43 protein-coding genes are annotated in these 44664 nt (G+C 43.4%); 14 read left to right on the top strand and 29 right to left on the bottom strand.

What is annotated here, in order from left to right:
• Positions 1–37 precede the first annotated feature (37 nt).
• From RTR63_RS05495 to dnaQ, 4 genes are all read right to left on the bottom strand, one after another.
• Complete coding sequence (locus RTR63_RS05495; protein WP_312523129.1) at positions 38–847, bottom strand: RnfABCDGE type electron transport complex subunit B; 810 nt, start codon at positions 845–847, stop codon at positions 38–40.
• Positions 848–973: 126 nt separating this feature from the next.
• On the bottom strand, positions 974–1783 hold the full coding sequence (gene nudC / locus RTR63_RS05490; protein ID WP_312523127.1) for an NAD(+) diphosphatase: 810 nt from the start codon (positions 1781–1783) through the stop codon (positions 974–976).
• 18 nt (positions 1784–1801) lie between these two features.
• Entirely contained in the window at positions 1802–3478 is a 1677-nt protein-coding gene (locus RTR63_RS05485; RefSeq protein ID WP_312523125.1) for a hypothetical protein, read from the bottom strand.
• 192 nt (positions 3479–3670) lie between these two features.
• Positions 3671–5383 (bottom strand): DNA polymerase III subunit epsilon, encoded by a 1713-nt coding sequence (dnaQ, locus tag RTR63_RS05480; protein ID WP_312523124.1) that lies wholly within the window; start codon positions 5381–5383, stop codon positions 3671–3673.
• Between the two features lie 135 nt (positions 5384–5518).
• Between dnaQ and RTR63_RS05475 the strand changes: the two genes are divergently transcribed.
• The 3 genes from RTR63_RS05475 (at position 5519) to RTR63_RS05465 (ending at position 7849) form a co-directional block, all read left to right on the top strand.
• A complete protein-coding gene (locus RTR63_RS05475; protein ID WP_312523122.1) occupies positions 5519–6064 on the top strand; it encodes a hypothetical protein in 546 nt (181 codons plus the stop codon).
• A gap of 110 nt (positions 6065–6174) precedes the next feature.
• Complete coding sequence (locus tag RTR63_RS05470) at positions 6175–6462, top strand: hypothetical protein (protein ID WP_312523121.1); 288 nt, start codon at positions 6175–6177, stop codon at positions 6460–6462.
• 61 nt (positions 6463–6523) lie between these two features.
• Entirely contained in the window at positions 6524–7849 is a 1326-nt protein-coding gene (locus RTR63_RS05465) for an LD-carboxypeptidase (protein WP_312523119.1), read from the top strand.
• Between the two features lie 94 nt (positions 7850–7943).
• Here RTR63_RS05465 and apbC read toward each other — a convergent pair whose 3' ends face one another.
• Positions 7944–9170 carry an iron-sulfur cluster carrier protein ApbC gene (apbC, locus tag RTR63_RS05460; protein ID WP_309596734.1) on the bottom strand — a complete coding sequence of 409 codons (1227 nt, stop codon included), beginning with the start codon at positions 9168–9170 and terminating at the stop codon, positions 7944–7946.
• Between the two features lie 212 nt (positions 9171–9382).
• Between apbC and metG the strand changes: the two genes are divergently transcribed.
• A complete protein-coding gene (gene metG / locus RTR63_RS05455; RefSeq protein ID WP_312523116.1) occupies positions 9383–11494 on the top strand; it encodes a methionine--tRNA ligase in 2112 nt (703 codons plus the stop codon).
• Between the two features lie 149 nt (positions 11495–11643).
• Here metG and RTR63_RS05450 read toward each other — a convergent pair whose 3' ends face one another.
• Positions 11644–11805 carry a hypothetical protein gene (locus RTR63_RS05450; RefSeq protein WP_007116336.1) on the bottom strand — a complete coding sequence of 54 codons (162 nt, stop codon included), beginning with the start codon at positions 11803–11805 and terminating at the stop codon, positions 11644–11646.
• Positions 11806–12258: 453 nt separating this feature from the next.
• Between RTR63_RS05450 and RTR63_RS05445 the strand changes: the two genes are divergently transcribed.
• Positions 12259–13317, top strand: a complete 1059-nt coding sequence (locus RTR63_RS05445; protein WP_312523115.1) for an ABC transporter substrate-binding protein — start codon at positions 12259–12261, stop codon at positions 13315–13317.
• 98 nt (positions 13318–13415) lie between these two features.
• On the opposite strand, the gene RTR63_RS05440 is transcribed toward RTR63_RS05445, so the two are convergent.
• A complete protein-coding gene (locus RTR63_RS05440; RefSeq protein ID WP_007116338.1) occupies positions 13416–13547 on the bottom strand; it encodes a hypothetical protein in 132 nt (43 codons plus the stop codon).
• 126 nt (positions 13548–13673) lie between these two features.
• Positions 13674–13925, bottom strand: coding sequence for a hypothetical protein (locus RTR63_RS05435; RefSeq protein WP_312523114.1), 252 nt, complete (start codon positions 13923–13925; stop codon positions 13674–13676).
• Between the two features lie 515 nt (positions 13926–14440).
• Between RTR63_RS05435 and RTR63_RS05430 the strand changes: the two genes are divergently transcribed.
• The 4 genes from RTR63_RS05430 to RTR63_RS05415 all read left to right on the top strand — a co-directional run bounded on the left by RTR63_RS05430 (position 14441) and on the right by RTR63_RS05415 (position 17953).
• Positions 14441–15433 carry an ABC transporter substrate-binding protein gene (locus RTR63_RS05430; RefSeq protein ID WP_409418200.1) on the top strand — a complete coding sequence of 331 codons (993 nt, stop codon included), beginning with the start codon at positions 14441–14443 and terminating at the stop codon, positions 15431–15433.
• Between the two features lie 180 nt (positions 15434–15613).
• Positions 15614–16519, top strand: a complete 906-nt coding sequence (locus RTR63_RS05425; protein WP_007116341.1) for an ABC transporter permease — start codon at positions 15614–15616, stop codon at positions 16517–16519.
• A 78-nt stretch (positions 16520–16597) separates the two neighbouring features.
• Positions 16598–17392 carry an ABC transporter ATP-binding protein gene (locus tag RTR63_RS05420; protein ID WP_036593505.1) on the top strand — a complete coding sequence of 265 codons (795 nt, stop codon included), beginning with the start codon at positions 16598–16600 and terminating at the stop codon, positions 17390–17392.
• A gap of 228 nt (positions 17393–17620) precedes the next feature.
• Positions 17621–17953: a hypothetical protein gene (locus RTR63_RS05415; protein WP_096488671.1), complete on the top strand. Its 333-nt coding sequence runs from the start codon at positions 17621–17623 to the stop codon at positions 17951–17953.
• A 77-nt stretch (positions 17954–18030) separates the two neighbouring features.
• On the opposite strand, the gene radA is transcribed toward RTR63_RS05415, so the two are convergent.
• The 12 genes from radA to RTR63_RS05355 form a co-directional block, all read right to left on the bottom strand.
• Entirely contained in the window at positions 18031–19428 is a 1398-nt protein-coding gene (radA, locus tag RTR63_RS05410) for a DNA repair protein RadA (RefSeq protein WP_138019017.1), read from the bottom strand.
• A gap of 144 nt (positions 19429–19572) precedes the next feature.
• Positions 19573–20007 (bottom strand): PACE efflux transporter, encoded by a 435-nt coding sequence (locus tag RTR63_RS05405; RefSeq protein WP_312523112.1) that lies wholly within the window; start codon positions 20005–20007, stop codon positions 19573–19575.
• 38 nt (positions 20008–20045) lie between these two features.
• Positions 20046–20789 carry an LPS export ABC transporter ATP-binding protein gene (gene lptB, locus RTR63_RS05400; RefSeq protein ID WP_312523111.1) on the bottom strand — a complete coding sequence of 248 codons (744 nt, stop codon included), beginning with the start codon at positions 20787–20789 and terminating at the stop codon, positions 20046–20048.
• A 57-nt stretch (positions 20790–20846) separates the two neighbouring features.
• A complete protein-coding gene (lptA, locus tag RTR63_RS05395; RefSeq protein ID WP_312523133.1) occupies positions 20847–21356 on the bottom strand; it encodes a lipopolysaccharide transport periplasmic protein LptA in 510 nt (169 codons plus the stop codon).
• A 183-nt stretch (positions 21357–21539) separates the two neighbouring features.
• Positions 21540–22112 (bottom strand): LPS export ABC transporter periplasmic protein LptC, encoded by a 573-nt coding sequence (gene lptC, locus RTR63_RS05390; protein ID WP_007116348.1) that lies wholly within the window; start codon positions 22110–22112, stop codon positions 21540–21542.
• Between the two features lie 178 nt (positions 22113–22290).
• Positions 22291–22815, bottom strand: a complete 525-nt coding sequence (locus RTR63_RS05385; RefSeq protein WP_312523110.1) for a KdsC family phosphatase — start codon at positions 22813–22815, stop codon at positions 22291–22293.
• 57 nt (positions 22816–22872) lie between these two features.
• On the bottom strand, positions 22873–23841 hold the full coding sequence (locus RTR63_RS05380) for a KpsF/GutQ family sugar-phosphate isomerase (protein WP_203171651.1): 969 nt from the start codon (positions 23839–23841) through the stop codon (positions 22873–22875).
• 355 nt (positions 23842–24196) lie between these two features.
• Entirely contained in the window at positions 24197–24742 is a 546-nt protein-coding gene (gene hfq, locus RTR63_RS05375) for an RNA chaperone Hfq (protein ID WP_099807791.1), read from the bottom strand.
• Between the two features lie 148 nt (positions 24743–24890).
• Entirely contained in the window at positions 24891–25943 is a 1053-nt protein-coding gene (miaA, locus tag RTR63_RS05370; RefSeq protein WP_312523107.1) for a tRNA (adenosine(37)-N6)-dimethylallyltransferase MiaA, read from the bottom strand.
• Positions 25944–25946: 3 nt separating this feature from the next.
• Positions 25947–27518 carry a DNA mismatch repair endonuclease MutL gene (mutL, locus tag RTR63_RS05365; RefSeq protein WP_312523105.1) on the bottom strand — a complete coding sequence of 524 codons (1572 nt, stop codon included), beginning with the start codon at positions 27516–27518 and terminating at the stop codon, positions 25947–25949.
• Positions 27511–27948: a tRNA (adenosine(37)-N6)-threonylcarbamoyltransferase complex ATPase subunit type 1 TsaE gene (tsaE, locus tag RTR63_RS05360; RefSeq protein ID WP_312523103.1), complete on the bottom strand. Its 438-nt coding sequence runs from the start codon at positions 27946–27948 to the stop codon at positions 27511–27513. The genes mutL and tsaE overlap by 8 nt, the downstream gene beginning before the upstream one ends.
• Positions 27949–28023: 75 nt before the next feature.
• Positions 28024–28617 (bottom strand): 6-pyruvoyl trahydropterin synthase family protein, encoded by a 594-nt coding sequence (locus RTR63_RS05355; protein ID WP_007116356.1) that lies wholly within the window; start codon positions 28615–28617, stop codon positions 28024–28026.
• Positions 28618–28949: 332 nt separating this feature from the next.
• Between RTR63_RS05355 and RTR63_RS05350 the strand changes: the two genes are divergently transcribed.
• From RTR63_RS05350 to RTR63_RS05340, 3 genes are all read left to right on the top strand, one after another.
• On the top strand, positions 28950–29585 hold the full coding sequence (locus tag RTR63_RS05350) for a response regulator (RefSeq protein ID WP_036603711.1): 636 nt from the start codon (positions 28950–28952) through the stop codon (positions 29583–29585).
• A gap of 3 nt (positions 29586–29588) precedes the next feature.
• Positions 29589–31232, top strand: a complete 1644-nt coding sequence (locus RTR63_RS05345) for a sensor histidine kinase (protein WP_312523101.1) — start codon at positions 29589–29591, stop codon at positions 31230–31232.
• A 204-nt stretch (positions 31233–31436) separates the two neighbouring features.
• Entirely contained in the window at positions 31437–32603 is a 1167-nt protein-coding gene (locus RTR63_RS05340) for an acyl-CoA desaturase (protein WP_050324109.1), read from the top strand.
• An 89-nt stretch (positions 32604–32692) separates the two neighbouring features.
• On the opposite strand, the gene RTR63_RS05335 is transcribed toward RTR63_RS05340, so the two are convergent.
• From RTR63_RS05335 to RTR63_RS05295, 9 genes are all read right to left on the bottom strand, one after another.
• Positions 32693–33442: a histidine phosphatase family protein gene (locus tag RTR63_RS05335; protein WP_312523099.1), complete on the bottom strand. Its 750-nt coding sequence runs from the start codon at positions 33440–33442 to the stop codon at positions 32693–32695.
• A 115-nt stretch (positions 33443–33557) separates the two neighbouring features.
• Complete coding sequence (locus tag RTR63_RS05330) at positions 33558–34349, bottom strand: metallophosphoesterase (protein WP_312523097.1); 792 nt, start codon at positions 34347–34349, stop codon at positions 33558–33560.
• A 17-nt stretch (positions 34350–34366) separates the two neighbouring features.
• Complete coding sequence (gene pyrF / locus RTR63_RS05325) at positions 34367–35092, bottom strand: orotidine-5'-phosphate decarboxylase (RefSeq protein WP_312523095.1); 726 nt, start codon at positions 35090–35092, stop codon at positions 34367–34369.
• A 40-nt stretch (positions 35093–35132) separates the two neighbouring features.
• Positions 35133–35492: a lipopolysaccharide assembly protein LapA domain-containing protein gene (locus tag RTR63_RS05320; RefSeq protein ID WP_219330980.1), complete on the bottom strand. Its 360-nt coding sequence runs from the start codon at positions 35490–35492 to the stop codon at positions 35133–35135.
• A gap of 161 nt (positions 35493–35653) precedes the next feature.
• Positions 35654–35950, bottom strand: coding sequence for an integration host factor subunit beta (locus RTR63_RS05315; protein WP_036603685.1), 297 nt, complete (start codon positions 35948–35950; stop codon positions 35654–35656).
• 271 nt (positions 35951–36221) lie between these two features.
• A complete protein-coding gene (gene rpsA / locus RTR63_RS05310) occupies positions 36222–37892 on the bottom strand; it encodes a 30S ribosomal protein S1 (protein ID WP_186303382.1) in 1671 nt (556 codons plus the stop codon).
• A 137-nt stretch (positions 37893–38029) separates the two neighbouring features.
• The gene (gene cmk / locus RTR63_RS05305) at positions 38030–38779 is read right to left on the bottom strand and encodes a (d)CMP kinase (RefSeq protein ID WP_219330979.1); all 750 of its coding nucleotides are present in this window, start codon (positions 38777–38779) and stop codon (positions 38030–38032) included.
• A 297-nt stretch (positions 38780–39076) separates the two neighbouring features.
• The gene (locus tag RTR63_RS05300; RefSeq protein ID WP_007116499.1) at positions 39077–39424 is read right to left on the bottom strand and encodes a PilZ domain-containing protein; all 348 of its coding nucleotides are present in this window, start codon (positions 39422–39424) and stop codon (positions 39077–39079) included.
• Between the two features lie 93 nt (positions 39425–39517).
• Positions 39518–40681, bottom strand: coding sequence for a DNA polymerase III subunit (locus RTR63_RS05295; RefSeq protein WP_312523093.1), 1164 nt, complete (start codon positions 40679–40681; stop codon positions 39518–39520).
• Between the two features lie 300 nt (positions 40682–40981).
• Here RTR63_RS05295 and RTR63_RS05290 point away from each other — a divergent pair, with 300 nt between their 5' ends.
• Both RTR63_RS05290 and RTR63_RS05285 read left to right on the top strand, forming a co-directional pair.
• A complete protein-coding gene (locus RTR63_RS05290) occupies positions 40982–43369 on the top strand; it encodes a site-specific recombinase (RefSeq protein ID WP_312523091.1) in 2388 nt (795 codons plus the stop codon).
• A 52-nt stretch (positions 43370–43421) separates the two neighbouring features.
• On the top strand, positions 43422–44198 hold the full coding sequence (locus tag RTR63_RS05285; RefSeq protein WP_409418199.1) for a Nif3-like dinuclear metal center hexameric protein: 777 nt from the start codon (positions 43422–43424) through the stop codon (positions 44196–44198).
• The last annotated feature ends 466 nt before the right edge of the window (positions 44199–44664 follow it).

Below are 44664 nucleotides of genomic sequence, written 5' to 3'. Positions count from 1 at the left end.
TTGCTTTGATGTTGGCAACCATTATGCACTCTTTAGATTATGGCAATGTCGCAAGTTGCTGCTGCAAGGCTTGCACCAAGGCTTGTTTGTTATCATCAGCGCGTACGGCAAGTTGTTTTTCTAATTTTTTGATTTGGGTGCGTAGTTTTGCTGCTTCAATGGCGTTTTTAGCCGCTGCTTCATCGATATCGACTTTGATATCATTGAGTTTGGCTTGTACCATACTGACCACAGGTTTGGCATTGGTATTGTCATTGACTTGGCGTTCGATACGGTCAAGGTGCGCGTAATAGCGCGCGCGTAATCCGTCTTGTTCGGTTTGCCTTGTCGCGTCATCCATCAACCGTGTGAAGGGCACCAGCTCGATGCAGTCCACTGGACAGGGTGGCAAACACAGCTCACAGCCTGTGCATAGGTCGGTAAAAATGGTGTGCATACGTTTGCCCGAGCCAATAATGGCATCGACAGGACACGCAGGAATACATTTGGTACAGCCAATGCAATCTTCTTCTCGAATGATGGCTCGCATTTCCATCGGACGATTGGTAGCGGGATCGGTTTGCCACTTTGAGGCTTCAGCTGTCAGTGGGATACGCCCAAGCAACTTGCCGATTTGGTCAGTAACTGATTGTCCACCGGGCACGCATTGGTTATGCGATTCGCCCAGTGTGACAATGGCGGTGGCATACGGCAGACAGCCTTCAGGATGACCGCATAGCCCGCATTGGGTTTGCGGCAGGACTTGGTCGATTTGTTGTATTAATCGTTGATGCTCGATACTTAGGCTATTTAAGTTTAACGTATTAAATAGATTAGGTACCTTGAAAACAGGTTGGCTATCAGACATGGCTCAATTTTTATTCACTATAATCATCAGTGTATATTTTAGCATAGCGCATACCTATTTCGCCTATAACCTATTAATACAAATCATCAAGACAAATAATGAAGACAAATCACTTAATCAATCCGTTTAAGATTGGTAATGCTGTTTGACCCATTCGATCAGTTGGTAAGCAATCGTGCCTTTTGGCGGAATGACAGGGCCGTTTTCATCTAAACTATCTACATCAAAAAATTGGGCATCCATCAGCTCATTGTTATCTATGGTGATATCGCCACTTTGGTATTCTGCAATAAAGCCTACCATTAAATTGCTGGGAAAAGGCCACGGTTGGCTGCCAAAATAGCGCAAATTGCTGACAGATAACCCCACCTCTTCCATCACTTCACGATGCACGCATTGCTCTAAGCTCTCACCCACTTCCACAAAACCTGCCAGCACGGTATACATTTTGCTATCTGTCGCCCGTAGATGATGCGCCAACAAAATCTGTGGTTTATCCGCGCTGGTTTTGATGATGGCGGTGATGATACAAGGCTGTACTCGGGGATACTGGTGATAATGGCAGTTGGGGCAAACGGTCGCATTTTCAATGGGGTGTAACTCCGTGGGCGTACCGCAGCGGCTACAAAATTGATGGTCTTGACGCCAGCGTAACAACTGCATGGCTTTGGCTAATTGGCTGGTTTGTAGCGCATCAAGGCTGCCAATCAGATGTCGAAAGCGCAAAAACTCAATCTGTCCTGTAATTTCTTCTGGCAATTGTGACAAGTCGATATCTTGATGGGCAATGGCATAAATACTGTTGCCTGCCTCATCTGTGTCCACTTTAACGGCCTGAGCGGGCACGTCCTCACAACGATAAAAAAAAGGAAGTCCGCCTATACAGGCGAACTTATCGTTATCACAAATAAGCAAATCATGGTGTAATGCGGTCATATTGGTTACCAAATTACTTTAAGCCACAAGCATGTGTTGTAAGCTGCGATAGCCTACATACATTGCATGATTGCCTGCGGGTTTGTTCGTTTCAAGACTTTCTAGATAATAATCTGCTGACATCACAATATCGGCAATTTTAGCAAGCTGATACTCTGACAACTCGCGACCCTGTTGCTCGATTAAGTTTTGTAGCACTGTGGCACCGCGTTTGAGCAGTTGGCTTTGTCGAGGTAATTTTAAAAATAAGCAAGCACCCGAGATAGTGCGCATGATATCAGGCACAGGCGTGATATGTAAAATATCTTTGTCGGTGTCATTTAGATAATCATTGAGCGCAGTTTCAATGGTGGCAATCGCGGTACGGCTTTCTTGGACGAGCGTGTTGTGAGCCGTTTCGATTTGATGTAGCGAAATAGTCTGGTTGTACACAGGCAATGTCACCGCACCTGAGGTATGTGATTTCGCCAGATTAATCGCCGCATTTTCCGCCATCATTAAAGTGCCAAGCAATCCATCAAAATCATCAGGCGTTGGCTGCGTCCAAGTTTTTACTTTGCCAATTTGTTGAGTCAGCGCTGCACTCACCTCATTTAAATTTAAGGTTTTAAACACGCTACTTAAATCATGCAAATGCTGCGCCATGCTATCAATCTCATCTGGACTTGAATTGAGATTAACTTGGCGGGCATAACTGTCACTGGCAGATTTAATCAAATCAATTTCTTGCTGGATGAGCTGGTTAAGCGCACTGGTCACTTCACGGTCAGGTCCAAATAAGAAGCGGCGCATGGCTGTTAACTGGGTTTCATCTAAGGTATTGGCCGAGAATTTGTGCTGAACTTGCAAGGCAAGCTGGCTATCTCTTGAACTGGCAAATTGTACCAAATCCGCAAAGCGAGAATCATGGACAGGTAGATAATCATTAAATTGTTGTTCAACAAAAATGAGCGCACGCTTTTGCAGGTTGCTAAGCGGTAAAGCCCCTGCCAAATCTGATACCGCCGCATCAGCAGCATGCCAAAACAAACTATCGGTACGTTTTGAAACCATTTCACACGCAGCTTGCATGGCTTTGAGTTTGTCTCGCTCTTTAGGCGATAATTGATTGCTGTGTGCAGTAAGTGCTACGCTCAGGCCTGCGCGATAAGCTTCCACCAATTTTTTTGGGTCAATGCCGAGTGATTTTAACGGTTGGTAATTTTGTTCTGGATTGGCAATCGCGATACTGCTGTTTTTGTTGGCAGTTAAGTCTGATAGCTGCAGTGCTGGCTGATTCAAATCGCTGTGAAGTTGATTGATAATCGGCAACAACAACGAAGGTTCAATGGTCTCTTTAAGTAATACAAACTCGATATAACGCGCCAACGTCATGATACCTTCTGACACATCCATCATCATGTCATTATTGGGTTGGTCGCGCTCCTCATAGAGTTTTTGCAGTCCTGCCGATAGACTATTGGCAAGTTCATAGCCTTCCTCTAATTGAATCAACCGCAATACTTTTGCCAGTTGCGCCAAGGTATCCACGGAATCAAGTAGCAAAGGCGCTTGACTACTGTCGTCATTAAACTCACTTAAATGCATTTCGGCATCATGTAGCGTCACGGCAATCTCAGGTCTTAATAAATGCAATGAAGGCAAATCAAAATTGGTGGCCGTTAGTTTTTGTGAGTTAGGACTTGGCAGACTCATGTTTTTTATCCAAAATGATTTTAAGGTGATAAAGGTAAAATGACAGCTACGCTTATTGCTGATTATTGTAAGACGTCCCTATGCCAGTGTCTATGTCAAAGTGTTAATACCAGCACAATAATTACACTTTATCATGAAATTTTGCCCATCAAATAAATGCCTTTATAAAATTTAATGAGGCATTTTTTATGGTTAAACACTCGCCCAGTTTTCAGCCAGCTGTGGGTTGTTATCTTTTAAGGCGTTAAGCCATTCAAGATGCGCCTGCTCAGCATCACTACTTGCCAAAAAGCGCTTGATAGTCGTGCTAAAACGCTGATGCACAGTTGCGCCGCCGACACCGCCACCGACATCATCATCGATGGCTAATGCTACCTGTCCGCCTGTCATCGCCAGATACACTTCTGCTAAAATCTCGGCATCGAGTAACGCGCCGTGGAAGGTACGGTCTTGTTTACCGACATTGAGACGTTTCACCAGCGCATCCAATGTATTGCGCTGCCCTGCGAACATGCGTTTGGCGATGGCAAGGCTGTCTGTCACGGTGACGGTTTGGTGGATATCGGGCAAGCCAAGTCGCGCAAACTCAGCTTGCAAAAAGCTCATGTCAAACCCTGCATTATGCGCGATGAGTTCTGCGCCTTGCAAAAAGTCATAAATCGCTTCACCAACTTGCTCAAACACGGGCATATCATTTAAAAACACATTGTGAATGCCATGAACGCGAATGACTTCCTCACCCATCTCAATTTTTGGGTTGATATAGACATGCAGTTTTTCACCGGTAAAACGTCGATTAATCATCTCAACGATACCGACCTCAATGATACGGTCACCATTTTGCGCTTCAAACCCTGTGGTCTCAGTATCGAGAATCAGCTGGCGATTGGCAGTCCCTTTGTGTTTGGCGATGGGTAATAAAGGTATAAAAGTCGGGTTAGGCTGACTGGTAATACCATTAAACGCTGGACGCTGAGCAATCAAGCTATCATCTTGCGCGACAAATTGCCCTTGTGGGTTGGTGAACACCGCAAAATATGGGTTAGCACTTGTTGGTAAGTGAGTTGCCTGTCCCCCAAACGATGACTGAGTTGATACATCGATGCTAGTTTGAGTATGGCTAGCTTGAGTACGGCTGGTTTGAGCCTTGCTTGTTTGAATAGTGTTTGTGTGAATAGTGCTTGGGGCTGGCTCACCGTTAAGTGCCTGCAAAAAGATATCCCCCATCATCTCACTATCGGCAAACGCCATATCTTGCACGTCATCAAAAGACGCATCGCTAAAATCTCGGGTTAACGCTGAGTGATTGAGGACTAAGTTGTTATCGGTTGACATTGGATTCATGCGCGGGTCTTTTTTTTTACTATCAAAATCAGGGTTTTTATCACTAAAATCCGATTTAACATCTAAATCAGTGGTAGGATTGGATAGGTGTTTAATCACTTTGTTAAAGCTTTTGGGCAGTTGGTCTATGCCTTGGTTTGCAAGCTTATCGGCATATTCATTGCCATCATGATCGGCGTGTCCTTTGACCCATTGCCAGTCAATTTGTCGCTGCTCGCACAGCTTATCAAGTCGCTGCCATAATTCCACATTTTTGACATTTTTCCAATGTTTCTTTTTCCACCCTGCCAGCCATTCGCTGATGCCTTTGATGACATAGCTAGAGTCTGACCAGATTTGAATCGGTAACGCTTTTGGGCTGTTTTCCAGTGCCGCAATCGCACCCATCAGCTCCATGCGGTTGTTGGTGGTATGCGCCTCACCCCCGCAAATATCAATTTGCTCACCCGTAGGTAAAATCACCACAGCACCAAAGCCGCCTTTACCAGGATTGCCACGGCAGGCGCCATCAGTGTAAGCAAGGGTTCGACCCACAAGGGGCGTTAAGGCATGATTTGACATAGATAACAACCCATATAAAACAGCAAAACAATCAAAAAAACAGCCCTCAGTATAAGAAAAAAAAGCATAAAAAGCCATGCCAAAACGTCTATAATAACCGCCTATAGTTGCTATCTGCAGGTTTAAAGGACGTCTATGCAAAAAAAATCTCGTGCGCTCGTGTCAGCTGTGTTGACCAAGGTGGGTATGGCTATGGTCTGTGCGCTAAGCCTAAATTTGACGGCTTGTAACAAGCCCCAATCCCCTGCAACAACTAGCAGCGATGGCGCAAAACAGTCGCCAGCGTTATCACAACCTGCCGCTAGCGATGATGTGTTTGTGGGCTGTTACACAGTCAGCCATACAGAACCTGCCCAAATCAAAATCATCAAAAATGGTGACAACTATGCCATGCAAATGCGCGAGTTTAACGACCCCAGCAAAAACTGGGACAAACCTGAAGCCATGCAAGTCATCGCAACTGACAGCCCAGATATACAAAAATACTTTGACATCAAAGCCGATGAACATCAATACTTAGAAAAAATCATTGCCCGTCCCGACCGCGTGTTCGTGCTCGCCAAAATCACCGATAGTTTTGCAAGCCTAAACCCGCAATTTGACAGTCCCTATCTGGGTTATATCTACAAAGGTAGCAATACTGTCTATAAAGTGGCATGCGAGCAAACCACCAAACTGTAATCACCTGAGTTGCTGCTTGACTTGATGAGCTTGGTTTGCTGCTTGATTTGATGCTTGAGTTAATACGTCTCATCCAAATTTTAACCCAAACGATTAATAGAGAATAAGCGATGAATTTTTTTGCATGGTTAGTGCTGGGCTTGGTGGCATACACTAGTGGCTTTAGTATCCGTCATTTCCACTACAAAGACGCCGCCATCCCAACTGATAAAAAATGGCAATACTCGGCGATTTTTTTTGTGGTCGCGCTCGTGGTCTTTGCGCTATTGAATTTATATGTTATGCACAAAGCTGCGCTTGATATGATGTTTGTGTTGGTATCGAGTTTGGTGGCGACAGGGGTCTTTTACTATGGTATTTCGGCAGATACCAACAATAAGATGAATCTACCGGATTAAACATACCCGATTAGTTGAACCATGATTTTTTGTAAGTCGATGAATTTGTTTGGATAATAAAATGTCTCAAAAAATGGCGAATACTCACGCCCACATGACTACCACCCACTTGGCTGGCTTGACGCGGCGTCGACTGCTAAAAACAGGCATAGCGCTATCGGCAGCGACGGTAACGGGTGCAAAAGCGGATTTGACCATTGGCGGGCAAGTGATTAGCCAACCTTCACAGCGGTATGGGTCAAACAATGATGCTGATAACATGGCTTTTGGCGAGCCCGGCGCTATGCCCAATGGCAATACGCCCATGGAAACAGTGCCCATCAATCCCCAATGGCCCCAATGGGACTTTGCGACCATCAAAGCCAATTGTGAAGCACTCAAAGGTCGCGGCGTCCACCTCCATCTGGTAGCACCATCGGGATTTGGCAGTGATGAACAGCGTAACTTACTGGCGCTTCACCGGCTCACCCAAGCGGGATTTTATATCGACAATCCAGAAGTGATTAGCCGACGTTATTTGCGCTTTGCAGGTTCAGACAGTGAGCGATTGGGCGATATTACCGCGTTACTCAATCAACCTTTACACCAATTGCCTAAGATATTACTCGGCGTGCGCGGCGGCTATGGCGCGATGCGTTTGCTCAACAAACTAAGTGATCAGCAGTGGCGAACGCTGACGCAAAAACTCAAAGATCGCAGTACACTATTGATGGGATTTAGTGATTTTACTGCCTTGCAGCTTGCCATGTACGCCAAAGGTCATCTCCCCTATGTGGCAGGGGCAATGCTCAGTAGTGACTTTGGCAAAACAGAGGTGAATACTGATACCATCCAAAGTTTTATCAACCTTTGTACCCAAAACCAGCTGCGTATCCAAGTGCCAGAAACTCAGCTTTATCGTGACACTGCGCGTCCCTTGGCTAAGCCGATAAAAGGCATCTTATGGGGCGGTAATCTTAGCGTGTTATCTGCAATGGTGGGCACGCCGTATATGCCAACTATCGACAACGGGATTTTGTTTTTGGAAGATACCGGTGAGCAGCCGTACCGTATCGAGCGTATGTTACAAACCTTGGTGTTATCAGGTATTGTGGCAAAACAGCAAGCGATTGTGTTGGGCAAATTTAATTTTAGCGGCATCAGTGATGCTTACAATGGCGATTACACCTTTGATACCGTCATCCGTACCATCCAACAAACGACAGGGCGACCCATCTACACAGATTTCCCCTTTGGGCATGTAGCAAGACGCATTAATTTTCCGTTAGGCGTTCCTGTCACACTTGACAATGTGGGTAGTGGCTATCAAGCGACATTCAACCAGTTTTATCATCTTAAAACCGATGCAAACTTTGGCAATTTAGATTTACGCCAATTGTTGGTCTAGGGTATAGCGGTGTCTTATGTATGTTAGTTAAAACCTGTTTGTATGCTACCCAAACAGGTTTATTTAACACATATTCTTTGACTGTCCAATCGCGCTAGAAAATCCGATTGTTATCATGCGTTTTGGCAAATTTGGCGATATTGGCTTCGATATTTTTAGCGATATTGAGATAATAGTCGGCAAATTCATCGCCTGCGCCTTGATTGGCAATCACGGACGGCTCGCCCTTATCGGCTTGCTCGCGGATGCCTTTTGCCAGTGGTAATTGCCCCAGTAGTGGCACTTGATACTGTGCTGCCATTTTATCACCGCCGCCTTCGCCAAAAATCGCTTCGGTATGACCACAGCTACTACAAGTATGCAGCGCCATATTCTCTACCACGCCCAGCACAGGGATATGGGTTTTGCGGAACATCTCAATGCCTTTTTGCGCATCCAGTAAGGCAATATGTTGGGGGGTGGTCACAATCACCGCACCGGTCACAGGAATACGTTGGGCGAGCGTCAACTGAATATCCCCCGTCCCAGGTGGCATATCAATCACCAAATAATCCAGATTTGGCCAGTTGGTTTGATTGTAAAGCTGCATCAGTGCGCCTGTGGCTTTGGCACCGCGCCAAGCAATCGGGGTAGTGTCATCGCTCAACAAGCTACCGATAGATAGCATCGGCATACCTTGCGCTGCAATCGGTACAAATTGCTCATGCTCCAGCTGCGGCTGCTGACCTGCCACGCCAAGCATACTTGGAATACTGGGGCCATAGATATCGGCATCCAACACGCCCACGCGTTTGCCCAGTTTTTGCAGCGCCAAGGCGATATTCACCGTCGTCGTCGATTTGCCAACGCCGCCTTTGCCCGAAGCTACCACAATAATATGCTCGATACGTGGATGCGGTGTTAATTCTGCTTGGGTGGTGGCTTTTTTGGCAATCGCAGGTTCAGGGGTTTCTGTGACTAATTTGTCACTTTGTGGCGCGGCCTGAGTGACGGGTGGCATGGCATTGGTGGTTTTGGGTAGGGTTGAGCCACTGCCTTTGGTGGTAGGTTTTGGCGCAGTAGTGCTGTCAAACAAGGTAATATTCATATTCACTTCACTGACCCCATGAATATGTAGCTTTTGGCTCAAATCATGATGGATTTGTTCAGGATTGCAGTCATCAGGCAAGCGCAAATCCAATGTCAGACTATTACCTTGCTGTTTAACCCCTTTGACATACTGGCGAATTGGCTGGTTATTGACGCGGTAGTCATCAAATAACTGATTAAGCGTGGACTCATCCACTGTTGCCACGGTTTTTGGTTTGATAAAGTTGAACATGATAGTTGCTTACCCCAATGTTGTTATTTTAACGATTTTAACCACTGTTAAGTGGGGTTTATTGCCAATTTTCACAGAGACAGATTGAACATATCTGTGTGAAAAGTAATTTTTCTTGTTTGATTGATGCCCATTGGTTGGGAAATGATGCGATTTAAGCTATCATACAGCAATAATAACGTTTTTTTAAACAAATCAATAACAGGTGTATTGTGAGAAAAATTTTAGTTACCAGCGCGTTACCGTATGCTAACGGTTTTATTCATCTTGGACATTTGCTTGAACATATACAAACCGACATTTGGGTGCGTGCCATGAAAGCGATGGGGCATCGGGTCACTTATGTCTGCGCTGATGATGCCCACGGCACTGCTATCATGATGAAAGCTGAAGAGATAGGTGTTAGCCCTGAGAGTTTTATTGCTGATGTCAAAGCCTCACATGAAAAAGACTTTGCGGGATTTTTAATTGATTATGACAACTACTACTCAACCCATAGCCCTGAAAATGAGCATTACTCTCAGCTGATTTATAATCGCTTGTATGAAAACGGGCATATCTCGCACAAAGCAGTTGAACAACTGTATGACCCAGAAAAAGGCTTGTTTTTGGCAGACCGTTTTGTCAAAGGCGAATGCCCAAAATGCGGCGCAAAAGACCAATACGGAGACAACTGCGAAGTCTGCGGCACGACCTACAATGCCACCGAACTCAAAAATCCTTACTCAACGCTTTCAGGTGCAACACCTGTTTTAAAATCATCCATCCATTATTTCTTTAACCTGCCAAACTTTACCGAATTTTTGCAAGATTGGACGCGTAAAGAAGGTCGCCTGCAGACCTCTATCGCCAACAAATTACAAGAATGGTTTGATGCAGGGCTTGCCAACTGGGATATCAGCCGTGATGCGCCGTATTTTGGCTTTAAAATCCCAAACACCCCAGCCAGTGAACCAGACAAGTATTTTTATGTGTGGCTGGATGCGCCTGTTGGTTATATGGCAAGTTTCAAAAACTTGTGTGACCAAGAAGGTGCGCAGTTAGGCTTAAATTTTGATGAGTATTGGTCAAAAGAAAATCATAACAACACGGAAGTTTATCACTTTATCGGTAAAGATATTGTGTATTTCCACGCCCTATTTTGGCCAGCTATGCTTGAAGGCGCAGGATTTAGAACACCCACTGCCATCAACGCGCATGGCTTCTTGACCGTCAATGGCGAGAAAATGAGTAAATCTCGCGGCACCTTTATCAAAGCCGATACCTACTTACAAAACCTTGACCCTGAATACTTGCGTTACTACTTCGCTAGCAAATTATCAGCCAGCGTCGAAGACATCAATCTGGATCTTGAAGACTTCATGCAAAAAGTCAATTCAGACTTGGTGGGTAAGGTCGTCAATATCGCTAGCCGCTGCGCAGGGTTTATCCATAAAAATCATGGCAGTAAACTGGCATTGACAATCAGCGAGCCTGCTTTGGTGCAACAAATCATTGATGCGGGCGAAGACATCGCTGCCGCTTATGAAGCGCGCGAATTTAGCAAAGCCATGCGTCTGATTATGGCGTGTGCAGACAAAGCCAATGAGTATATCGATGACAAAAAACCGTGGGCACTCAACAAAGTCGAAGGTCAACAAGATGAAGTACAAGCGGTGTGTACCGTCGCGCTTAATATCTTCCGTCAATTGGTGGTTTATCTTGCCCCTGTATTGCCATTGATGTGTGAGAAAGCACGAATTTTTCTCAATGTTGACAGCCTAGATTTTGATAGCCGTCATGCGTTATTGGTCGGGCATACCATCAACGCCTTTACCCCATTGATGCAGCGGGTTGACAAAGATAAAGTTGCTGCGATGGTGGACGCTTCAAAAGAAGATTTAAACAAGCAGCCTGCTATCGCCAATCAAGCCGCAACTGGGCAAGCGGGCGCGAGCAAAACCAAAGCCGCCGCTAGCGAACAATCCACTGGCGATACAGCATTGATTGGTATCGATGACTTCGCCAAAGTCACGATGACCGTAGCAAAAGTGCTAGCCTGCAATAACGTGGAAGGTGCAGATAAATTGCTGCAATTTACCCTAGATGTGGGTGAGACAGATGCGCAGGGCAATGTGAAAACGCGCAATGTGTTTAGCGGTATCGCCAAATTTTATAACCCTGAACAATTAGTGGGCAAGACTGTGGTCTGCGTCACTAACCTTGCGCCACGAAAAATGAAGTTTGGTATTTCTGAAGGTATGATTTTATCGGCTGAAAAAGCCGGTCAATTGACCGTGGTTACGCTAGATGACCATATCCCTGCGGGTGCGACCCTTGCTTAATGGGCTTAACTGTGATTGATTGCGATGAGCTGAAACATTTTGACACATTCTTAATCATTTTTTTGATCACAACAAAAAACCGCTGATAATTACCAGCGGTTTTTTTATTAAGCTATCCTAAATATCAAAAAATCGATAATGTAGCCCGATTAACGGTCGCTTTTGCTAACGCTAATGCGAACAGGTATAGATTTTCGATTGGCTCTAACCGGATTAGCTGACTTATTGTATTGGCAATAATGGGGTGCTTCAGCCGAAGGTAGAATAGCACCAACTACTAATACGCCTGCCATCAAGTTTGATGAGTTCATATAGCCTCCTTGTTGAGTTAGTGTACGATGATTCCATCTGTGAATCATTTACCTTTACTAAGCACAGACATGTTTAACTTAATCAACGCTGCAACGAATCGTTTAAAAAAGATAAATAATGCTGCGAGTAGAAGTTGTATTCTAAAAGATATCGAAAGATTTTCATACCATTTTATTATGACAATTTCATGAAATATCCAATTATTTTGATTCTTTATGTTTCAATTAAGGTATTTTTGTTTCCATTAAGCGCTTTATGTAATTAAACCTACTCAGACAGCAATATTTACAACATTTTTTAAAAGACTAATGTTCATAAAAACCGCTAAGCAATAAAAAAACTTATGTATGATATGTATAGAAGATAGCAAACTTTCATTTATGTTATAGCAAACTAGTACGTTGAAATGATATACTCTGCTCACAAAACAATTTTGATGATTGGGGAATACTATGTTGTCATTCAAACGCGGTCAATTATCCGCTATCTGCGCCCTTCTTGGTTTATCTTTAGCCGCCTGCTCACCTCAGAAACCATCCGCGCAAGCTGCAGACACGGCTAGCAAACCCTCAGCCACTGCCAACCAAAAACCCAATAAAACTATCGCCATTTCTGCGATTGTGGCGCACCCATCGCTCGACGCCATTCGCCAAGGTATCCTTGATGAATTGGCTGCTGAAGGGTATATCAAAGGGCAAAATCTGACGGTAAATTTTCAATCTGCACAAGGCAATACGGCAACGGCAGGACAAATATCCAAACAATTTGTTGCTGACAAACCTGATGCTATCGTGGCAATCTCCACCCCTACCGCTCAGTCGTTGGCTGCCGCTAGCAAAGAGATACCGATTGTTTATACAGCGGTGTCAGATCCTGTTGCCGCCAAACTCATTACTCAACAAAACACCCCGACTCAGCCCAACATCACAGGTTTATCCAGCCAATTACCGCTAGCACCGCAGCTTGACTTTATACAAAAAATCATGCCGTCAGCCAAATCCATTGGCTATGTGTTTAGCGCAGGTGAAATGAATTCAGTGGCGCTGCGAGATAAACTCAACATTGCGCTGCCAGAGCGTGGCATGAACTTAGTGGATATCCCAGCCAACCGTCCGACTGATATTGCCATGGCAACTAACAGTCTTGGCGGCAAAGCCCAGTTGATTTATACCTCAATGGACAATAATGTGGCATCGGCATTTGAATCGATGGTGCAATCAGCCAATGCACTAAAACTTCCCATCATCGCCTCTGATGAGTTTAGCGTCCGCCGCGGCGCTACGGCAGCACTCGGTGTCAATGATTATGACTTTGGGCGTACCACAGGCAAAATGGTAGGCAAAATTTTGGATGGTACACCTGTCACTCAAGTTAAACCCGAAGTGATGAACCAATTAACTTTATACGTGAGCCCAAAACACGCCCAAGCACAAGGTTTAACACTAAATCCTGAACTATTAAAAGGCGCGATTAACGTTGATACCACACCCGAGCGAAAAATTGACAAATAATCGCTATGGGTAAATAAGAAAAAACCCGCCTAACTAAATAGACGGGTTCTTCAAACTGGGCAGTGAAACGATGCCTTATTTAAAGCATATTTAAAAATTTAAAGCACATTTAAAATAACACGTGTCGCTTCAATGACATCAAGTACGCGGTTGTCAACACGTAGGCGCACTTCACCTGGACGCGGGCGACTGATAACCTTCGCCTGGCGATAAGCACTGTTATTTAACACATAGACATTACGGTCATTATATCGCTTGACGCTGTAATAACGACTGTCTAGTTTTTTTGCCCAGCCTGGTGGTACCGCTTTACCACGTGCGACATTTTTTTGTAGACCTGGGGGTAATTGGCGATACTAATCATGGGTTAGGTAGCGACCCGTACGACTATCGTAGTATCGATTATCACCTCTGTCGCGGTCTCTATCATGGTTTGTGTTGTAACGTTGGTTTTCTTTACGGTCATCTTTATAGTGTTTTTGTTGCTGTTTCCAGTTTTTGTCTTGTTTATATTGAGCCTTACTATGACCAGGGTCTGCCAAAACAACGGGTGAAGCCACGAACGAGCCCGCTAAAAGTAAGCTAGTTAATAATGTCGATTTTTTCATTGTTATACACCTTTGTCTGTACCTTGTATAAGTAATTTTGTATGAAGCTATATTATAAAATTAAAATGTAACTTAATATGACAATGCTGTGGTAATTTTCTTTCTACTTAAAAACAATGCGCGATAACTTATTAATTAGCTGATGACTTAGCGAATTATTATTAAAAAATGATACATTAGCGAAATGAGGCAGATTGTTATGTTATAGGAATTTATCAGAAAATGCCTTTTTAAGCAGTTACCCAAAGCTTTAATCATGATTGGCAAACTTGCCTAATACATATAACGCTATGCGACTGCAAAATTAGCTGATAAAATGTAAATAATGTTTAACAATGCTGTAGGATATTGTTATTGAAGTGTAAGATTTTCCTTTTTAAGATTTACCTTTTTATAACCTTTTTAATTGTTACCCTATGGATGGATTTTTGGAGTGATATATGTTGAACGCTATATTTGGTGTTTCTCGTTTGACCAAAGCAATGATGCTAGGTGGAATTTGTATGGCAAGCCTGATGGGTTGCAGCCAATCTAACAATAAAACAGCTGATGCCAGTACTGCAAGCACAGCAAGCGCAACGACAGCTGCATCAGGCGATACCAAGTCTGTTGCTATCACGGCAATCGTTGAGCACCCCGCATTAGATGCCGTTCGTCAAGGTGTGATTGAAGAGCTTGGCAACGAAGGCTTTAAAGAAGGTCAAAACCTAAAAGTAAATTTCCAATCAGCCCAAGGCAATACGGCGACTGCCGGTCAGATTGCCAAACAATTTGCCGCGGATAAACCCGATGCCATCGTTGCCATTGCCACCCCATCGGCGCAATCCGTCATTGCAGCGACCAACTCAATACCTGTTATCTTCTCTGCGGTTACCGACCCTGTCGAAGCGAAACTGATAAAATCTTGGGAAGCCTCTGGCACCAACGTGACAGGCGCATCAGACATGTTGCCACTTGAGCCACAGATTGAGCTGATGAAAAAAGTCGTACCAAATCTCAAATCAGTCGGCTATGTATACAGCCCAGGCGAAGTCAACTCAACCGTAGTACTGAAAGCGCTTGAAACAAAATTTAAACCTATGGGTATCAGCATCGTTGCAGCACCTGCACAGCGCACTACCGATATTCCACAAGCAACTCGCGGTCTACAAGGTAAAGTTCAGCTCATCTATACCTCACTTGACAACAACGTGGTATCCGCCTATGAGTCGCTTTACCAAGCGGCTAAAGAAATCAAAGTCCCTCTAGTGGCGTCCGATACTGACTCCGTTGCCCGTGGTGCAGTCGCGGCAATGGGTATCAACTACAAAAATTTGGGCATCGAAACAGGTAAAATCGTTGGACGCGTTTTAAAAGGTGAAAAACCGGGTACCATCAAGCCTATCACGATGAATAAGCTTGACTTATACCTTAGCCCAAAACACGCGCAAGAAGTCGGTATTACGCTGCCACAAGATTTAATTAGTCAGGCAGCACAAGTAGAACCTGCGCCAAAAGCTAAACAATAAATCATTCGTTAATGTTAGCTGTTTTAATGTGATTGCAAATTTAATTTCCCAGTGGCAACTAAAGTTTCAAAGCGCGTATTTGTACTTTAGTCGCATTACGCTTAATGCCACTTGGTTTACCTTAACACCTGACTGCTTGTTAAATTAACAAGCGGTCTTTACTTTTTTGTGTGAACAGTTATGTCGTTACTTGCTTTATTTGGTGCTCTAGAAAGCGGTCTAATCTATGCGTTAGTGGCTTTGGGCGTATACATTTCATTTCGGGTGTTAGATTTTCCAGATTTGACCGCGGATGGTAGTTTTCCCTTAGGCGGTGCTGTCGCAGGCGTGGCAATCATTGCGGATGTCAACCCTTGGCTGGCTTGTATCTTTGGTATGCTTGCTGGCGGTGTTGCAGGTTTGGTAACGGCTTGGCTACATGTCAAACTTGGTATTTTACAGTTGCTCTCCAGTATTTTAGTCATGGTAGCGCTGTATGCCGTCAATTTGCGTATTATGCAAGCGCCAAACTTGCCATTGCTCGGTGAGCCAACGATATTTGGCGAACTGGTGACTGATAGTAACGGCTATTGGATGCGCTGTGTGGTCATTGGTGGTGTGGTGATTGCTGCCAAGTTTTTCTTGGATTGGTTTTTTAGCACTGAGATGGGCTTGGCGATGCGGGCAACTGGCTCTAACCTTAGAATGTCACAAGCACAAGGGATTGCTACCTCTCGAAGTATCTTGCTTGGGATGGCGATTTCTAACGGGCTGATTGCGCTTGCTGGTGCGATTTTTGTGCAAACCCAAGGCGGTGCCGATATTTCCATTGGTGTTGGCACCATTGTGATTGGTCTTGCTGCCGTTATCATTGGTGAAACCATCATCCCTGCCAAAAAAATGCTGTGGATTACCCTATCTGCTATTGTCGGGGCGATTCTTTATAAATTCTTTATCCAAATTGCGTTGTCAAATGATACCTTACGTGCGATTGGTTTTGGTCCTCAAGATGTTAACTTAGTCACCGCACTACTGGTTGTGATTGCTTTAATCCTGCCAAAAATCAAATCAAAAATTTTGAGCAATCGCCATAAGCATGCCGCTTAACTTGGTATCAAATAGTTGATTTTAACTTTGGCACTTAACAACTTATAAAGTAAAAGTAAAGTAAAAGGACAATGCCTTATGATGAACGCAGACAACTTACGATTGACCTTCAATCCTGGTACACCGATTGAGAACCCTGCCTTACGTGGCATCAGCCTGCGTATTGAAGCAGGTGAATTTGTCACGGTCATTGGTACCAACGGCGCAGGTAAGTCGACGTTTTTAAATGCCGTCGCTGGCACTATTCGGGTCGATAGCGGCAAAATTACCTTAAACAATATTGACGTCACCAAAAAATCTGCCCACCAACGGGCACACTGGGTAGCGCGCGTTTTCCAAGACCCAATGGCAGGTACTTGTGAAGCCTTAACCATTGAAGAAAACATGGCACTTGCTTACAAGCGTGGCGAATCGCGTTTTTTAAAAGGCGCATTGAATCACAAAAACCGTGAAATTTTCCGTGAAAAACTGGCGATTTTAAAATTAGGGTTAGAGAATCGACTCACTGACCGTATGGGTTTATTATCAGGCGGGCAACGCCAAGCCGTTAGCCTATTAATGGCATCCCTGCAGCCGTCGAAAATTTTACTACTCGATGAACACACGGCTGCCCTTGACCCAAAAACCGCCGCTTTCGTCTTGGAACTGACCGATAAAATCGTCCAAGAAAATAACCTCACTACCATGATGGTCACTCACTCCATGCAGCAAGCGCTCAATCACGGCACGCGCACCGTCATGCTACACCAAGGGCAAGTGGTACTAGACGTATCAGGCGATGAACGCAAAGGCATGACTGTTCATGATTTACTCAATATGTTTGAACGCACCCGCGGCGAAGTGGTAGAAGATGATAGCTTAATTTTGAGCTAATTTAACTGGGCCCAATCAAATACGGTGGGTTAAATGCGATGGGTTAAATAGAATAAGTTAAATAAACGCTAGCGTTTAACAAGATGAGGATGGATAACATAAGTTATCCATTTTTTTACACACAGTGATAAATTAATTCTTCATAATAACACTGGATAAGCAAGCAGTGACAATACTGCTATTTTCCCTAAATTTTAATTATAAAAAACAATATCCTTTGAGGTCACTATGTTTGATTTAAAATCACTTGTTACGAAAGCTGTCGAAGACAAAACGTTAAATGTCAATGAATACATCTTTATGCCAGAGCGCGTGGATATGATGGTAAAAGATGGACGGTTAAGCTGTGTACTAAACACCAATGGTAAAGTTGATTTTATTTACCATAAAAATGGTATCACCGAAGTGCGTTCAGGTCTACGTAAAAGCCCGTTTACCTCGTTTCGCAATGAGCTTCACTATGGCGTGTATGATGATGTGGTGGATGAAGTGATTGAAGCGGTTGAAAAAATCATTGGCAGTCAATCCAAATACTTTAATTTTGCCGCAGATGCAGAATAAAAAAGTCAATCATAAAAAAGCTGAAAAGTAACATTTCAGCTTTTTTTATGTCTTTTATTTATAGATGATTCCTTTATTTATAGAGAATTAAAGGCGCTATCAATCGCATCATCTAATCGCTCAACCGCGATGATTTTGAGACCTTGATATTGCTCTAATTGCGTTTTTGGGGCATTGGCTTTGGGTACAATCGCATGGGTAAAGCCATGTTTCACCGCTTCTTTTAGACGTTCTTGACCATTGGGAACAGGTCTGATTTCACCAGACAACCCCACTTCACCAAATACCGCTAGGGTATAAGGTAAAGGCTTTTCTTTAATGCTAGACGCACAGGCTAATAGCACCGCCAAATCTGAGCCTGTTTCAAGCACCTTGACCCCGCCTACCACATTGACATACACATCTTGCCCATTGGTTTGGATACCGCCATGACGGTGCATGACTGCCAGCAACATAGCTAAGCGCTGATAATCTAAACCTAGTGCCATGCGCCTAGGTTGTCCTTGCGATTCATCCACTAGCGCTTGTACTTCAACCAGTAGCGGTCTGGTACCTTCACGGCTAACCATGACCACTGAGCCTGCAATCGGTTTATCATAACGACTTAAAAATATCGCCGATGGATTTGCCACTTCTTTGAGTCCTGCGTCCGTCATGGCAAAAATGCCCAACTCGTTGACGGCACCAAAACGATTTTTTACCGCACGAATCATTCGAAAACGGCTGTCCGATTGCCCTTCAAAATACAGTACCGCATCCACCATATGTTCTAGCACGCGAGGGCCTGCCAGCGCCCCTTCTTTGGTCACATGCCCGACCAAAAATAACGCTGTACCCGTTTGCTTGGCATAGCGCGTCAGAATCGCCGCTGATTCACGAATTTGACTGACCCCGCCTGGTGCGGATTGGATAGCTTCGGTAAACAAAGTCTGAATTGAGTCAATGATGGCGACGGCTGGTTGCTCTTGGGTCAAGGCCTGGCAAATCATTTCAACATTGGTTTCTGCCAATACTTTTAAGTTGTTATTGGGTAGCCCCAAACGACTAGCCCGCATCGCCACCTGTGACAACGATTCTTCACCCGTAATATACAGTGCACTTCCGGCGAGACTTTGATTTTCTGCCATGTGAATCGCCGTCTGTAGCAAGATAGTTGATTTGCCAATACCCGGATCACCCCCAATCAGCACCACAGAACCTGCCACCAAGCCACCGCCTAACACCCGATCAAACTCACCAACACCCGTTGGTAGCCTAGTATCGAGCGACATAGGCACGGCATTAAGTGGCATGACGCTCGATTGTTCGCCCGCGTAGTTGCTGGCTTTTTTGGTGACGGGTTTATGATGTGGCATGCTGACCGTCGGCGCTTCGACAAGGCTATTCCATGCGCCACATTCGGCACACTGTCCCGACCATTTGCCGAAATTTGCGCCACACTGTTGGCATACGTAGGATGATTTTGATTTTGCCATAGATTCCAATTTGCAAAGAAAAATTAAAGAATAAAGAAACTTAAAGCGTATTAGTGGTGGTGAGAGGGATAAACTATGCTATGCAATGAAATTAGGTATAGCGAGCTATGTTTGACACACAAGTTTTGACACGCAGGATTGCTGTTATTTGTGACTATATTTATGGGCGACTAGGTCATAAATCCAGTAAAAAATAAACCCATACACCAAAATAAGTAGGGTCAACGAAATATCGAGCAAAAACGCTTGCCACAGACCAATATTCATCACCCACATGACCAGTGGTAAGGTAAAGCCCAACAAGCCACCTTCAAAACCCAGTATATGCAGTACCCGTAGCCATAGCGGTCGAGCCAGTTTTTCACCGGTAAAAAATTTATCAAACAATAAGTTATAAATAAATGTCCAAATCATGGCGATGAGCGAAATGCCAATCAGCAACGCCAATATACTTGCGTTATGCTGAGACTCACTACCCGTAAAGCCAAAAAAGCTGAGTAATTTTACCCAGCCTAATGATAGCAGTATGGCGATTGTCTCAAATAAAATCGCTTGCCAGATGCGTGCTTTGGTTGTCATCACGTTTTGCCTTGAACAATCTTACTAAACTCTGCTTGCTAGACCATGAAGTTTTCACCCAAGTACACTTTACGTACCAACTCATTGTCTAAGATATGCTCTGGTGTACCTGCCGCAATAATTTGTCCTTCACTGACAATATAGGCATGTTCACAGATAGCCAAAGTCTCACGTACATTATGATCGGTGATGAGTACGCCGATACCGCGCTGTTTAAGCTTAATGATTACCTCTTTGATATCGCCTACCGAAATCGGGTCGACTCCCGCAAAAGGCTCGTCAAGCAAAATAAACTTGGGGTTTGAGGCAAGGCTGCGGGCAATTTCACAGCGTCTGCGCTCACCGCCTGACACGCTCATCCCTAATGAGTGGCGCACATGACCCAAATTAAATTCCCCAATCAGCTGCTCAAGTTGCTGCTGCTGCCCCGCTTTATCTAAATCTGTGCGAGTCTGCAAAATCGATAAAATATTTTCTTCAACAGTTAATTTGCGAAAAATTGATGCTTCTTGCGGTAAGTAGCCAATGCCTGATGCGGCGCGCTCGTGCATGGACAATGCCGACAAATCCCGATTACCCAGCTGTATTTGCCCTTTGTCCATATTGACCAGGCCAACGACCATATAAAAGCTGGTGGTTTTGCCCGCCCCATTTGGACCGAGTAACCCAACCACTTGTCCTTGTTCTACCGAAAAAGACACGTCTTTAACCACCCAACGCTTGCCATAGCGTTTGGCAAGGTGCTGCATGATTAGAGACTGGTTGGCTTGCGGTTGCGACATAATAAATCCTAGAACTAAACAATGGCAATGAACAGAGCGAAAGCAAGTTAAACAATACTAGCGATTGCGAACGCCCACACGGTTGCTCGCTTGTGGCGGAAACACCAGTTCAACACGTTGGTTATTCCCTGCTTTTGCCTCAATATCACCCACTTTTAGACTGTAATGGATGACATTGCCAGAAAAAATACCGCCATTTTGGGTCAAACGCGCATTACCTGTGAGGGTGACCAGCCCTGTTTTGACATTGTAATCAATTCGATTCGCCTGACCTTTAGCCAAGCCCTTCTCTTGTGTCACAATTTGTTGGATAGTGGCAGGACGCCCGGTTGCGACTGCGCTTTCGATGGCGCGGGTTTGCGTCAAATTGACGGTTAAATTATCCGCCGCCATTTTGAGCGTGCCTTGGCTGATGGTGACGTTGCCTGTATAGCTTGTCACCCCAGAGCGCTCACTGTACGTCGCTTTGTCTGCCAACAACCGAATCGGCTCATTGGCGTCTGATGGCAAGGCGTTTGCCACGTTCGATGCCGCAAGGATGCCAGCAATTGACACACCGCCAGCCATTATTAATTGTCGAGTCTTCACCACAATCATGTTAAACCTTTTATATAAAAATTTTAAAATCAACAATATAGATTAAATTAGCACCGAAGTTAAAGATTTTTGATACTCACTTAAATCCCGTCAACATCGCAACTGAATGACTATCTTAACAGTAGCCACTCTACTCCATAGAGATAGGGTTAGCTACTGTGCAGGTTGAATCATCACACTCACTTGTCCAAAACCGTAATCACCCGTTGCCAAGTCACCACTAAATTGTTTGGCATCAAACCGATTATTCCCATGAATAAAGGTCAGCGGTTCATTAGTCATTACTGTATTATTGACCAAATCACCGACAAAGTTTTTACCTATCATTTTAACGGGCAAATTCGACATACTAGTATTTTGGGTGAGCAACGGAACGCTGGTTAAGGTCACGTTACCTATCAGTTTGGCAATCTGCTTATTTTCATCCAATTGTGCTTGGTCTGCCACCAAGGTTACTTCACGCTCATTTTTTGGACGGATAACAATCTGTGGCTTGGACATCACGGCGGTATTGGCATTTTGGTAATGGGTTACCTGCGCCGCTGTTAACTGATAGCCGACACTACCTGTTTCGGTCGTTTGTAGCGCTTTAATTTGCTCTGCTTGGTAATCAATATCGGTCGGTTTGAGTGATACTTGGGTCAAGCGAGCATCGTTTTGCGTATAAAAATAGGCCGATACGATAATAAATAATAAGCCTAAAATAAATAGCGTTTTTGTTGACACGATTGCCACCTAACATTGCCAAAAAATTTGATAAAAACGGACGTTACCACACTAAGCCGCATACGCCAAATCACTTAAAACAAATCACTTAAACTAAATCACTTAAAATAAATCACTTTCAAAAAAATCACTTAGAACAAATCCCTTAGCATAAGTCCCTTAAACCAAGTTATATAACCTAAATCACATAACTGGCCAAAATATCATCGTAATGACCCGTTGCTTTTAATATCAAATCACATAACTCACGAACTGCCCCTTCTCCGCCTGAGCGCGTGGTAACCATATCCACACGTTTGATGACCTCACCATTGGCATTTGCCACTGCTACAGCAAATCCGACAGATTGTAAGGCTTTGATATCTGGCCAATCATCACCGATATACGCACATTCTGCTAGCAAAATACCAATATTAGCTAACAATTCATTGAGCGCCGTCAATTTGTCTTCCCGCCCTTGCACGAGATGGGTGATTTTTAATTCTTTGGCGCGATGTGTGACAATGTCGCTAGTACGACCCGTTATAATGGCAGTTTGAATCCCTGCTTGGTGAATACGCTGAATACCAAAGCCATCTTGAACATTAAAGCCTTTGGTTTCAACCGTATTGGCGTCATAGATGATTTTTCCATCGGACAACACACCATCCACATCCATGACCAATAGTTTAACGTTTTTTGCTTTAGTGAGCAGACTTTGCATGACCTTATCCTTATTATTGTAAGCCTAGTTACTTTAAAAGTAGTTATTTTAAGCCTATTAATTCACACCCGCATGCAGTAACTCATGCAAGGTCAAAATACCCGCTAAAGTCTTATCATCATTAATGATTAATAGCTGATTTATCTTTTGTTCATTCATTAAGGTGAGCGCATCAGACGCACGCATATCAGGATTGACGGACTTTGGATTGGTTGACATCACCTGACTAATCGGCGTATCAAGCCCCAATTGGCGCGCTAAGCCACGGCGCAAGTCGCCATCGGTAAATACACCCACGACTTGATTGTTCGCATTGGTAATTACCGTCATCCCCAGTCTGCCACCCGTCATGCTAAACAAAGCTTCATTAAGCGTCGAATGCTCATCAATGGTTGGCAGGTTATTTACATGCATTAAGTCTTTTACTTGAGTTAATAATTTGCGACCCAATGCCCCTGCAGGGTGCGATAAAGCAAAATCTTCTGAGGTAAAATGCTTACTATGCACCAGCGCCACCGCTAACGCATCTCCTAGCGCCAAAGTAGCTGTGGTACTTGATGTCGGTGCCAAACCAAGGGGACAAGCTTCTTCAGACGCCCCTAAAGTCAAAGCCACATCGGCAGATCTTGGCAAAATACCGCGTTTGTCACGGCTGATACTAATGAGCGGAATGCCCAGTTTTTTTACCACAGGCAGTAACGTGCGGATTTCATCTGACTCACCTGAGTTTGAGATGCCAATTAACACATCACCTTTGACCAACATGCCTAGGTCGCCATGACCCGCTTCACCAGGGTGCATAAAAAAAGACGGCGTTCCCGTTGAGGCAAAAGTCGCTGCAATTTTGCGACCAATAAGCCCTGACTTACCCATGCCTGTCACCACCACACGCCCCTGACAGTTTTCAATCAAATGGCAAGCAGTCACAAATCGTTCATCTAGTTGTTCAATCAGCAAATCTAAAGCATGTTGTTCTGTTTTGATAGCGTCTTTGGCATGCTTTAAATAATCAACCGATGCATCCAAGATAATTCCTCACTAATTTTTCAAGATGGCTGTTGGTGCGCTTTTTTCGGGCACTTATCTTTACGCGGTTATCGCTATCCGCTTATTCGGGCGTTTAATAGTTAGCATAAACAATCTTTAAAGCTAAAAATTTAAAATTTTTTAAAGTCTGATTATCATAGCGTAATTTCAGCCAATATTCACGGGATAAGTCCGAAAATACATATTTTGACAACATTTCATCGAATTTATATTAACAATCTACGCATTGCTAAATCAGTTCCAAATACACTATAAATGATAAGCTATAAAAGCTATAAAAAATGGCGAACACTGATAGGGTTCGCCACGTAATATCATGTTTGGAATTTAAAAATTAATATTTGTCTTCACCATTGCCGTTTGCATCATCGTCAAAATTGGCATCGTCTTTGGTAGGCTCAAAATTCATAGTGTCATAGCCACTATCAAAACCACGGTCAGCAAAACCACTGCGATCATACGGTGCTTGCGCAAACCCTGTACGCTCCTGCGGGTAGCCACGTTGGTCATTGTCATAACCGCCGCCATCAAAACCGCGATCGCCAAAGCCACCACGATTAGCAAACCCTGTGCGATTTGCGCCGTAGCCTGATTGTTCAAAACCGCCTGTTTGACCAAAGCCCATTTGGCTAGATTGACCGTAGCCACTTGCCCCTGGCATTGGCGTGGCTGAACGTGGATTGCGGGCTGGTACTACCGTTGAAATAGCGTGTTTGTAGACCATTTGACTGACAGTGTTTTTAAGTAACACCACATATTGATCGAAAGATTCGATTTGACCTTGAAGTTTGATGCCATTGACTAAAAAAATAGACACTGGAATACGGTCTTTACGTAAAGAGTTTAAGAAAGGGTCTTGTAGTGTTTGACCTTTTGACATAGGTTTCTCCCAGAAATAAACAGAAAGTTGGTTAAATTATTATATTTTTAAACGAATTTTTAATTATACCTTATTAGCTTAATATGGATTGTCGAATCACCATATTAGATAAGCACTCAAATAGTATCACCCAAGCATGTCACTGCTGTTAACTTGTTTTTATTAGCAAATTTCTTGCTTGATCAATAGTTGCCAAGGGTCTGATATCAAAACGCTCAACCAATTGTTGTGTGCTAACCAGCTTACGCATCCATGTATATTGGCGTTTTGCTAACTGTCTTGTAGCATATAATGCCTCATTTTGCATAGTTTGTCTATAATCTTGAATTGGGGAGCTGTGCGTGTTTAGTAAAAAACGCGCCACATCATCATGAAAATTTTCTTCATTATTATCATATGTAAACAATGTTGTATTTTGTATTTTTTCTAAAAAATCCCAAGCTTGCCGGTAGCCAACGCAGCGCATGGATGGCAGATCAGTCGTGAGGTGATACTGTTGTCGCAGGTCAATTACTTCCTGCAAAAAGCCTTGTTGCCACATGATATCTAACCGAAGTGCGATGCGCTTGTGTAACCAATCACGATCTGGCATGACGGCTAAAATTTGCCAACGCTGATTTGGATTGTCGGCTAACGCCCTAGCGGGCTGATTCTGCCAAGCGCTTAATGGCTTGCCTGTTTGTAGATAGATTTCGACCGCTCTGCCAATTCTTTGGGTGTCTGTGGTTTTGAGTTGCTTAGCAAGGATGGGATCTACCTGGGTTAAATAAGCATGTAGCTGTTCAACCCCCTGCTCGGCAATCAATTGGGTGACTTGTTGGCGAGTCTCTGGCAAGGTGGCTGGGATATCATTGATACCTTGAATCAGTGCCATATAGTACATCATGGTTCCACCCACCAGCACAGGTGTTTTATTTTGCTGATGAGCAAGATTGATATGATAGTCCACATCGCCTACAAACTGGGCAACGCTGTAGCTTTGCTCAGGACTGATGATGTCAACAAGCGCATGCGGATAGTGTACCAATTCTTCACGTGTCGGTTTGGCAGTACCGATATTCATATCCCGATAAATCAAGGCAGAATCTACCGAAATAAGACGATATTTGCCTGTTTCGTAGAGTTCATACGCTAACGCTGTCTTACCGCTGGCAGTAGGTGCTATAAGGCAAATCACGTCTTGTTTATCGGCTGTTATCATAACTTATTCTGGGGATTCTGGAGACGACTGGGGATTAGGTAAATTCGACAGCAGCCATTGTAGCATGTCAGTTTCACTGACTCGAATGGCATTATCGGCAATTTGGGTAAAATCAGCTTGATTCAAATAAGATTGAACATACGCTTTATCATCACTGTCTATATGATGGTATTGTAAATCAATCAGATAAAAATATCCTTGCGAAAAAATTAAAGCAAAAGTTCGATGCTTGTTTTCAAATTCATGCTTGTTTTCAAATAAGGTTACTAGCTGTATCGAGTCGCTATCCGTTAACCTATCAACAGCACCCTTTCTTGCCACCTGATAAATCGACTGATTTTCGGCAACGTGAGTTATGTGGTTGGTGGGGTTGTCATTAGAATTTATATACTGAATGGACGTAGCTTCACCCGCAGGCAATTTTTGAAATTTATCGACGTTACTGTCATCAGTATTTGTCACGCAAGCTTGCCGCTGTAGGGTGTTTAACGCCGTCATTTTAGGCTGCAATTGCTCTAGCATATGCTGAGACAACCAAGCTAATATATTGATCAATGGTTGGATTTTGACCTGTTGTTTACTTGGGTGAATATTGACATTTATCCATTCGGCAGGCAGCTCAAAAGACAAAGCATAGCCCATTTGTAGTGAATTATCCATGCCAATACCCAGCTTGCGACCCACTTTTTGTATGGCTTGACTAATCGCCAAATCACTGACCAAACGATGATTGATATAAATCAGTTTTGGCAGATTATTTTTATGCGCGATAAAAAACCAGCCGGTGACTTTGGCACTTAACTCCTCTGTCTGTGCTTGTAAACCTTGCAGCGATAAATAAAATGGCTGTGCAATCTCAGCCAATGGTAAATTTAACGCTTGTTCAAGCCGCGCCAAACTAAGCGCGGGCAGAAAAGGCAATTCAGCACCCTCTAAATTTTGGTGAGGGGCTTGGGCTGACTGCGTCAAGCTAAAACGCAACTTGTCTTGATGATATAATTCAATCTGCACATCGGCAAAACTAATCGCTAATCGCTGCACGACTTGTTCAATATGGGCAAATTCTGTGGCAATACTTTTTAGGTGCGAGCGTCTGCCTGGCACATTGAAGTATAAATCGCGAACGCTGACACACGTGCCGCGATGTTTGACGATAGGACGAATAGTAGCTTGGCTTACCTCACTACCGCTCACGCTCAGCTGTTGCCCTATACCGCTGTCATTGTGACTACTGGTTAATGTCAAATGCGATATCGCCGCAATGCTCGCTAGTGCCTCGCCGCGAAAGCCTAAACTATGAATACCAACCAAATCGCTGACATTAGCAAGTTTACTGGTGGCATGGCGAGTGACTGCAAGCGTCATGTCATCAGGATGAATTCCCATGCCGTTGTCACTAATTTGAATCAACCCAAGCCCGCCTTGTTCGATATCGATTCGAATATGCGTAGCGTTGGCATCGATCGCATTTTCAATCAGTTCTTTGACCACAGAAGCCGGGCGCGTCACTACCTCGCCAGCGGCGATTTGGTTGATAAGCAGTGGGGATAATTTATGAATACGGTTGTCAGGCAAAACTAATCGTCACTTCTCGTTGTTCATCATCAAGGCGTTTGATATCAAGGGTGGCATTGGGCGGCGTCAAATAACCTGCTGCACGACTCGCCCATTCAATAATCACCAAACTATTTGGCTCATCTTGATATTCAGAAAAACCGATAAATTCCAATTCTTCAGGATCATTAAGGCGGTATAAATCGGCATGGTAAACCGGCTTAATCGTGCCGTCAGCTTGGGTAATACGATATGGCTCAACCAGGGTAAAAGTCGGACTTTTTACCGCGCCTGTATGACCCATTGCCTGTAGCCAGTAGCGGGTAAGCGTGGTCTTGCCCGCCCCCAAATCACCCGACAGCCAGACGCTACCGGTCAAATTCATTTCGGCAAGCTCTTTGGCTAAGGCTTGGGTGTCGGTTTCGGATTTTAAGAGGATAGTTTTATTCATGTCGATTTTCCCAGCTTGCCCCATGTTTGTCCTGAATCAAAAATCGTTACAACAACCCCATCAAATACCAACAGCTTAGTCAACTTGTAAAACCACTGTCGGATTGACAAATTTTTCGCCTTTTTTTAATTTGTCATACATGTTTGGGTCATGCCATTCGGCTTTTACTTGCTCGCTAAATTCAAAATCACCCAGCGTCAGCGCGCCCATTTGGGCATTATCGACATCGTCTTCAAAGCACTGTGCATAGCCTGTCGCTGTTTCGTGGGCGATGACGGAATACACTTTGACATCGGTTTCGCCATTTTGCATTTGGGTTTGTTTTAAGATTTCTCTTGCCCAAAAAAATACCACGCGGCTAAACTGCTCTGCCGAGGGCGAAACAGGCAAACTAATCCAGCGCGCGCTAAATTTTTTACAGGCGTCAATATAGTCGGGGTCATCTTTATCCCAAAAACAAATAGCGTGATCAAAACTATCAATGATGTCTTTAATCGATGATTTTAACAGCCCAAAATCATACACCATTTGCCCGTGATCGAGGCGGTGCGCTTCTAAAATCAGCTCGATTTGGTAACTATGCCCATGAATCGAGTACTTGCAGCGATCGGAGCTACAATTGCGCACGATATGGGCATTTTCAAATTTAAACAGCTTTCTAATTCTCATAATGGGATTCGCATTTTTTTAGCAGTAATAAGGGGGTGAATGCTGACTATTATAAAGCTATTGGGCAAGTTAAGCGAATTTTAGTCATGTACCCAAATTTGCCTACCTAAATTTACCCATAACATGAACAAAAAATCTCGTCACATTTAAGACAGTAACTCACGTCTTAAATCGCTAACTGTGCTAATATAAAAACTTGGGGATAGACAGTTATTGTTGAAAAATGAGTTTTTTTTAGCTGAGTCTTTTTTATATAAAGTTTTGTTGATATAAAGTGTTATTGATACAAAACTTTGTTGTCATAAAGATAAGCGCGGTGGAGATAAAAAATGATGATTAGAGTATTGGTCGTTGACGATCATGATTTAGTCCGCATGGGTATCGTACGGATGTTGTCAGATAGCCCTGATATTGATGTGATTGGTGAAGCTGCAGATGGTGAAACCGCGATTATCAAAACCAAACAATTAAAGCCCGATGTGGTGTTACTTGATGTCAATATGCCTACCATTGGCGGGTTAGAAGTCACCAAGCGCTTGCTACAAACCGATAAAAATACCAAGATTTTGGCGGTCAGCTCTCTAGTTCAGCAGCCCTACCCATCCATGCTCATCAAAGCAGGGGTGAGTGGCTATATCACCAAAGGGACACCGCTTGATGAGATGATTAAAGGCATCAAAAAAGTCCACCAAGGCGGGCGTTATTTTAGTGCCGATGTTGCCGAGCAGCTTGCTGATATTTTATTCACTGACAATTCAGAGTCGCCATTTGATGCGCTAAGTGAGCGAGAAATGCAGGTGGCGATGATGGTGGTCAATTGCAAAAGTCCACAGCAAATCGCCGATCAATTGTTTGTAAGTGTCAAAACAGTCAATACCTACCGCTATCGTATTTTTGAAAAGCTTAATATTGACAGTGATGTCAAACTTACCCATTTGGCTATGCGTCACGGTTTGATTCAACCCTAAATCATGATTACCAATCCTGCGTTTTCATCGCTATTTGACAAGCCAAGCACCCACGATAAAACCAAAAGAATCGGTAACGTCTACAATGGTTACCGCATTATTATTGCTATCTTTTTTTCCTTTAGTTTTATGTTGGCATTAAAAAGTGCACAGCATGATTATTGGGTATTGATTAATCTTTTCCCTACCTTTTTCTATTTTTTCTTTAGTATTACTCTATTTATTTTGTATTACTTTTATCCCAAAAATCCGCTGTTGATGGTCGGGCTAACTGTTGATGCGCTGGTACTCACTACTTTGTTGTACTTTAGCGGTGGTAATGATTTACAAGTAATTTTGCTGTTTTTGGTGCAAGTGGCTGCAGCTTTTATGTTGGTGCGCTCCAACCAAGCTATTTTACTCACTATTTTTGCCATCACGCTGGTTATTTATCAGCAGTTTTATCAAACCTTAAAAAGCGATGTTAACTACGCGCTGGTTAATAACGTGGCTTCGATGGCGATTAGCTTTATCGGAGTTGCTTATTTAAGTTATACGTTATCCAAACGGCTTAAACAAATTGAGCGGCTCTCTGAGCGCCAAGTCAATGAAGTCAATGCGCTAAATGCCATCAACAATAAAATCGTGCAAATCATTGACCAAGGCGTGGTAGTACTATCCCACGATTTAGAAATTTTTATCGCCAATGATACCGCACTCGAACAACTACATCTGCCCAAGGCCCTTGATAATTTTAATTTACTAGACATTTCCCCCTTATTAGCCGCAAGACTTGCACCCATCATCCAAGAGCCTGAAGAAACTTTAATAGTGCGGCTCGGCGCAGCGACTGCTAGCACACCTTTGGCCGTTGGCATTGAGCCTAATAACCAAAGTTTTAATGACCTACGGCTTCGTATCGCCCAATTAAGACAGCAATATGCCATTATTTTTATTGAAGATTTACGCCATGAGTTTAGCCGTGCGCAGCAGTTAAAACTTGCGTCACTAGGGCAATTATCCGCCAGTATTGCCCATGAGATTCGTAACCCACTGGCAACCATTAGCCAAGCCAGCCAATTATTAATGGAGGAAGTTAATGAGGCTGACAGTGGCTTATCGGGTGATAATATCTTGCTATATGAGATGATTTATCATCAAACCATTCGGGTCAATAAAATCATCGAGGATGTGCTTAAATTATCTCGTCAGCAGCGCCCTAATTTTGTTTATATTGAACCCAAAACTTGGCTAAACGATTTTATACAACAAAACTTTAGCGGCCATGATATTTTTCTGCACTGCCATACTGACAAAGGATTTATGTTTGATAACCATCAGTTAGCACAGATTTTGGTCAACCTCATCAATAACGGTCTGCGTTTTAGTAGCAAAACCCAGCCCCATGCTTTTGTCACCCTTGAAGTGTATGAATTTGGCAAATCTATTCATATTGATGTGATAGATACGGGTCACGGCATTGCCAAAGAAAATATTCAGTATTTATTTAATCCGTTTTTTACCACCGATAATCAGGGCACAGGTCTGGGGCTTTATTTGTCGCAGGCCTTTTGTCAGGCGAATTATGCCAATCTAGAATATGTGCCCAGTGAGGGGCAAACTTGCTTTCGGATTATTTGTCAAACCAAAACTTTACCGTCTGTCTAAAATATCTTTGTAGCTAAAATTTTTAATTGAATTTTTTGGCTAAAGCATTCATATTACAGTAAGTTTATCGATATCAATTTAGCAAAATTGTCGGGAATTTGAGTGTATATGTGTTCACTTTTTTCCATTTTTTCAGTACAATATAGCGTAAATGATTAAAAAAATACATGTCGTATTTTGATCATCCTCAGGACATTTATCTCTATGGCACAACCTCAATCTTTTGAAAACGCGCCCATCAATTGGATCCCTGCGTTTGTCTTAATTAGCACGCCTTTGGCGGCTTTATTGATTGTACCTTATTACTTGTGGACACATAGCGTCAGTTGGCAAGTTTGGGCAATTTTCGCATTCTTTATGGCTTGGAATGGGTTAAGTATTACCGTTGGTTATCACCGTTTATGGTCACATCGTACTTACCAAGCGCATCCGATTGTCAAATGGTTCTTTCTGATTGGCGGCACCTTAGCTGTTCAGGGGTCAGTATTTGACTGGTGTGCCGGTCACCGTTTGCACCACCGCCACGTCGATGATATCTATCAAGACCCCTACTCTGCCAAGCGTGGCTTTTGGTTCTCACATATCGGTTGGATGCTCAAAAACTACCCAAGCGGCCACTATGACTACAAAAATATCCCAGATTTAAAAGCTGATCCTGTGTTAGTCGCGCAAGATAAATATTATGCCCTGTGGATTTTATTGGCCAATATTGGCTTGCCGGCGCTGTTTGGTTGGATGGTGGGTGATGTTGCAGGTACCTTAGTACTTGCAGGGTTACTGCGCTTGGTGTTAAGCCATCATTTTACTTTCTTTATCAATTCGCTTTGCCATATGTTTGGCACCCGTCCTTATACCGATACCAACACCGCGCGTGATAATCCGATTCTGGCGATTTTCACTTGGGGCGAAGGCTATCATAACTATCACCACTTTTTCCAATACGACTATCGCAATGGGGTAAAATGGTGGCAATATGATCCTAGCAAATGGATTATTTATGGCTTGTCAAAAATCGGTTTGACTTGGGATTTAAAACGTGTCCCAGACGTCACCATTCAGCATGCGCAAACAGAAATGGCATTTAAACGTGCTGAGAAAAAAGTTGCGACTTTTTCAGGGAATTTAACCAGCGATTTCCAAGTGATAAAAGATCGTTTAAATAGCGAACAACAAGCCTTTAAACAAACGATTGCAGAATGGCAAGCGTTAAAAACGCAAGCAATTGAGATGAAAAAAAATGAGTTTGCCCAGCGTATTCATGAGGTCGATGATAAGCTAAAAGACCAGTTTAGTGGCATTGAGGATAAACTTCGCAATCATGCGCAGCAAATTGAAAATTTAGTTAATCATTTAAAAGGCAAACATGTTTGATTAAAACATGAAAATGTTTAAAGGTTGACTGTGTCAAAAAAGGTAGGATAAAGTCCTACCTTTATTTTTGTGGTTTTGTTGGGTTTTGATTAGTCTTGTAACGGATAAGAGGGTGAAAACGGGTCTAACAATTCAATCAATCGGCGTTCATAGCACTTTCCGCGCCAAATAAAATGTACTTTTGCATCACTAAAGGGTTTATCGTCAAACCACAAAAACACCCCTTCCATCATTTTTGGCCAGTCATCCCAGCTAATTTCACCCACGCCCATCATCACTGCTAAAAACGCTGACAACAGCGTATCATGACTAACCGCCAGTAATAAATGTCCGTGCTTCGGCTGATGCTGAAATAAAAGCGCTAATAAATCCAAACCGCCTTTATGTGGTGCTTTAATCCCTGCCATGTCGCCCGCCAAAAAACGATTGATAAAATTGAGCGCACCAATTTGTTTGAATACCTTACTCACTTCTTCATGGTCAACCACCAAACTACCTGGCTCTACTAGCAGCGATTGGTGCGACACATTTCTAGAGATGCCGGCCCCTGCTTGCATTAAAATAGCGGTATCAATACAACGTTGTATCGGGCTACTGATGCTATCTACATCCATTGAGTAATCTAAGTTGGCAGCCAACCAACGCCCCCAAGACTCCGCCAACACTCTGCCTTTTGGTGTCAGTGGCAAGGCATAACTGGCAAAGCCATTTTTATCTGACATTTCGCGCAATGAATGGCGGGTAAATAGTATTAGTCGCTCATGTTTCGGCAGTAACTTGACCGAGTCAATCATACTGGGCGGTAAGTGAGCAGGCATGGTGTTGATTGAATTAGACATTTAACTACGCATTCCTTATATCTTTTTATCTTTGCACCATAAATTGATACTACAAATTGATGAAGTCAAAAAATTTAAGCGATTAAATGGGATTTTACTGCGGCAAACGCGCCAATCATACCATGACTTCAATGACTTTATGCCAGTCAAAAACTACCCCCGTACTACTGATTTCATTGGGGTAGGCTCTGGGATTGACAATAACACGTGTATGACCTTGCTGATAATCAAACGCTTCATGGGTATGTCCATGTAGCCAAATATCAGGCGCGAAATCGCGCTGTAACCATTCGCTCAAATCAACGACAAATCCCGCATTACTGGGAAAATTGGCATATTTTGGCGCGATAGATAATGGGCTGATGCTATGATGTGTCATAACCACGGTGGGCATAGCATCTTTTTGGCTTTGTTTTAAGGCGTTTTGTAACCATGCCCTCTGCCGCTGGTGAATAGCTACAGTATCTTGGGGCGTTAACAGTCGGTTATCATAATAAATCTCGCGATAATCGCGCATAAACTGCTGAGCAATCTCTAACGTATTATCTTGTGGTTGATATTGATAATCCGTCCAAAGCGTTGTACCAATAATTCTAACACCCATAAATTCAAAGCTCGCACATTGTAAAAAATGCACTTGCGTATCTTGCGTCAATGCCTTTATCTGCTCATCGAGAGTAAGAATATTATGACCAAAATACTCATGATTGCCCACAATCACAAAAATTGGTTTCTCAAGTCGCGTTGATTCGCCGATAAGCCATTCGATGCCCAAAAGCCCATTGGACGTGTCGCCCGCTACTAAAATAGCATCGGCATTTGTATAAGGGATTTCACCAATCGGCAAATCCCTTCTTGCGTAGCTATCAATATGTAAATCACTTAACACTTGAAAACGTACTGGCATACATGACTCGAAATGGGTTATTTTAACGTATCCAAGATATAGTGCAGTTTTGCAGTGGGATTTGCTGCCGCCGTGATTGACCGCCCAATCACCAAATAATCAGACCCATTTGCTATGGCATCTTTGGGCGTGCAAATGCGGGTTTGGTCATTACTGGCGTCTTCTGGTAGTCTGATACCTGGCGTGACTAAAAGAAAATTCTTGCCGCAAAGCTGTTTAAGCATAGTGGCTTCTTGTGCAGAGCAAACCACCCCATCAAGCCCAGACTGATGAGTCAATAATGCTAGTCGCTTGACATGATTTTCTACTGAGTCGGTGATGCCCACCTCAGCCAAATCTTGCTGTGACATAGAGGTCAGCACCGTCACCGCAATCACTAAGGTTTGGTAGTTTTGCGCTGATAAACGCGCTTTCACCGTTTGCATGGCGGTACGCCCCGCACTGGCATGGACATTGACCATCCACACCCCCAAATCAGCCGCCGCTAATACCGCCTGCGCGGTGGTATTGGGGATATCATGAAATTTTAAATCCAAAAACACTTCAAAATCACGCCGATGTAAGGATGCCACTAAGCTATTACCATATTTGGTAAACAGCTCTTTACCAACTTTCACCCGGCACAAGGTAGGGTCTAACTTATCTGCCAAGCTTAATGCCTGACGGTCATCCATGTTATCCAATGCCACGATAATGGGTGACTTGATGAGTGATGTTGCTTGCGGTGCTGCCACTTGATTCATAACAAACTGACTCTTTTTTTAACTCGATAGTATGCATTGATTATCGTACGGGTGGTAAATTAGGGTTGGCTACTGTAGGTGCAATCGTTGCATTGCTGGTTTGCGCTAAATGCTGTTCATAATTATGCTGCGTTTGCATCAATTTTTCTTGGGTTTGCTTTAACTCTTTAGATAAGCGCTGATTTTCCAGTTTCATCTGTAACACACGAAATAAAATCAACCCCATCAATAGTCCCGCGATGACCCCTAAAACAATGCTAATAATCAGCAGTAACCCCAAACTCATTTGTGGCACTTGGCTAAACAGTAAATTTACTTCGACTTGGTTGTTATTCACCAATACCAGCATCAATGAATAACCAACGACCACGAACAACAAAATCGCTAACAGGTAACGCATAGTTTCCTCCTTGGTTATTTTAATCAATCTACATTTTTGAATGCCACTATTATTACAGATAATTGAAAAAAAAGAGTGGATTTTTTGTCCACTCTTTTTGATCAATCATATATTAAACCATAGCGTAAGTTCAACAACGTTAAATGGCTCAAAAACCGCAACTAACGATGATGATTGACTGCCTCTCGCAATGCTTTGCCAGGTTTAAAATGCGGTATCGCCGTTGCTTTTACGGTAACTTTCTCGCCTGTTTTAGGGTTGCGCGCCACACGTGGCTCACGATGATGCAAACTAAAACTACCAAAACCGCGTACTTCGACACGTCCGTTTTGAGATAAGGTATCGACCATCAAATCAATGATTTGCTTGGTGGCATCCTCAATAGTTTTTTCTGGTATATTCTCACATTCACTTGATAATCTAGTGATCAAATCAGATTTGTTTAACACTTTTTCCATACTACCCCTAACACGCTAAACGTAACTGTCGTAGTCTAAATTACAGAATGATGGTTTTAAAAACTTCGTTACAGTTCAAGTTTATCCAGCAATCTATTAACAATTCTAATAATGAAAAATTACATTTCATTACTTTTCTTCGCATATTATAACAAAACCACCTTAAATTCGGCGGCTTTTTTTAGACTAAATATTCCATTTTATTACCTAAAAGGTGAAAATAAAAAAAAGCGACTAAGTTAGTCGCTTTTTTTATCACTCACAAAACCGATTATTGGTTTTGTTGTTGCTCTTTGATTAAGTCACCAATGGTTTTTGGTTGGGTATCAGCTGCTGCATTTGAACTTAATGCTTTGATAGCATCACGTTGCTCTGCTTCGTCTTTTGCACGAACTGATAGGTTGATACCGCGAGTTTTGCGATCCACACTAACAATTTTCGCTTCAACTTCATCACCGACATTCAGTACAGTGGTCGCATCATCTACTTTGTCTTGTTGGATTTCTGAAGCACGTAAGTAGCCTTCTACATCATCAGCTAGTTTTACTTTAGCGCCTTTGGCATCAACGTCAGTTACTACCCCTTTCACTACTGCACCACGATCATTTGAGACTAGGTATTCGTTGAATGGGTCACTGTTAAGTTGTTTGATACCCAAGCTGATACGGTTAGCTTCTGCATCTACAGACAAGATGACCGCTTCAACGGTATCACCTTTATTGTAGTTACGAATCGCTTCTTCACCACTTTCAGTCCAAGAAAGGTCTGATAAGTGAACTAGACCATCAATACCACCTTCTAAACCGATAAAGATACCGAAGTCAGTGATTGATTTGATAGTACCAGATACTTTGTCGCCTTTTTGGTGGTTCTTATCAAACTCTTCCCATGGGTTTGGCATGGTTTGTTTGATACCTAGGCTGATACGACGACGATCTTCATCGATATCAAGGATTTGAACCATGATCTCGTCACCGATTTGTACCACTTTTGAAGGATGGATGTTTTTGTTGGTATGATCCATTTCAGAAACGTGTACCAAGCCTTCGATACCATCAGCGATTTCAGCAAAACAACCATAGTCAGTCAGGTTAGTGACGCGTGCTTTAACGTTAGTACCTTTTGGATAGTTGTTAAGAACGTCTTGCCATGGGTCAGTGCCTAATTGTTTTAGACCTAAGCTGACACGGTTACGTTCGCGGTCAAATTTTAATACTTTAACTTTTAATTCTTGACCCACTTCAACCACTTCTGATGGGTGCTTGATACGGCGCCATGCCATATCTGTGATGTGTAATAGACCATCGATACCACCTAGGTCTACGAATGCACCGTAATCAGTTAAGTTTTTCACCACGCCGACCACTTCTTGACCTTCTTCAAGGTTAGATAGTAGCGCTTCGCGCTCTGCTGAGTTTTCAGATTCCATCACAGCGCGGCGGCTAACAACGACGTTGTTGCGTTTTTGATCCAGTTTGATGACTTTAAATTCTAGCTCTTTGCCTTCTAAGTGCGCAGTGTCGCGTACTGGGCGAGTGTCCACCAATGAACCTGGTAAGAACGCACGTACTGAACCGATATCAACCGTGAAACCACCTTTAACTTTACCAGAGATAAGACCGGTTACGATCTCATTGTTCTCATAAAGTTTTTCAAGTACGTTCCAAGTTTCAGCACGTTTTGCTTTTTCACGTGACAATAGGGTTTGACCCATACCATTGTCAACCGCATCTACAACGACTTGAACTTGGTCGCCAACTGCTACTTCAAGCTCGCCTTGTTCATTCAAAAATTCTGAACGCGCAACGATACCTTCTGATTTTAGACCCGTATCTACGGTAATCCAGTCGCTATCAATCGCAACTACGGTACCTGCGATAACTGCACCGCGTTCTACGTCAAGTACTTGGCTTGCTTCAAACAGTTCAGCAAATGATTCCATCATAAAATTTACCTTTGTATAGCCGTAGCCTGTCCAGCACAGTACGGTTCAAATTAAGATTTTTTATAAACATAAGGCTGGTTTTAGTGCCTATAAAAAATCGATAAAACTTTTAAAAACTGTTAGTTAAAAAATAGTTAGTTAATTGTCAAACCGCGCTCAACACATAGTTGCCAAACTTGGTTAAACACTTGCTCAGCATCGATGGCTGAGCTATCAATCACTATCGCATCATCGGCAGCCTTAGCCGGTGAGGCACTGCGTGTACTATCACGCTCATCACGCGCAATAATTTGTGCCAAAATTTCGTCAAAATCTGCCTGTTTGCCAGCGTTGGTCAACTGACTGACACGGCGCGCGGCTCGTGCCTCAGAGGATGCGATCAAATAAACTTTCAGCGGCGCATCGGGGAAAACCACTGTTCCCATATCACGCCCGTCTGCAATCAAGCCCTTTTTTGGGTTGCCTTGCGACGTTGCCATATTTTTTTGTAACTCTAATAGCGCTTGACGCACCTTCGGGAATACCGCGACTTTTGACGCAAAGTTCCCCACTTCTTCGGTGCGAATCACTTCGCTCACATCGTTGGCATTCACGAGCACTGTCACATGCTCAGAATCCGCTTTTGCGGCTGCAAACTCAATTTTCAACGATTGGGTTAAATCAGCTAACGCAGTTTCATCAATGTTGTCCGTTAACAAACCCGCTTGGTGGGCTGCAAGACCCACAATCCGATACACCGCCCCTGAATCCAAAATTTGATAATCCAGCAGCTTTGCCAGTCTTGCCGTCAATGTGCCTTTACCTGCACCACTTGAGCCATCAATGGTGATGACGGGCAGGCTTGCGGTTAGATCAAAAGACGGTTGCGTTAACGTTTGTGACATGCCATTCTTATGAACAAAGCAAAAATAGTCGTATATTTTACGCCTGAAAGCTATTTTATACAAGTAATTTGACACAAGGATTGACTACATTGCGTATTATTTTTGCCAATGAAAAAATGCACAAAAAACGGGCAAAAAATGAGAAATGCACCGATACGCAGAGTAATGATTAAGCATTGCGAGATAGAAGAAAAAAAGCTATCGACTTAAAGGATTAAGCATAAGCTCACCTTTAACAATCGCTGGCTTTTAACAATCACGTGCTAAAACTGCCGACGTTTCCAGAATTTCCAAAATTTATAGCGTAAAGGTGGGTTTATCGGAGCTGATATGACCCGCTAACAGGCGGTCGACTTCGTTTTTGATGCGTAAACCTGCTTCATCTTTGCCAAGCTGTAACGCATAGCCTGCGGGGCGCTGTGCTTGTGCGCGGTGGTTGACCCACACTACTTTACCATGCAGCGGCATTCTCTCACTCGAATTTGGCAAAGTAATTGCCACAAAGGTTTGACTACCTAGTTGTTGCTGCTGGTTAGTAGGAATAAATAATGCACCGTTTTCAATAAAAGGCAGATAGCTAGCATACAATTTTTCGATCGTATCATAGTTAATGGTGGTGATACCGCCACGAGATGGCATTGCCATAATCACTGTTCCTTTTACTAACGCATGGGGTTACCAACGCATGGTGAATGATAAATAATATAGATAATTGGGTAATATAGGTAATTCAATAAATTAGCAATCAAGCATGGTGCTAAAAATTTTATCATAGCATAACTTATCTTGGATATGTTGCTGTCTATCTTGCCAGATTTGATCGATAACCCACTGTAAATGGCTAATTTGCTTTAATGTTGGTGGTGGCTGCAGCTTGCCAAAATCTAAGTCATGGGCGGACGCTGAGATACCGACGGCAAATTGCCCCAATGGTACTAACAAGGCTTGCGACAAGTATAAAAAGTCCGTCAATGTCAGCGTTTTTTGCCAATAGTTGCTGGCTTGTACAGGCGTACGTTGTCCGCTACGAACTGCTTGAAAGCTGTTTATCCAAGTCTGGCGGTGTTGATACCATTCGCTGTGTAACATTTGCAGTGCCAAAAAAGGCGCATAACCAGACCATCCATTGACTTGTTGTAAAGTCACGGCATCGGTATTGGGCATTAATTGCTGCATCACTTGCATTGATTGAGCGGGGGTCACATGGCTCACTGAAAATGCCTGTAGCCGCGAGCGAATCGTTGGCAGTAGCTGCGAAGGACTATCGCTAATTAATAGCATTAATACATTTTCGGCAGGTTCTTCTAATGTCTTAAGAAGCGCGTTACTGGCTGCTAGAGTCATCGCATCCGCTTGGTGAATAACCACAATTCTTAATCCGCCACTCGACTGCGTGACAAACGGCTGTAATTCCCGAATTTCGTCAATCTTGATGCTATAACTTGACTGATGGGTTGGGGCTTGCGCCACAAGAGCATTGTTTACTTTAGGTTTGGGCGACGCGTCACGCGCCACGGTGGGTGTGGGAATTTGATAAAGATCGGGGTGGGTATTGGCAATCAGCCATTGGCAACTTTGGCATTGCCCACAGGCAGTTGCCACACCTTGTACATTGTCCCGTTGATTCTCACACAATGCCCATGCGACAAACCGATACACAAAAGCACGTTTACCAGTCCCCGCATTGCCTGCAAACAACATCGCGTGCGGCAAGGCGTCTATATGGGTGGTCAAATACTGCCAAGTTGCCTGTTGCCACGGCAGTAAATCCATAAATAGCCACTGCTGTATCACCTGTTGGCTCACGGGATCTGGATAGTAGTATTGGGTTACCTCATTGTGTGTTGATTCGATATTGGGTTGTTTGGTGCTTTTTGCTTGGGTAGTTATAGTCGATGCCATAGAAAAAAATCAGTCAACAGAGTAACTATAGTATAATCGCTGCGGCCATATAATCAATTAGGATAATCCGTTAGGTTGTTTTCTTGAATACATAAATGCGGTAACACGTAGCGTTATTTTATCCCTTACTGTCTTTAAAACCTCAGCCCATAAGATTTTTGTTGCAAATAAATGATGGATTTTTTCTGATGAGTCGATTAAATTTTCATCTTAAGATATCTATTTTCGTATTTTTTCTTATAGTTGTGATTCACCCTATTTAAAAAAACGATTCAATTTTCTGTTTACTTCGAGGTTAGTTTGACGAATTTATCGCAACCTAATAATCAAGATACGTTACCCAATGCCCAACATCATTATGATGCGGCGGATATGGCAGACCAATTGAAGGTGATGCCAACCTTAGAAGCGCGTTTAACTACTATTTTAAACGAAATCAATGCGCTGCGTGACTTTCCGCAAGTTACCCTATTTAAACAACTGCTAGATACCTTGCGTAACCGCGCAAATGATGCTACGACCGCCAATGAACAGATGGCACTATTCGTTCGACTATTGCGCGGCAATCGTGTGTGGGCAGAAGGGTTTTGTGTGTTTATGCTTACCTTGATTAGTCGTTATCGTCAGGTGTCGCTATACACGGATTTGGGTATCTTGTCAGACGCTGGCTTTACTTCGCAATTTTTTGATTTGGTCGGTGAAAAGCTATTACCCTCTGTACCCGATGACCGCGATTTGATTGGCTTATTTAATGCGTTTTTTGCCACTCCAAAAACTCGCTACTGGGTGCGCTTAATCCATGAGCGCTGGTGGATTGAACTGATACTTATTCTTAAAGTACCTGCAGGCAAAGAAGCATTGGTGCAAGCGCTTGAAGCCAATGTGCTCAAAGCCATTACTATTTTAACTGCGCGTATCAACGGCATCGGGCTCAATGCTGATTTAATAAAGGCGTTTCCCAATCCGATTGACAATCAAGATACTTTTATTGCGCTAAATCGCGAAGTCGCTGAATTTGTCAGTCAATACCAGCTCAGCATGCAGCCAGGGGATGAACAAGCGATGCCCCAGCCTGAGGTGGATAGCAGTCAAATTTTAGTGTTGACCGACCAAGCGCGCACTATGATGCAAAACATCCGTCGCCGTATACATCGAACCGGTATTACTGTGCGTACCACCAATATGTTGGTGCGCCTTGAGCAAAGCCTGCAGCGTCTTGAATTGTTGGTGTCACTGCTATCTGACAACGATCATATCAAGAAAAAAACCATCATAGAGCTCATTAACACGTTGTATGAAGATTCATACCACCGCAGTAGTTTTAGATATTTATTTGGCATCAATACCGCGCTCTTGTCGCGCCGTGTGACTGAGACTGCCAGTAAGGTCGGCGAGCATTATATCAGTACCGATAAAGCGGGCTATCGCCGTATGTATAAAAAAGCAGCATTGGGTGGTCTACTCATCGGCTGTATGGCGACCCTTAAAATCCTAGGGAAATCCTTACCGCTGGCACCCTTTGGCGTGGCTTTTTTAAACAGTATGATTTACGGTCTTGGCTTTGTGGCAATTCATATCATTGGCGGTACAGTGGCGACCAAACAGCCTGCCATGACGGCTGCCGCGATTGCTTCAACCATCTCAGAGGTAAAAGGACGCAAAGCGGCACGATTTACCAAATTGACAGAATTGGTCGTTGATATCATGCGCACCCAGTTTATTGCCATTATGGGTAATATTTCAATTGCAATGCCGATTGCGCTACTGATTTCATCCATGTGGCTGTATGGACTGGGTCGTCCGTTAACATCGGAAGCTAGCGCAGAGCACTTGCTGCATGATCTCAACCCGTTTACCTCGCTTGCTATCTTTCATGCTGCGATTGCTGGGGTGTATCTGTATATTTCAGGATTGATTGCAGGCTATTACGATAATCTTGCGGTACACAACAAAATTGGTGAGCGTATCCGCAACCATCCTACCCTCAAACGGATGATGACACCTGTCACGTTATTGCGTTTTAGCGATTTTATCGAGCGCAATCTGGGTGCGATTATGAGTAACTTTTTATTCGGTTGCTTTTTGGGTAGCACGGCGACCATCGGTTATATTTTTGGCTTACCGCTCGATATTCGCCACATTGCCTTTGCGTCTGCCAACTTTATTCACGGAATTTTTAACATTTATGCCAACACGGGCGAATTTCCAGAAATCGGTATTATTTTGGTCAGTCTATTTGGGGTGATGGTCATCGGTATGATTAACTTGTTGGTGAGTTTTTCACTCGCCTTAATGACCGCCCTACGCGCTCGTAATGTGAAAGTCTTTGAGTGGAAATTCTTATTTGAATTGGTCACCTCGCATTTGATGACCCAACCCTCTGACTTTTTTATCCCACGTAAACAGCCGATGAACTATGCGCTCATCGATAGCGATGGTAATATTATCTATGATGATAAACCGATTGCAAACGATGGTAAAAATAGTAAAGGGCATAAAACCACCCTAACATCGCAGACAGAAGAACATCCGCATGCTACTACGCCCCATATCGACAATATCAGTCATACGGAAAAACTGACCGATGAAGAAATTGCAGAGAAAAAACAGGCAATTAAAGAAAAAGTGGTGCAAAAGGCGGTCGACAATATTACCCCAAATGACACGGCAAGCAAGCTACCCAAATAATTGATGAAACACTGAACACGATAGAAATATGATGACTTTTTCGCAAACTACAATGAATCAACCCGCGACCTCAATGAGTCCGACTCAATTGGCTCATCGGTTAAATGAGCTGTTAAAAATTAATGAATTCCAAGATTATTGTCCCAATGGTCTGCAAGTGGATGGTGGACAGCCGATACAGCACATCGTCACCGGTGTCACAGCCTCTGAGGCATTGATTGAACAAGCGATTGCGCACAACGCCCAAGCGATTTTGGTGCATCATGGCTATTTTTGGAAAGGTGAACCTGCGCCGTTAATTGGCATGAAAGGCAAGCGTATTCGTTTGTTGATGCAACATGGTATTTCCTTACTGGCTTATCATTTACCGTTAGACGCCCATCCCCAATTGGGCAATAACGCCCAATTAGCGCTAGCGCTAGGCTGGACTGATTTGTCACCGTTGTACCCTGACGAAAAACACCCGATTGGTAATATCGTGGATTTAGCAGCGCCGTTGTCGATTGCAGCTCTCACCAACAAACTATCGACTACCTTAAGCCGTCCGCCCCTACATATATCCGGCGGTAATCAAGTCATTTCGCGAATCGGTCTATGTACGGGTGGCGCACAGGATATGATTGAGCAAGCGGCACAAATGGGTTGTCAAGCCTATATCTCGGGTGAAGTATCAGAGCGAACCACTCACGTAGCGCGTGAGCTGGGTATTGATTATTTTGCCTGTGGACATCATGCCACCGAGCGAGGTGGTGTACTTGCATTAGGGAATTACGTCAAAGAAAATCTTGCTTTGACCGTTGATTTTGTCGATATCGATAATCCTGTGTAAAATCGGGCAATTTATTGACTAATTATTACCCGTTAATTGCATTTTAGCGGGTTTTTTACGCTTTTTATCATAAATTTGCCTTTCGTTACCGTCAACCAGATGACGCGTAACTTTAATTTCACTACAATACCCCCATTGTTTCATATAACTAACTGTATTGCCATGCAGTAAATATTGTTATTGTTTATTTATTTTATGCGTGCCATACGTTACCCTACGTTAAATTCTGTCTATAAGTGCTTGGGCTTATTAAACAATTTTTAATTTGCCAGCACTTACAAAAATTTTAACCCTTTTTCGGGTTGTACTTAATTATTATTTATTTCGATAATTCTCTACAATGGATAGGGATTTATCACCGTCCTAGGTATAAGGGGAGCCAACCTGTTTGGCTCTTTTTTTAGCGTTAAGTTATACCAAACCCAATAATTAAAGCACTGCCCAATGACGAGCAGTGAGCGACTTA

This window comes from Moraxella sp. CTOTU47724 (genome assembly GCF_032014955.1).
GTDB lineage: Bacteria > Pseudomonadota > Gammaproteobacteria > Pseudomonadales > Moraxellaceae > Faucicola > Faucicola tetraodonis.
The sequence above is the reverse complement of the archived record's forward strand: the minus strand, read 5'-3'. Positions and strand labels throughout refer to the sequence as shown.

Excerpts from the sequence above, each read along its gene's own strand:
- RTR63_RS05300 (WP_007116499.1), bottom strand. The coding sequence starts at position 39,424 with ATGGCAATGCCATCTCGTGGCGGTATCACCACCATTAACTATGATACG.
- RTR63_RS05320 (WP_219330980.1), bottom strand. The coding sequence starts at position 35,492 with ATGCGTTACCTGTTAGCGATTTTGTTGTTCGTGGTCGTTGGTTATTCA.
- radA (WP_138019017.1), bottom strand. The coding sequence starts at position 19,428 with ATGGCAAAATCAAAATCATCCTACGTATGCCAACAGTGTGGCGCAAAT.
- RTR63_RS05485 (WP_312523125.1), bottom strand. The coding sequence starts at position 3,478 with ATGAGTCTGCCAAGTCCTAACTCACAAAAACTAACGGCCACCAATTTT.
- RTR63_RS05350 (WP_036603711.1), top strand. The coding sequence starts at position 28,950 with ATGATTAGAGTATTGGTCGTTGACGATCATGATTTAGTCCGCATGGGT.
- RTR63_RS05465 (WP_312523119.1), top strand. The coding sequence starts at position 6,524 with ATGTCTCAAAAAATGGCGAATACTCACGCCCACATGACTACCACCCAC.
- RTR63_RS05445 (WP_312523115.1), top strand. The coding sequence starts at position 12,259 with ATGTTGTCATTCAAACGCGGTCAATTATCCGCTATCTGCGCCCTTCTT.
- apbC (WP_309596734.1), bottom strand. The coding sequence starts at position 9,170 with ATGTTCAACTTTATCAAACCAAAAACCGTGGCAACAGTGGATGAGTCC.
- RTR63_RS05340 (WP_050324109.1), top strand. The coding sequence starts at position 31,437 with ATGGCACAACCTCAATCTTTTGAAAACGCGCCCATCAATTGGATCCCT.
- RTR63_RS05475 (WP_312523122.1), top strand. The coding sequence starts at position 5,519 with ATGCAAAAAAAATCTCGTGCGCTCGTGTCAGCTGTGTTGACCAAGGTG.
- RTR63_RS05345 (WP_312523101.1), top strand. The coding sequence starts at position 29,589 with ATGATTACCAATCCTGCGTTTTCATCGCTATTTGACAAGCCAAGCACC.
- rpsA (WP_186303382.1), bottom strand. The coding sequence starts at position 37,892 with ATGGAATCATTTGCTGAACTGTTTGAAGCAAGCCAAGTACTTGACGTA.
- pyrF (WP_312523095.1), bottom strand. The coding sequence starts at position 35,092 with ATGAATCAAGTGGCAGCACCGCAAGCAACATCACTCATCAAGTCACCC.
- RTR63_RS05425 (WP_007116341.1), top strand. The coding sequence starts at position 15,614 with ATGTCGTTACTTGCTTTATTTGGTGCTCTAGAAAGCGGTCTAATCTAT.
- RTR63_RS05285 (WP_409418199.1), top strand. The coding sequence starts at position 43,422 with ATGAATCAACCCGCGACCTCAATGAGTCCGACTCAATTGGCTCATCGG.
- dnaQ (WP_312523124.1), bottom strand. The coding sequence starts at position 5,383 with ATGTCAAATCATGCCTTAACGCCCCTTGTGGGTCGAACCCTTGCTTAC.
- RTR63_RS05385 (WP_312523110.1), bottom strand. The coding sequence starts at position 22,815 with ATGCAAAGTCTGCTCACTAAAGCAAAAAACGTTAAACTATTGGTCATG.
- lptA (WP_312523133.1), bottom strand. The coding sequence starts at position 21,356 with ATGGCTGGCGGTGTGTCAATTGCTGGCATCCTTGCGGCATCGAACGTG.
- RTR63_RS05355 (WP_007116356.1), bottom strand. The coding sequence starts at position 28,617 with ATGAGAATTAGAAAGCTGTTTAAATTTGAAAATGCCCATATCGTGCGC.
- RTR63_RS05295 (WP_312523093.1), bottom strand. The coding sequence starts at position 40,681 with ATGGCATCGACTATAACTACCCAAGCAAAAAGCACCAAACAACCCAAT.
- nudC (WP_312523127.1), bottom strand. The coding sequence starts at position 1,783 with ATGACCGCATTACACCATGATTTGCTTATTTGTGATAACGATAAGTTC.
- RTR63_RS05435 (WP_312523114.1), bottom strand. The coding sequence starts at position 13,925 with ATGAAAAAATCGACATTATTAACTAGCTTACTTTTAGCGGGCTCGTTC.
- RTR63_RS05430 (WP_409418200.1), top strand. The coding sequence starts at position 14,441 with ATGGGTTGCAGCCAATCTAACAATAAAACAGCTGATGCCAGTACTGCA.
- RTR63_RS05315 (WP_036603685.1), bottom strand. The coding sequence starts at position 35,950 with ATGGAAAAAGTGTTAAACAAATCTGATTTGATCACTAGATTATCAAGT.
- RTR63_RS05415 (WP_096488671.1), top strand. The coding sequence starts at position 17,621 with ATGTTTGATTTAAAATCACTTGTTACGAAAGCTGTCGAAGACAAAACG.
- RTR63_RS05405 (WP_312523112.1), bottom strand. The coding sequence starts at position 20,007 with ATGACAACCAAAGCACGCATCTGGCAAGCGATTTTATTTGAGACAATC.
- tsaE (WP_312523103.1), bottom strand. The coding sequence starts at position 27,948 with ATGAATAAAACTATCCTCTTAAAATCCGAAACCGACACCCAAGCCTTA.
- lptB (WP_312523111.1), bottom strand. The coding sequence starts at position 20,789 with ATGTCGCAACCGCAAGCCAACCAGTCTCTAATCATGCAGCACCTTGCC.
- RTR63_RS05470 (WP_312523121.1), top strand. The coding sequence starts at position 6,175 with ATGAATTTTTTTGCATGGTTAGTGCTGGGCTTGGTGGCATACACTAGT.
- RTR63_RS05450 (WP_007116336.1), bottom strand. The coding sequence starts at position 11,805 with ATGAACTCATCAAACTTGATGGCAGGCGTATTAGTAGTTGGTGCTATT.
- RTR63_RS05335 (WP_312523099.1), bottom strand. The coding sequence starts at position 33,442 with ATGTCTAATTCAATCAACACCATGCCTGCTCACTTACCGCCCAGTATG.
- miaA (WP_312523107.1), bottom strand. The coding sequence starts at position 25,943 with ATGATAACAGCCGATAAACAAGACGTGATTTGCCTTATAGCACCTACT.
- RTR63_RS05495 (WP_312523129.1), bottom strand. The coding sequence starts at position 847 with ATGTCTGATAGCCAACCTGTTTTCAAGGTACCTAATCTATTTAATACG.
- cmk (WP_219330979.1), bottom strand. The coding sequence starts at position 38,779 with ATGTCACAAACGTTAACGCAACCGTCTTTTGATCTAACCGCAAGCCTG.
- RTR63_RS05420 (WP_036593505.1), top strand. The coding sequence starts at position 16,598 with ATGATGAACGCAGACAACTTACGATTGACCTTCAATCCTGGTACACCG.
- hfq (WP_099807791.1), bottom strand. The coding sequence starts at position 24,742 with ATGTCAAAAGGTCAAACACTACAAGACCCTTTCTTAAACTCTTTACGT.
- RTR63_RS05330 (WP_312523097.1), bottom strand. The coding sequence starts at position 34,349 with ATGCCAGTACGTTTTCAAGTGTTAAGTGATTTACATATTGATAGCTAC.